The organism is Pseudomonas sp. BNK-45 (assembly GCF_047456255.1).
GTDB lineage: Bacteria > Pseudomonadota > Gammaproteobacteria > Pseudomonadales > Pseudomonadaceae > Aquipseudomonas.
The window spans coordinates 3,863,979-3,920,722 of the sequence record NZ_CP179909.1 but is presented as its reverse complement, the minus strand read 5'-3'; the positions used below and the strand labels follow the sequence as shown (position 1 = coordinate 3,920,722).

Annotated in this window: 47 protein-coding genes and 2 pseudogenes (2 of these 49 cut by a window edge); 35 read left to right on the top strand and 14 right to left on the bottom strand. The window is 66.5% G+C overall.

Annotation, left to right across the window (positions count from 1 at the left end; translation table 11 throughout):
- The 3 genes in view from gspL to gspG are tightly spaced (at most 8 nt apart) and all read right to left on the bottom strand, a layout consistent with a single transcriptional unit that may run on beyond the window.
- Positions 1–282, bottom strand: the beginning of a protein-coding gene (gspL, locus tag ACMGG8_RS18145; protein ID WP_414158067.1) for a type II secretion system protein GspL. 906 nt of this gene lie to the left of the window's left edge; only the first 282 of its 1,188 coding nucleotides appear in the window; it begins with the start codon at positions 280–282; the stop codon falls past the left edge of the window.
- A complete protein-coding gene (gene gspK, locus ACMGG8_RS18140; RefSeq protein WP_414158066.1) occupies positions 279–1,262 on the bottom strand; it encodes a type II secretion system minor pseudopilin GspK in 984 nt (327 codons plus the stop codon). The genes gspL and gspK overlap by 4 nt, the downstream gene beginning before the upstream one ends.
- Before the next feature lie 8 nt (positions 1,263–1,270).
- Positions 1,271–1,717: a type II secretion system major pseudopilin GspG gene (gene gspG, locus ACMGG8_RS18135; RefSeq protein ID WP_047304124.1), complete on the bottom strand. Its 447-nt coding sequence runs from the start codon at positions 1,715–1,717 to the stop codon at positions 1,271–1,273.
- A gap of 148 nt (positions 1,718–1,865) precedes the next feature.
- On the opposite strand from gspG, the gene gspI reads away from it, so the two are divergent.
- Positions 1,866–2,252: a type II secretion system minor pseudopilin GspI gene (gene gspI, locus ACMGG8_RS18130; RefSeq protein WP_414158065.1), complete on the top strand. Its 387-nt coding sequence runs from the start codon at positions 1,866–1,868 to the stop codon at positions 2,250–2,252.
- Between the two features lie 3 nt (positions 2,253–2,255).
- Here gspI and ACMGG8_RS18125 read toward each other — a convergent pair whose 3' ends face one another.
- Positions 2,256–2,684 (bottom strand): type II secretion system protein N, encoded by a 429-nt coding sequence (locus ACMGG8_RS18125; RefSeq protein WP_414159952.1) that lies wholly within the window; start codon positions 2,682–2,684, stop codon positions 2,256–2,258.
- Positions 2,685–2,814: 130 nt separating this feature from the next.
- Between ACMGG8_RS18125 and gspH the strand changes: the two genes are divergently transcribed.
- Both gspH and gspJ read left to right on the top strand, forming a co-directional pair.
- Complete coding sequence (gene gspH, locus ACMGG8_RS18120) at positions 2,815–3,276, top strand: type II secretion system minor pseudopilin GspH (RefSeq protein WP_060839537.1); 462 nt, start codon at positions 2,815–2,817, stop codon at positions 3,274–3,276.
- Entirely contained in the window at positions 3,273–3,884 is a 612-nt protein-coding gene (gene gspJ / locus ACMGG8_RS18115; protein ID WP_060839538.1) for a type II secretion system minor pseudopilin GspJ, read from the top strand. The genes gspH and gspJ overlap by 4 nt, the downstream gene beginning before the upstream one ends.
- Before the next feature lie 195 nt (positions 3,885–4,079).
- Here gspJ and ACMGG8_RS18110 read toward each other — a convergent pair whose 3' ends face one another.
- Genes ACMGG8_RS18110 through ACMGG8_RS18100 form a run of 3 tightly spaced genes read right to left on the bottom strand, consistent with a single transcriptional unit; the run spans position 4,080 to position 6,383 of the window.
- A complete protein-coding gene (locus ACMGG8_RS18110) occupies positions 4,080–5,030 on the bottom strand; it encodes a FecR family protein (RefSeq protein ID WP_414158064.1) in 951 nt (316 codons plus the stop codon).
- A gap of 37 nt (positions 5,031–5,067) precedes the next feature.
- Positions 5,068–5,613: an RNA polymerase sigma factor gene (locus ACMGG8_RS18105; protein ID WP_060839540.1), complete on the bottom strand. Its 546-nt coding sequence runs from the start codon at positions 5,611–5,613 to the stop codon at positions 5,068–5,070.
- Complete coding sequence (locus tag ACMGG8_RS18100) at positions 5,610–6,383, bottom strand: STN domain-containing protein (RefSeq protein ID WP_414158063.1); 774 nt, start codon at positions 6,381–6,383, stop codon at positions 5,610–5,612. Before ACMGG8_RS18100 ends, ACMGG8_RS18105 begins: the two co-directional genes overlap by 4 nt.
- Before the next feature lie 127 nt (positions 6,384–6,510).
- Between ACMGG8_RS18100 and ACMGG8_RS18095 the strand changes: the two genes are divergently transcribed.
- From ACMGG8_RS18095 to ACMGG8_RS18085, 3 genes are all read left to right on the top strand, one after another.
- A complete protein-coding gene (locus ACMGG8_RS18095) occupies positions 6,511–6,825 on the top strand; it encodes a hypothetical protein (RefSeq protein WP_060839541.1) in 315 nt (104 codons plus the stop codon).
- A gap of 282 nt (positions 6,826–7,107) precedes the next feature.
- Positions 7,108–8,472 carry an ArnT family glycosyltransferase gene (locus ACMGG8_RS18090; RefSeq protein ID WP_129406822.1) on the top strand — a complete coding sequence of 455 codons (1,365 nt, stop codon included), beginning with the start codon at positions 7,108–7,110 and terminating at the stop codon, positions 8,470–8,472.
- 315 nt (positions 8,473–8,787) lie between these two features.
- Positions 8,788–9,603 carry an META and DUF4377 domain-containing protein gene (locus ACMGG8_RS18085; RefSeq protein ID WP_060839542.1) on the top strand — a complete coding sequence of 272 codons (816 nt, stop codon included), beginning with the start codon at positions 8,788–8,790 and terminating at the stop codon, positions 9,601–9,603.
- 99 nt (positions 9,604–9,702) lie between these two features.
- On the opposite strand, the gene ACMGG8_RS18080 is transcribed toward ACMGG8_RS18085, so the two are convergent.
- Positions 9,703–14,562: an NAD-glutamate dehydrogenase gene (locus tag ACMGG8_RS18080; protein ID WP_414158062.1), complete on the bottom strand. Its 4,860-nt coding sequence runs from the start codon at positions 14,560–14,562 to the stop codon at positions 9,703–9,705.
- A gap of 554 nt (positions 14,563–15,116) precedes the next feature.
- Here ACMGG8_RS18080 and ACMGG8_RS18075 point away from each other — a divergent pair.
- The 19 genes from ACMGG8_RS18075 to ACMGG8_RS17985 all read left to right on the top strand — a co-directional run bounded on the left by ACMGG8_RS18075 (position 15,117) and on the right by ACMGG8_RS17985 (position 40,565).
- Positions 15,117–15,473: a hypothetical protein gene (locus ACMGG8_RS18075; protein ID WP_414158061.1), complete on the top strand. Its 357-nt coding sequence runs from the start codon at positions 15,117–15,119 to the stop codon at positions 15,471–15,473.
- Between the two features lie 725 nt (positions 15,474–16,198).
- Complete coding sequence (locus tag ACMGG8_RS18070) at positions 16,199–17,158, top strand: AAA family ATPase (protein WP_060839545.1); 960 nt, start codon at positions 16,199–16,201, stop codon at positions 17,156–17,158.
- 5 nt (positions 17,159–17,163) lie between these two features.
- Complete coding sequence (locus tag ACMGG8_RS18065; RefSeq protein ID WP_060839546.1) at positions 17,164–18,105, top strand: DUF58 domain-containing protein; 942 nt, start codon at positions 17,164–17,166, stop codon at positions 18,103–18,105.
- Positions 18,102–18,596 carry a DUF4381 domain-containing protein gene (locus ACMGG8_RS18060; protein ID WP_060839547.1) on the top strand — a complete coding sequence of 165 codons (495 nt, stop codon included), beginning with the start codon at positions 18,102–18,104 and terminating at the stop codon, positions 18,594–18,596. Before ACMGG8_RS18065 ends, ACMGG8_RS18060 begins: the two co-directional genes overlap by 4 nt.
- Positions 18,589–19,665 carry a vWA domain-containing protein gene (locus ACMGG8_RS18055; RefSeq protein ID WP_060839548.1) on the top strand — a complete coding sequence of 359 codons (1,077 nt, stop codon included), beginning with the start codon at positions 18,589–18,591 and terminating at the stop codon, positions 19,663–19,665. The genes ACMGG8_RS18060 and ACMGG8_RS18055 overlap by 8 nt, the downstream gene beginning before the upstream one ends.
- A complete protein-coding gene (locus ACMGG8_RS18050) occupies positions 19,662–21,404 on the top strand; it encodes a vWA domain-containing protein (RefSeq protein WP_108545417.1) in 1,743 nt (580 codons plus the stop codon). Before ACMGG8_RS18055 ends, ACMGG8_RS18050 begins: the two co-directional genes overlap by 4 nt.
- Positions 21,401–23,038, top strand: a complete 1,638-nt coding sequence (locus ACMGG8_RS18045) for a BatD family protein (protein ID WP_235760119.1) — start codon at positions 21,401–21,403, stop codon at positions 23,036–23,038. The genes ACMGG8_RS18050 and ACMGG8_RS18045 overlap by 4 nt, the downstream gene beginning before the upstream one ends.
- Positions 23,039–23,124: 86 nt before the next feature.
- Positions 23,125–24,369, top strand: a complete 1,245-nt coding sequence (locus tag ACMGG8_RS18040) for an exonuclease SbcCD subunit D C-terminal domain-containing protein (protein ID WP_108545762.1) — start codon at positions 23,125–23,127, stop codon at positions 24,367–24,369.
- The gene (locus ACMGG8_RS18035; RefSeq protein ID WP_414158060.1) at positions 24,366–28,010 is read left to right on the top strand and encodes an AAA family ATPase; all 3,645 of its coding nucleotides are present in this window, start codon (positions 24,366–24,368) and stop codon (positions 28,008–28,010) included. Before ACMGG8_RS18040 ends, ACMGG8_RS18035 begins: the two co-directional genes overlap by 4 nt.
- Complete coding sequence (locus ACMGG8_RS18030; RefSeq protein ID WP_414158059.1) at positions 28,007–28,633, top strand: glutathione S-transferase; 627 nt, start codon at positions 28,007–28,009, stop codon at positions 28,631–28,633. The genes ACMGG8_RS18035 and ACMGG8_RS18030 overlap by 4 nt, the downstream gene beginning before the upstream one ends.
- Before the next feature lie 1,145 nt (positions 28,634–29,778).
- The gene (locus ACMGG8_RS18025; RefSeq protein WP_060839553.1) at positions 29,779–30,420 is read left to right on the top strand and encodes a DUF1345 domain-containing protein; all 642 of its coding nucleotides are present in this window, start codon (positions 29,779–29,781) and stop codon (positions 30,418–30,420) included.
- A gap of 498 nt (positions 30,421–30,918) precedes the next feature.
- A complete protein-coding gene (locus ACMGG8_RS18020) occupies positions 30,919–32,886 on the top strand; it encodes an autotransporter outer membrane beta-barrel domain-containing protein (RefSeq protein ID WP_414158058.1) in 1,968 nt (655 codons plus the stop codon).
- Between the two features lie 273 nt (positions 32,887–33,159).
- Positions 33,160–34,101: a choline ABC transporter substrate-binding protein gene (locus ACMGG8_RS18015; RefSeq protein WP_129405589.1), complete on the top strand. Its 942-nt coding sequence runs from the start codon at positions 33,160–33,162 to the stop codon at positions 34,099–34,101.
- A gap of 90 nt (positions 34,102–34,191) precedes the next feature.
- Positions 34,192–35,124 (top strand): alpha/beta hydrolase, encoded by a 933-nt coding sequence (locus ACMGG8_RS18010; protein WP_060839555.1) that lies wholly within the window; start codon positions 34,192–34,194, stop codon positions 35,122–35,124.
- Positions 35,125–35,279: 155 nt separating this feature from the next.
- Entirely contained in the window at positions 35,280–36,296 is a 1,017-nt protein-coding gene (locus ACMGG8_RS18005) for a LacI family DNA-binding transcriptional regulator (RefSeq protein WP_060843768.1), read from the top strand.
- A gap of 66 nt (positions 36,297–36,362) precedes the next feature.
- Positions 36,363–37,145, top strand: a complete 783-nt coding sequence (locus tag ACMGG8_RS18000; RefSeq protein ID WP_129405592.1) for a sugar phosphate isomerase/epimerase family protein — start codon at positions 36,363–36,365, stop codon at positions 37,143–37,145.
- Positions 37,138–38,100 carry a sugar kinase gene (locus ACMGG8_RS17995; protein WP_060839558.1) on the top strand — a complete coding sequence of 321 codons (963 nt, stop codon included), beginning with the start codon at positions 37,138–37,140 and terminating at the stop codon, positions 38,098–38,100. The genes ACMGG8_RS18000 and ACMGG8_RS17995 overlap by 8 nt, the downstream gene beginning before the upstream one ends.
- Positions 38,101–38,254: 154 nt before the next feature.
- On the top strand, positions 38,255–39,550 hold the full coding sequence (locus tag ACMGG8_RS17990) for an MFS transporter (RefSeq protein ID WP_414158057.1): 1,296 nt from the start codon (positions 38,255–38,257) through the stop codon (positions 39,548–39,550).
- A 19-nt stretch (positions 39,551–39,569) separates the two neighbouring features.
- A complete protein-coding gene (locus tag ACMGG8_RS17985; RefSeq protein WP_414158056.1) occupies positions 39,570–40,565 on the top strand; it encodes a 2-hydroxyacid dehydrogenase in 996 nt (331 codons plus the stop codon).
- 687 nt (positions 40,566–41,252) lie between these two features.
- Here the strand turns inward: ACMGG8_RS17985 and ACMGG8_RS17980 are convergent.
- From ACMGG8_RS17980 to ACMGG8_RS17970, 3 genes and pseudogenes are all read right to left on the bottom strand, one after another.
- Positions 41,253–42,452, bottom strand: a complete 1,200-nt coding sequence (locus ACMGG8_RS17980; RefSeq protein WP_060839561.1) for a pyridoxal phosphate-dependent aminotransferase — start codon at positions 42,450–42,452, stop codon at positions 41,253–41,255.
- Between the two features lie 85 nt (positions 42,453–42,537).
- Positions 42,538–43,137, bottom strand: a pseudogene (locus tag ACMGG8_RS17975) (methyl-accepting chemotaxis protein); the annotation flags it as partial.
- 306 nt (positions 43,138–43,443) lie between these two features.
- Positions 43,444–44,163, bottom strand: a pseudogene (locus ACMGG8_RS17970) (MCP four helix bundle domain-containing protein); the annotation flags it as partial.
- Between the two features lie 368 nt (positions 44,164–44,531).
- Here ACMGG8_RS17970 and hpaB point away from each other — a divergent pair.
- Both hpaB and hpaC read left to right on the top strand, forming a co-directional pair.
- Positions 44,532–46,094: a 4-hydroxyphenylacetate 3-monooxygenase, oxygenase component gene (gene hpaB, locus ACMGG8_RS17965; protein ID WP_060843774.1), complete on the top strand. Its 1,563-nt coding sequence runs from the start codon at positions 44,532–44,534 to the stop codon at positions 46,092–46,094.
- Between the two features lie 279 nt (positions 46,095–46,373).
- The gene (gene hpaC / locus ACMGG8_RS17960) at positions 46,374–46,886 is read left to right on the top strand and encodes a 4-hydroxyphenylacetate 3-monooxygenase, reductase component (protein WP_060839564.1); all 513 of its coding nucleotides are present in this window, start codon (positions 46,374–46,376) and stop codon (positions 46,884–46,886) included.
- A 17-nt stretch (positions 46,887–46,903) separates the two neighbouring features.
- Here hpaC and ACMGG8_RS17955 read toward each other — a convergent pair whose 3' ends face one another.
- Both ACMGG8_RS17955 and ACMGG8_RS17950 read right to left on the bottom strand, forming a co-directional pair.
- Positions 46,904–47,254: a VOC family protein gene (locus tag ACMGG8_RS17955; RefSeq protein WP_060839565.1), complete on the bottom strand. Its 351-nt coding sequence runs from the start codon at positions 47,252–47,254 to the stop codon at positions 46,904–46,906.
- Between the two features lie 82 nt (positions 47,255–47,336).
- The gene (locus ACMGG8_RS17950; RefSeq protein ID WP_414158055.1) at positions 47,337–48,188 is read right to left on the bottom strand and encodes a helix-turn-helix transcriptional regulator; all 852 of its coding nucleotides are present in this window, start codon (positions 48,186–48,188) and stop codon (positions 47,337–47,339) included.
- A 214-nt stretch (positions 48,189–48,402) separates the two neighbouring features.
- Between ACMGG8_RS17950 and ACMGG8_RS17945 the strand changes: the two genes are divergently transcribed.
- From ACMGG8_RS17945 to ACMGG8_RS17925, 5 genes are all read left to right on the top strand, one after another.
- Positions 48,403–49,380, top strand: a complete 978-nt coding sequence (locus tag ACMGG8_RS17945; RefSeq protein WP_414158054.1) for a helix-turn-helix transcriptional regulator — start codon at positions 48,403–48,405, stop codon at positions 49,378–49,380.
- Positions 49,381–49,516: 136 nt separating this feature from the next.
- Positions 49,517–50,389, top strand: a complete 873-nt coding sequence (locus ACMGG8_RS17940) for a transporter (RefSeq protein WP_060843776.1) — start codon at positions 49,517–49,519, stop codon at positions 50,387–50,389.
- A gap of 24 nt (positions 50,390–50,413) precedes the next feature.
- Positions 50,414–51,577 (top strand): MFS transporter, encoded by a 1,164-nt coding sequence (locus ACMGG8_RS17935; protein ID WP_060843777.1) that lies wholly within the window; start codon positions 50,414–50,416, stop codon positions 51,575–51,577.
- Between the two features lie 69 nt (positions 51,578–51,646).
- Positions 51,647–52,768 carry a class II histone deacetylase gene (locus tag ACMGG8_RS17930; RefSeq protein WP_414158053.1) on the top strand — a complete coding sequence of 374 codons (1,122 nt, stop codon included), beginning with the start codon at positions 51,647–51,649 and terminating at the stop codon, positions 52,766–52,768.
- Between the two features lie 425 nt (positions 52,769–53,193).
- Entirely contained in the window at positions 53,194–53,460 is a 267-nt protein-coding gene (locus ACMGG8_RS17925; RefSeq protein ID WP_414158052.1) for a hypothetical protein, read from the top strand.
- Between the two features lie 22 nt (positions 53,461–53,482).
- Here the strand turns inward: ACMGG8_RS17925 and ACMGG8_RS17920 are convergent, their stop codons facing one another.
- Entirely contained in the window at positions 53,483–54,451 is a 969-nt protein-coding gene (locus ACMGG8_RS17920; RefSeq protein WP_060839572.1) for a helix-turn-helix domain-containing protein, read from the bottom strand.
- A gap of 327 nt (positions 54,452–54,778) precedes the next feature.
- On the opposite strand from ACMGG8_RS17920, the gene ACMGG8_RS17915 reads away from it, so the two are divergent.
- The 3 genes in view from ACMGG8_RS17915 to ACMGG8_RS17905 are tightly spaced (at most 34 nt apart) and all read left to right on the top strand, a layout consistent with a single transcriptional unit that may run on beyond the window.
- Positions 54,779–55,312 carry a 2,4'-dihydroxyacetophenone dioxygenase family protein gene (locus tag ACMGG8_RS17915; RefSeq protein ID WP_060839573.1) on the top strand — a complete coding sequence of 178 codons (534 nt, stop codon included), beginning with the start codon at positions 54,779–54,781 and terminating at the stop codon, positions 55,310–55,312.
- 34 nt (positions 55,313–55,346) lie between these two features.
- Positions 55,347–56,612, top strand: coding sequence for an MFS transporter (locus ACMGG8_RS17910; RefSeq protein ID WP_414158051.1), 1,266 nt, complete (start codon positions 55,347–55,349; stop codon positions 56,610–56,612).
- A protein-coding gene (locus ACMGG8_RS17905; protein ID WP_414158050.1) for a 2,3-butanediol dehydrogenase crosses the window boundary here: on the top strand, positions 56,609–56,744 show its 5' end (the start). It continues 929 nt past the right edge of the window; 136 of the gene's 1,065 nt are visible here — the first part of the coding sequence; it begins with the start codon at positions 56,609–56,611; its stop codon lies beyond the right edge, outside the window. Before ACMGG8_RS17910 ends, ACMGG8_RS17905 begins: the two co-directional genes overlap by 4 nt.

Below are 56,744 nucleotides of genomic sequence, written 5' to 3'. Positions count from 1 at the left end.
ACCGAGGATCAGCGCCTGGGCCGCGCAGTCCACCGCGGCCTTGGTCCGCGCCGCCGGCAACGGCGGCAGCTCGATGCAGGCCAGCAGGCTGTCCTGCGGGTGCAGAAAGCACTCCAGGGCCAGCCCTCGGGCGTCCTGGGCCAGTGCCTCAAGCGCCCTGCGGCCGAGCGCGGTCACCCGCCCGGTGCGGTCCAGCCGGGCGCATTCCACGGGCACGGCCAGGGGCCGGGGCGCGTGCAACAGCTCGGCCAGGGGCGGCAAGGCCAGGCGCAAGCGGCTCATGCTCCCACCCGCGACCAGATCACCTGGGGCATGCGGTCTTCGGGGCGGTGCAGCAAGGCGTGCAGGGTGATCCGCCGCTGGTCGCGACGGACCTGCCCCTGGAGCAGGAACCACTCGCTGGTGATGCCGACCTTGATCCGCTCCTGCGCGGCAAAGGGCATGCGCAGGCGATTGACGAAGTCGCCCCGGTTGATGAACCAGTGCCCGGCGTCGCGCTCTGCCACCAGGGCCCGGGCCCGGGACAACGACAGCCCCGGCACCGCCACCGCCAGTACTTCGGCGCTGGCGGTGTTGCCATTGATCCAGGTGTTGCCCGGCAGGACGCTGACGTAGGGATCAAGGCGCGCCAGCAGCGCCTCGTCGACGCCCTGAACGCCCAGCAGGTCGTCCAGGCTGCGCAGCATCGGCTGGCGCGGCGGCAAGGTCTGCACCGCCGCCCCCGGCGAGGTCAGGCGACCGCTGTTGAATGCACCCGGGGTGCCTGCGGTGGCGGCCGGACTGGACAGGCGCTGGGGATACGAGGCGATCACCCGCTGGCTGATGCGCCGGCTCAGGGCGGCGTCGACGCCGAGCAGTTGGCACAGCTGATGGAAACTCTGCACCTGCTCCGGGTCCACCTGCTGGTTGAACACCAGGTTGCGCAGGTTGAACTTGCCCTGCAGGTCTTGCAGACGGCCCTGGAAACCGCCACCGGATGCGCCGAGGGCCGGATCGCCGATGGGCCGCGCCCAGGGCTGGTCGAGCCGGGTCAGCACCTCGCGCTGGCGGGCTTCCCAGAGCAGTTGCCGGCTGAATTCCAGGCCGCCCTGCAACGCCCCGCCGCCGACGATCCGCGCCTGCTCGGCTTCCACCGCGCGGGTCAGGACGGTCTGCCGCGAGAGCATGCCGGCGGCGAGCACCGCCACCACCGCGGCAATCAGCAAGGCGCTGATGATGGCCATGCCGCGCTGCTTCGCCGCACAGGGCGAATGACTGTTCATGGGCGGCCCTAGAGCTGCCAGGAGCCGATATCGGCATTCACGCCTTCGCCGTCGGGCTGACCGTCGGCGCCCAGGGAGAACACGTCCACTTCGCCGTTGGCCCCCGGGTTGAGGTAGTGATAGGGACGTCCCCAGGGATCGTTGGGCAAGCGTTCCAGGTAGGAGCGCCAGTTGCTGTCCTTGGCGTTGGCCGGACGTTCCACCAGCACCTTGAGGCCCTGGTTCATGCTCGGGTAGCTGCCGTGGTCGAGGCGATACAGCTTCAGGGCCTGCATCAGTCCGGCGATGTCCTGCTTGGCCGCGGTGGCCCGCGCCTGGTCGGGACGGTCGAGCACCTTGGGCACCACCATGACCGCGAGAATCCCGAGGATGACCACCACCACCATGATCTCGATCAGGGTGAAGCCACGCTGGCCTCGGGGTGCGGCGGTTGACGTTACAGGCGCGATATCCATCTCGACATTCCTTGGCTTGAGTTCGATTCGTCGCGCAGTGTTGCAAGAAGATATGTCAGTGGTATTGAAAAACCTCGGGAGTTTCGGTCGCCATTCGGTCAAGCCTGCAGGCTAGGCTGCGAGGCTGTTTCCCGGTGTCGAGCGGCCCATGCAAGCCCTGCGCAAACAAGCTGGATTTACCCTGATCGAAGTGCTGGTGGCCCTGGCCATCATTGCCGTGGCCATGGCCGCGGCGGTGCGCGTGGCCGCGCTGATGACCCAGAGCAACGGCCTGTTGCGGGACAAGTCCCTGGCCCTGCTGGCGGCTCAGAGCCGGCTCGCCGAGCTGCGCCTGGAAGGCCACTGGCCCAGCGGATTGAAGAGCGTCGATTGCGACCAGGGGCGCCTGGCGCTGCGCTGCGAACAGTCGATCGGCGCCACAGCGCTGCCCGGGCTGCTGCGGGTCAGTGTCCAGGTGCGCGAACGCGGTCGCGAAGCACCGCCCCTGGCCCGCCTGGAAACCCTGCTCGGCCGCCCCCAGGAGCCAGGACGGTGAGTGTCAGCGGGTCAGCCGCGGCAACAGCGGCGAGTCCGGCAGCTTGCTGACCTTGATCCGCGACTGCTCGGCGCCGCGCTCGATCAGCACGCCATCGGCCTCCACTGCCGCCAGGCGCACGCCCGGGGTCAGTTGTTCGCCAGCCACGAAGCTGCGGGGCGGTCCGTCGTTCAGGCGCAGGATCGCCACCGCGCCACGGGCCCCGGCCAGGACCCCGGAGACCTTGATCTCCACGGCGCTGGGCTGGTTGGCAAACCACTGCAGGGCCGGGCTGTCGGAACGGGCGGCGAGCACCTGGGGCGCCACGGCCGGGGTCTGGGATTCGGCCGGGGTCAGCAGCAGCGACGACCAGGTGGCCACCCCGGCCAGGGCCGCCAGCAGCGCGGTGTATTGCAACAGTCGGGGGGCGGAAAAATCTGCGGCACGCAGCATGGTGGCAAGCATTGGCGGGACCTCCTGTTTGTCCGTTCCCGCAGCCTACAGGGCAATTCTCACGGTTTTATTTCACCCCGCGATCATCGGCCCCAGGCCGGCTGATCCTATCGCCAAGGAGTGCAATCCGATGCCGTCGGGCAAGCAACGGGGCTTCACCCTGATCGAACTGATGGTGGTCCTGGTGATCATCGGCATCGCCAGCGCGGCGGTGGGCCTGAGCATCAAGCCTGACCCGCTGCAACAGGTGCGCAAGGACGCCGAACGCCTGGCGCAGCTGCTGCAAGTGGCCCAGGCCGAGGCCCGTGCCGATGGTCGACCGATCACCTGGCGGGCCACCGCCAAGGGCTTTGCCTTCAGCCGCCGGGCGGAATCCGGCAGCGGTATCGACGACCTGCGTGGCGATCCCCTGCTGCGCCCCCGCGCCTGGGAAACCCCGGGGCTGCAAGTGCGCATCGAACCCGGGCCACGGCTGATCCTCAACGCCGAATGGATCACCCCGCCGTTGCGGCTGGTGCTCTCCGACGGCCGCCACAGCCTCGGCGTGGAACGCAGCGCCGCCGGCCAGCTGCGGGTGGTGAACCAGCCATGAAGCCTGGGCAAAGCGGCTTCACCCTGATCGAAGTGCTGGTGGCGGTGATGCTCATGGCCATCGTCAGCCTGATTGCCTGGCGCGGCCTGGACAGCGTCACCCGGGCCGACACCCACCTGAAGGCCAGCACCGAACAGACCGAGGAACTGCTACGCAGCCTCAACCAGCTGGAGCGCGACGTCGCCCTGCGAGCCGCCGTGCAACTGCGCGAACCGATCCAGAGCGACAGCGAAGAGGCCGAGCCCGACAGCCCGGTGCCGCTGAGCGTGCGCAGCTCCGACAGCAAGGGCTTTCGCCTGGAGGTGATCCGCAGCGCCGCCAACCCCGGCGACGGCCTGCAACGGGTGCGCTGGTGGCTCAAGGGCGACACCCTGTACCGCGCCGCGGCCGAGCCCCGGGACCGCTACCCCCTGCCCGCGCCCAGGGACGGGGTGGCGGTGTTGCGGCGGGTCAGTGATCTGCAGGTGCGGGTCTGGGAGAGCGGCAAGGGCTGGCGCCAGCTCAGCGGCAATCGCCGGGACAACCCCCAGGGCCTGGAGATCCGCCTGACCCGGCAAACGCCCCAGGGCCAGGAGCATTACCGGCAAGTGCTGGGCCCCCTGCCCTGACCGGCTTGGTGCAGCCGCTGCCGCAGGCTGCCAGCGGCTTGGGCGGCGGGCCGACGCAGGCGACGTGGAGGGCTGGAAAGCGCTGGAGGTTCGGCGGGAGGACGCCAGGCAAGGTCCTGCGGGCCTTTGCGCAGCCTCGCCGGAAGCTCGGCAGCGGCTACGCAGTGGCGACATTGGGGCGGTGCGGTCGGGCGCTCAGCTGAGCAGCACCACACCGCCCGGCAGTTCGGTGCATTTGGCGCCGTAGGCGTCGCGGATCAGCAGGGCCACGCCCGCCAGCTGGTTGAGGGTGAAACGCGCCTGGACCTTGCGCCGGCCCAGTTCGGCGTTAAGCAGCACCAGCATCCCCGGGCGGTAACGGTTGATCTCGCTGATCACCGTGTCGAGGCTGGCGTTGTCGAACACCAGCACCTGTTCGCGCCAGGCGAGGACGTTCCGGGGATCCACGGCGGTCGGCTCGCCCACCGTCTTGGCGTCGTAGGTCAGTTGCCGACCGCTGTCCAGGCGGATGCTGCGCCCGGCCACGGCCACCTGCAGGCTGCCTTCGATGCAGGTCACGCAGACCTGATGGTCAGTGTTGCGCAGGTTGAAACGGGCCTGACGGGCACTGAGCCTGCCGTCACCGGCCTGGACCTGGAGTGGCTGCTGGCGCTGGCTGAAGACTTCCACCTCGCCCTCCAGCAGTTCGAAGGCCTGTTCCCCCGGGGCCGGATCACGGCGGCTGATGCGGGTCTGGGTGTTGAGTTCCAGGCTCAGGCCCTCGGCCAGATCGACCCGGCGCTGTTCGCCGACCGCCGTGGAAAAATCCGCGGTCAACCCGGCCAGGCCTCCGGGCACCGTGTAGCTGACCATGAACAGCGCCGCCGAGGCGGCCAGCGCCCCGCCCAGAAAGGCGCGCCGCCCGAAGTGGCGCGGCCGCGATTGCTGCTCAAGCTGCACCGCCGCCGGTTGCAGGCAGTGCCACAGGGCCTTGGTCTGCTCGAAGGCCGCCGCGTGCTGCGGGCTCTGCGCGCACCACTGGCGCAGGGCACGGGCGTCGGCGGCGGTGGCCCGGCCCGACGTCAGAAGGACCAGCCAGTCCCGGGCTTCGCTCAGCAGTTGCTGGTCCGCCGAGGCCTGGGGTGGGGAGATGCTAAAAATGTTCAAGCGCGCAGGTACTCACGGATTGATCAGGGACTCTTGTCTAGGACGGTTTTCCGGCCCCGGGACCGAACCGCTGAATGACTTTTCTTTCAAGGCGCAGGGCGCAATGCCCGAGGGCGGCCTTGAGTTCCTTCTCCACCATCCGTGTGGAAATGCCGAAGCGTTGGGAGATTTCCAGGTGCGGCGCCTCTTCCAGGCGCGCGGCGATAAAGATCTGGCGCCGCCGCGCCGGCAACTCGTAGAGGGCCTTGAGCAGGGTCTGGATTTCTTTCTGCCCGCCCACCACCCGGGACGGGTCCTGGGCGTCATCGGCGATCTGCAGCAGTTCCTCGACCTCCTCGCCGGTGAGCAGGCGCGCGTCGGACTGGCGCCGATCGGCAGCGATGTTCAGGGCCATGCGGTACAGGTAGGCATTGGGCTGCAGCAGGTTCGGCGGCTCTTCCATGCGGTCGACCCGCAGGTAGGTTTCATGCAGGACGTCGTTGGCCAGGTCCTCGGACCCCAGGCGCCTGCGCAAGCGCACCCGAAAGTCCTCGTAGGACGTCAGGAACAGCCTGACCATCGTACTGTGTCCGGTATTTTTCATACCCCGGAAGCTCCTTCCCATTCCTTGCAGTCCATGCGTTTCCCTGTTGTGTCCGGTATCAAGAGTAAGGTCAGCGGCTGACGCAGCGAGCTGGGGGCCGGGCGTTCGACCCGGGTTGCCGCCAGGCGCTGCACCAGGGCTTCGTCCCGTTGCAGATCACCGGTGGAGCTCACCAGGCGACTGTGCTGCACCGTGCCATCGGCGCCGATCCACAGTTGCAGCAAGGCACGGAACGCCCCGGGTCGGGTCAAGCGCGACGCGCACAGGCTGCGCTCCACCGCCTGCTGCACGGCGCTGGCGTAGCTGCTGTTGAGCCGCGTCGCGCGGGCGCTGCTGACGCCCTGGAGCGTCGCAGGCGCCGAGGCTGGCGGCACCTGCAGGGTGAAAGCGTCGCTGCGGGCGTAACGCGCCATCAGGCCAGTGCCCGCCAACAGGCGACTCAATCCCTCGCGAGCGCTGTAGCGGCCCTTGATCCCCACCGAGCGCCGGCCCCGGGCCAGTTCCTGGTCCACCAGCACGGCCATCCCGGTCAAGCGACTGAACCGCTCCAGGGCCTGGGCCAGGTCCTGGGCCGGAATCTCCAATTCCAGCACCGCCTGGGAATCCACCCGGGGCGGCCCTTCGACCGCGGCCTGCGCCCAGGCCAGTGGCAGTGGCGCCAGCAGCACAAGGCCCAGCACACAGGTCGCCAAGCCCCCGTGCAATGAAGTCCATCGCCCGACCTGCGCGCTGTGTTGCTGCACGAGCGTCCAATCCCTGAAAAGCGTCATCCTGAGGCCAATTTATGAATCTGGTGTTACGAGCGCGGCAAAAAAACCATCACTTTTCAGGCCTGGGCTTTGCACTACACTCGGCCGCCATCGAGGCCCGATTCCGCGGGCCAGCCAGGAGGCCAGGATGAAACGTTTAAGCTGCTACACCGCTGCCCTGCTGTTGCTCAGCGCCCTGCCCTGGACGCTGCACGCCGAGGACGCCAGCGAGGGCTGCGTGGAAGTCAGCGTCGGCGGCTACAAGGCGCCCGACTACAACTGCCTGAGCAAACAGATGGGCAACAACCCGGACGCGGTGAAGGCCGCCCAGGCCAACCAGCAGGCCATGGACAAACCGGTGAACAAGCGCCCGCCGAACCAGGTGGGACTGTCGACTCCGGCGGCCACCAGCGTGCGCATGGGCAACACCTTCGGCACCTCGGTCAAGCCGCAACGGCCCTGAGTGGCCCCCCCGGGCCACTGACCGCCACCGGGCCCGTTGCCGCGGCTGGCAGCGAGCCTGGGCAGCGACAAACGCAGCGGGCGAAGATCGCCCTGCGCGCCATCGCGCACCGCGCCGCCAGCCCCTGATCGGCCACGCTCCGTATACCGGGCGTTAACCTTGATCGCGCTAGATTGCCGCGCCTTGAAACCCGGAGCCGACAAGGGCTCCGAGCACGGCACGTGGATGGCGTTCGACTAGCGGCCACCGTATCATTGGCGTTTTTTTTTGCATGTTGGAAGCATGGAAAGCTATAAAAAACTGATCTTGCAACGACCCTGCCAGAGCATTTTCCTGATCGCCCTCGCGCTGTTCATGGGGCTGCAGTACAAACCGGCAGTGCTCAACTACACCACGCGCTTCGTCGACTTTGCCGACTACATGCTGCAGCACGGCATGACGCTGTTCCCCATCGCCGACGATCTGCAGCCCTACCCCGACTACACCATTGTCAACACGGTGCTGGTCTATCTGGCCTCGCTGCCGTTCGGCCAGCTGTCGGTGCTGTCGATGGGCCTGCCCTTCTGCATCGCCGCCGCGCTGATGCTGGTGTTCATCTACAAGCTGGGGGCCCTGCATGAGCAGAAATGGGGCGTCTGCGGCGTGCTCTTTGCGCTGTTCACCTGGGCCTTTCTGGACAGCGTCAACTCCCTGGCCCTGGACATCTATCCCGCCCTGATTACCGCGGGCTGCTTCTACCTGGCCTACTCCGCCGATTTCAAGCAGCAGCGGGGACGCCTGGCGCTGGTGTTCCTCGGCCTGATCCTGGGCTTTTCCCTGCGCGGCCCCATCGGCATGATCGGCCCGGCGCTGGTGGTCGGCACCTACTACCTGCTGAGCCGGCAATGGCGGACCCTGGTCGGCTTCTCGCTGCTTTGCGGCCTGCTGTTCGCCGCCGGGGTCGCCCTGCTGGCCTGGGCCGCCCACGTGCAGGGCGGCGACGCCTTCATGCAGGAAGTGCTGGAGATGCAGGGCCTGGGGCGGATCGCCAGCGATCACTCGCCGCGCTATTACTTCTACTTCAGCGTCGGGCTGCTCACCTACAGCTTCACCGCGTTCTACGCCCTCTGCGTCATGGCCAGGAGCGGTCGCCAGTGGCTCGGCGCTCCGCCGCTGTCGGCGCCGCGCCTGCTGCTTCACCTGGGGGCGTGGTTCGTGGTGCTGATCCTGTTCTTCACCATCCCCAACTCGAAGAAGGCGCGCTATGTGCTGTCCATCACCCCGGCCATTTCCCTGCTGGCGGCCTATATCTTCATCGACCCCAACGGCGTGTTCAGCGCCACCCGCAGACGCCTGCTGCGCCTGTGCCTGAACCTGCCGACCATCGGCGCGCTCCTGGCGCTGCTGGTGCTGGGCTACAACTGCTTTGCCCCGCGGCCCTTGCAACCCAACTTCGCCGGGGTGTTCGCAAGCTTTGCCCTGCTCAGCGGCGTGCGCTACTGGATCACCCGGCAGTACGCCGCACACCGGCATTACGAGGTCATCGTCCTGGCGTTCGGCGTGGCGGCCTTCCTGCTGCTGGATGGTTTTTTCTTCAACGCCATCACCTATCACCTGGAACTGGCCAACGAGCCAACCCCCAAGTTCCTGCCTTACTGGTTCTGGTAAGGCGGGCGTCCCCCCGGGATCAGCGCCGCACCGCGAGTGCGGCCGCATCCAGGCCCGCCGAGCCCGGCCGGAAGCGGGCAACCCCGTAGATCGGCATCGTGCAAGATTTGGTAACACTCCCGAGCACCCCCGAGCATGCAACGGAACTGGCACAGTGCTGTCACATCGCAATCGGTAACGGCACAGCTCGTCCGGCGACCGGCGGCCCAGGTGGCGGCGCCGCGCACGCACGAGTGCTTGACTGCCACAGGTTACCGGCCTTGGCCTGCTGCCCCCGCGGCAAGCCCTATTCCCTCAAGGCTGAAAGAGCGAACCATGAAGCAAAACCTCCTCCTCGTATCCGTCTGTGCCGCCCTGCTGCAGGCCTGCACCCCGGTTTCCACCACTCCTGAAGGACGTCCCTCCATGCCCGCCAGCACGGCCTCCGCCAGCGCCCAGCCTGCACTGTCCGCCTACTACTGGCAGCTGGTCGCGGCCAGCGATGCGGCGGGCAAGCCCATCGCCGCCCTGGACAAGGGCATCGAGCGCCCGCTGCGCCTGACCTTCGTCGAGCAGAACCTGAGCATCAGCGGCGGCTGCAATCGCCAGTTCGGCGGCTTCGAGCATGAAAACGGCCTGCTCAAGGTGCAGCCACTGGCCTCGACCCTGATGGCCTGCGAGCCCAGCCTGATGACCCTGGACGCCGAAGTCGGGCGCCTGTTCAAGGGCGAGCTGCGCACCACCTTCGGTGGTGACGAATCGACTCCGACCCTGCAACTGACCACCCAGAACGGCACGCAGCTCAAGTTCCAGGGCCAGCCAACCGCAGAAACCCGCTACGGCAGCCAGGGCCAGACCCGCTTCCTGGAAGTGGCGGCCAAGACCGTCAAGTGCAGCCACCCGCTGATCCCCGACTACCAGTGCCTGCAAGTGCGTGAGCGACGCTACGACGCCGCCGGCCTGCAACTGCCGACCCAGGACACCTGGCACCCGCTGTATCAGTCCATCGAGGGCTACGAGCACCAGGACGGCGTGCGCAACGTGCTGCGGGTGAAGCAATACGAATGGAAGCATGCTCCCGCCGACGCCCCGTCCACGGTCTACGTGCTGGACATGGTGGTCGAGCAGGACGCCTCGGCCCAGGGCCACTGACCGGCGCCGACACCTCCCGATCGCTCACCAGCGGCGGGCAATAAAAAAGCCCCGTATCCTGCGATACGGGGCTTTTTTGCTCTGGGCGGGGTCAGGCCGTTACAGCGCCGACTGACCGCTCATGGCCAGGTCCAGCAGTTCACGGTTGGCCACCGCATACATGGCGTAGTCGGTGCCGCTGGCGGCACGGATTTCCACCAGCATCGAGCGCCAGCGCTCGACCATGCTCTGGTTCTGCTCAAGCCACAGGGCCACGCGGGCTTCCATGTCTTGCGGGCCATCGGCCATTTGCAGAACCGAGATGGTGATCGCCCGCTGCTGCCAGTCCACGTCGTCGCGGAAGGCTTCGCGCGCCGCCGCCTGCCAGTTGTTGGCCACCGGCAGATCGCTGATCTGCTGCAGGTACCACGGCAGGTCGAGGGCACTGCCCACGGCGAAGTAGGCCTTGGCCACTTCGGCGGCATCGTGACCGGTGACATCGGCGGCCTCGATGATCGGCAGCAGGGTGTACAGGTGGGTAGTGCCTGCCACCATGCGCGCCAGCAGCTCCGGCACGCCGGCTTCGACGTAGGCGGTGTAACGGCTCTGCCAGCCTTCGCGGGTCGGGCCTTCCAGCAGCTCGTCGAGCTTCAGGCCCAGGGCCGCCAGGTGCGGACCGAAGTGGGCGACATCACGCGCGGCATCCTGCTCGTTGCGCCGGCTGCGCAGGAACCAGCGAGTGGCCCGACGCCCCAGACGCATCAGCTCGTCCATCAGCTCCAGTTGCACCTGGGCCGAGACCTGGTGATCCAGGGCCTCGATCTGACGGAACCAGTGCGGCAGGTGGAAGATGTCCCGCACGATCACGTAGGCACCGGCGACGTTGGCCGGGCTCATGCCGGTGGACTCCTTCAGGCGCTGCACGAAGGTGATGCCCATGTGGTTGACCAGGTCGTTGGCGATCTGGGTGCTGACGATCTCGCGCTTCAGACGATGGCGACGCATGGCTTCGGAGAACTTGGCCACCAGGCTTGGCGGGAACGCGGTCTCCATGTCACGGGTCAGGTAGTCGTCATCCGGCACCAGGGACTTGAGCAGGGCTTCCTTGAGGTCGATCTTGCTGTAGGAAATCAGCACCGACAGTTCCGGACGGGTCAGGCCCTTGCCGGTCGCGGCGCGCTCGGTGAGCTGCTCCTCGGTCGGCAGGTACTCGATGGCCCGGTCCAGCTTGCCGCGGCCTTCCAGATCGCTCATCAGGCGCTTGTACTCGGCCGCACGCTCGTAGGCACGGCGCGCCGCCAGGGACAGGGCCTGGGTCTGCTTGTAGTTGTTGCCCAACACCAGGCCGCCGACTTCGTCGGTCATGCTGGCCAGCAGCTGGTTGCGCTGCTTGTCGGTCATGTCGCCGGCCTGCACCACTTCGTTGAGCAGGATCTTGATGTTCACTTCGTGGTCGGAGCAGTCCACGCCACCGGCGTTGTCGATGAAGTCGGTGTTGGAGCCGCCGCCATTGAGGCCGAACTCCACACGACCCAATTGGGTCATGCCCAGGTTGCCGCCCTCGCCCACCACCTTGCAGCGCAGCTCGTTGCCGTTGACCCGCAGGGCGTCGTTGGCCTTGTCGCCGACGTCGGCGTGGCTTTCGCTGCTGGCCTTGACGTAGGTGCCGATACCGCCGTTCCACAACAGGTCCACCGGCGCCTTGAGCAAGGCGTTGAGCAGCTCGGTCGGGGTCAGCTTGTCAGCCTGGATGTCGAAGCGCTCTTTCATCTGCGGCGAGATGGCAATGCTTTTGGCGCTGCGCGAGAAGATGCCGCCGCCCTCGGACATGATGCTGGTGTCGTAGTCACTCCAGGCCGAACGCGGCAGCTCGAACATGCGCTTGCGCTCGACGAAGCTGGTGGCCGGATCCGGGTTCGGGTCGATGAAGATGTGCAGGTGGTTGAACGCTGCCACCAGTTGCAGCTTGTCGGACATCAGCAGGCCGTTGCCGAACACGTCGCCGGCCATGTCGCCGATGCCGACCACGGTGATGCTGTCTTCCTGGACATTGATCCCGCGTTCGCGGAAGTGGCGCTGCACGCCGACCCATGCGCCCTTGGCGGTGATGCCCATCTTCTTGTGGTCGTAACCGGCGGAACCGCCGGAGGCGAAGGCGTCGCCGAGCCAGAAGCCGTAGTCGATGGCGATGCCGTTGGCGATGTCGGAGAAGGTCGCGGTGCCCTTGTCCGCCGCCACCACCAGGTACGGGTCATCGTTGTCGTGACGCACCACGTTGGCCGGCGGCACCAGGACGCCGTCCTTCAGGTTGTCGGTGATGTCCAGCAGGCCGGAGATGAAGATGCGGTAGCAGGCGATGCCCTCGGCCGCGATCTCGTCCCGGCTGCCGCCCAATGGCAGGCGACGGGGCAGGAAGCCGCCCTTGGCGCCCACCGGCACGATCACCGAGTTCTTCACTTGCTGGGCTTTGACCAGGCCCAGGACTTCGGTACGGAAGTCTTCTTCACGGTCGGACCAGCGCAGGCCGCCGCGGGCGACGTTGCCGAAGCGCAGGTGCACGCCTTCGACCCGTGGCGAGTAGACGAAGATCTCGAACTTGGGCACCGGCTTGGGCAGCTCGGGGATCAGGTGCGGATTGAACTTGAAGCTGAAGTAGGACTTGTTCTGGCCGTTGGCGTCGGTCTGGTAGAAGTTGGTCCGCAAGGTGGCCTTGATCAGGTCCAGGTAGCGCCGCAGGATGCGGTCTTCGTTGAGCACCTGAACGTCGTCCAGGGCGGTGAGGATCGCCTGCTCCAGACGCTGCTGCTTGTCTTCCAGGTCTTCGCTGGTGAGCTTGCGCGCCAGGTAGAAGCGGGTCTTGAACAACCGGGTCAGCTCGCGGGCAATGTCGGTGTGGTTGTTCAGGGTGCTGGCGATGTAGCCCAGGTCGAAGCCCAGGCGGATCTGCTTCAGGTAGCGGGCGTAGGCACGCAGCAGCGCCACGTCGCGCCATGGCAGGCCGGCGGTCAGTACCAGACGGTTGAACGCATCGTTCTCGGCATCGCCGCGCACGATATGGACAAAGGCGTCCTGCAGGGTGTCGTTGAGCTGCTGGATATCCAGGTTCAGGCCTTCGGCAGCGGTGAAGGCGAAGTCATGGATCCAGAACTCGCGGCCGTTGTTGTGGCGCAGGCGATACGGGAACTCACCGAGCACCCGCAGGCCGAGGTTTTCCAGGATCGGCAATACGTCGGACAGCGCCAGCGGGGTGTCGGCGTGGTACAGCTTGCAATGCAGCTCGCGCTGGCCGGACACCTGGCCCAGGGGCTGGTAGAAGCTCATCACCAGCGGATTGGCTTCGGTGAGGCTCAGCAGGTGCTGCATGTCCACCACCGCCGAGTGCGCGGCGAAACGCTCGCGGTAACCGGCCGGGAAACCTTTCGGGAAGTCCGCCAACACGTTGGTGCCGTGGGCTTCGCCGAAGCTTTCCACCACCAGGCTGGCGTAGTCGTCCTGCCAGCTGCGGCAGGCCTGCACCACTTCTTTTTCCAGCAGCAGCGGGTCGATGTCGATGCGCTGTTTCGGGTCCACTCGCAGGATCAACTGCACGCGGGCCAGCACCGACTCGGAGAAGAAGGTCCAGAATTCGCAGTCGGTGGCTTGCAGGCGATCCATCAGCACTTGCTGGATCTTCTGCCGCACTTCGGTGGAATAGATGTCGCGCGGCACGTAGGCCAGGCAGTAGCAGAAGCGACCGTAGGGGTCCTTGCGCAGGAACACGCGGATCTTGTTGCGTTCCTGGATCTGCACGATCGACATCACGGTGCTGAACAGCTCGTCCACCGGGGTCTGGAACAGATCGTCCCGAGGCAGCACTTCCAGGACCTGGGCCAGTTCCTTGCCCAGGTGCGCCTTGGCCTGGAAGCCCGAGCGCTGTTCGATGACTTCGACCTTGCGGCGGATGTAGGGAATCACCCGCACGCTTTCGCCGTACACCGACGAGGTGTAGAGGCCCATGAAGCGGCATTCCTTGATCACCTTGCCGTCGGCATCGATCTGGCGGATCGAGACGAAGTCCGGGTAGGCCGGACGGTGCACGCGGCTTGGGTGCGCGGCCTTGGCGAACGACAGCGGCGTCGGTTCGCGCAGGTAGTTGACGGCGTAGTCTTCGATGCGCAGGTCATCACTGGTCAGGCCGGCGCGCAGCAGCTTGGCCAGGCCGAGGAAGGAGCTCGGGTCATAGTCGATATGCCCGCCGTCCTGATCGGTGCCGACCACGAATTCTTCATAGCCGAGGAAGGTGAAGTGGTTGCCCACCAGCCATTCGAGGAAGCTCTTGATCTCGGTCTTTTCATCGGCAGCGATGGCGAACTGGCTGTTGTCGATGCTTTCGATCAGTTCCTGGACCTTAGCCTTCATCGGTTCGAAGTCGGCCACGGCCACTCGCACTTCGCCCAGCACCTGCTCCAGTTCCTTGCCCAGCACGCTGAGTTCGGCGGCATTGGCGCAACGGTCGATCTCCAGGTACATCAGCGACTCTTGCAGCACGCCTTCGCCCTGGGTGCCCTTGGGCAGGACTTCCAGCAGCTCGCCCTTGCTGCCACGGCGCACGCTGAGCACGGTGGTCTGCAGGGTGTGGATGCTGTAGCCGCGACGGTTGAGCTCGGTGCGTACCGAGTCCACCAGGAACGGCAGGTCGTGGTGCAGCACTTCCACCGCGGTGTGGGTCGACTGCCAGCCGTGACGTTCATAGTCGGGGTTGTAGACGCGCACTTGCGGTTGCGCGTGGTCGAAGCGCTCAAGCAGGCGCCAGGCAGAAAGGGTGCAGCCCGCCAGGTCGGACATGCGACGCTGGGTGAGTTCGTCCAGGGAAATGATGCCGAAGAATTGTTCAGCGAACAGCGCCACTTGTGGCAGTGCCTGTTCACTGATGTGCTGCGCCAGTGCCGCTTGCAGTTGGTGCTGGAAGTCGGCTTTGCTGGCTGCGGTGAAGAACGCCATCTGTGGTACTCCGCTTGGGCTTGTTATTGATGGTAGCGTCGCGTGCAAACCCCTTGCGGGGCGTTGGTGCATCCTGCTCCTGGTCTCGGGCAGAGGTCGCAGGATGCCAGGTGGATGAAGCTGGACGAGACGTGCAGGTCACATTCACCTTCCCGGGATGGGCATCTGCAAAAACGACTGGCGCCGGCATGCCGCGCAATGCCTTTACAGGTGACCATCACAAATCAGACGCAACCTATTGCACTTGAGAACAAAATGTCCGCTGCGCAGCTTAACGAGTGAAACGCGACAGCTGCTTGCGATGCTGCGACATATTCGGTCAACGGCACGCATCCGGACGCTCATGCCCTGAACAACACTAGCAGGCAGCGGGAAAAAACCAGGGTTTTTCCCCGGTTTCAGGGTACTTGCGTACCAAAAGCGACTGCCGGACCCGATGCGTCCACGACCTGTCCTCAGACAGACAGGCCAGCAGAAATTCCCCCGGGCTGGCAGAATTGCTTCTTTTTTTGCACCGCCCGGCCGCTGCCGGCCCCAGCCTCAGGAATGCCCCCATGCTGATGACCACCGCCCACCTGATCGCCAACCCCTGCGACGACGAAGAAGACAACATGGCCATGCTCTGCTGCCACAGCAGCCAGGGCGAGATGTTCCTGATGAGCCGCTACCCGGACGAGGACGAGCTGGAAATCACCCTCGACGGCGAGCCCTCGACCCTCGATGGCGTGAAGGTCACCCTGAGCCCCACCACCCTGCTGATCGAAATCGCCGCGGCCGATGCCGACGCCCTCAATGGCGCCGACCACCTGGAAATCCGCCACAGCACCGCCGCCTCGGACCTGGCCGAAGTGGAACTGACCCTGCAGAACATCCTCAAGGGCGTCGGCACCTACATCAGCCAGCTGTCCTGAGCCGCCGTCGAACCTGCGGCGGCCTCCAGATCCCTGCGTCTCCTGCGGAGCCGTGCGCAGCCTGCGGCAGCGGCTACACACCCCCGATCGGCATTGGCCTGTAGCCGCTGCTGAGCCACGGCGAAGCTGCGCAAAGGTCCGCAGGACCTTGCCTGACAATCGCCCGCCGATCCTGGGCGGCCTCAAGATCCCCGCGTCTCCTGCGGAGCCGTTCGCAGCCTGCGGCAGCGGCTACACAACCCCGATCGGCATTGCCTGTAGCCGCTGCTGAGCCACGGCGAAGCTGCGCAAAGGTCCGCAGGATCTTGCCTGACGATCGCCCGCCGATCCTGGACGGCCTCAAGATCCCCGCGTCTCCTACGGAGCCGTGCGCAGCCTGCGGCAGCGGCTACAGGGTCCTATGTTGTTCTGTAGCCGCTGCTGAGCCACGGCGAAGCTGCGCAAAGGTCCGCAGGACCTTGCCTGACGATCGCCCGCCGATCTTGGACGGCCTCCAGATCCCCGCGTCTCCTGCGCCGGCATGCCACCCATGCTGTTCGCAGCCTGGGGCAGCGGCTACAGGACCCGCCCGGGGGAATCGGTGGGCGGCGCTGTTTTTTTTCGACTAATTCGCTAAATCAGCTGTTCCCCGTTAGTCGCCGCACCCCGCTATGGATTAAAGTATCGCCCCCAGCCCCAAGGTTATTTCGACGCCCGGGGTGCACCCTCTCCAGGAACAGTCACCGATGGAACATCGTGAAGCGCTTTTGGCGCTGCGAACCTTTCTTTCAACGCAGATTCTCGGCCAGGAAAAACTCATCGAGCGCTTGCTCATCGCCCTGCTCGCCGACGGCCACATGCTGGTCGAGGGCGCTCCGGGGCTGGCCAAGACCAAGGCCATCAAAGAGTTGGCCGAAGGCATTGAAGCGCAATTCCATCGGATTCAGTTCACCCCCGACCTGCTGCCCGCCGACATCACCGGCACCGAAATCTATCGCCCGGAAACCGGCAGCTTCGTGTTCCAGCAAGGGCCGATCTTCCACAACCTGGTGCTGGCCGACGAAATCAACCGTGCCCCGGCCAAGGTCCAGTCGGCGCTGCTGGAGGCCATGGCCGAGCGGCAGGTCAGTGTCGGGCGCAGCACCTATGAACTGTCGCCGCTGTTCCTGGTGATGGCGACCCAGAACCCCATCGAGCAGGAAGGCACCTACCCGCTGCCCGAAGCCCAGCTCGACCGCTTCCTGATGCACGTCAAGATCGGTTTCCCGGACGCCGCCGTCGAGCGCCGGATTCTGCAGCAGGCCCGTGGCGAAGCCTTGAACGGCGAAACCAAGCCCGAGCGCCGGGTCAGCCAGCAGGCGATCTTCGCCGCGCGCAAGGAAATCCTCGGTCTGTACATGGCCGACGCGGTGGAGGAATACCTGGTGCAACTGGTGATGGCCACTCGCACCCCGGCCAAGTTCGACCCGGAACTGGCCGAGTGGATCGCCTACGGCGCCAGTCCCCGCGGCTCCATCGCCCTGGACCGCTGCGCCCGGGCCCACGCCTGGCTCGCCGGCCGCGACTTCGTCAGTCCGGAAGACATCCAGGCCGTGCTGTTCGACGTGCTGCGCCACCGCATCATTCTGTCCTTCGAGGCTGAAGCGGCAGGCATCGACCAGGACCGTGTGGTACAGCGCATCCTCGACGTCGTTGCCGTCGCCTGACCCCCATGACCCAGCCCGTTGCCGAACCCGGCATTCGCATCACCCTCGGTGAATTGATCGAGATGCGCCACCGCGTGCGTGAGGTGCAGCTGTTCTCCACCCCGAGCCAGCGCAGCCCGCTGATCGGCCTGCACCACTCCAAGCTGCGCGGGCGCGGCGTGGACTTCGACCAGGTGCGGGTCTACCAGGCCGGCGACGACGTGCGCACCATCGACTGGCGGGTCACCGCGCGCACCCAGGAACCCCACACCAAGCTGTTCCACGAGGAGCGCGAGCGGCCGATCTTCATCATGGTCGAGCAGAGCCGCCAGCTGTTCTTCGGCTCCGGGCTGATGTTCAAGTCGGTGCTCGCCGCCCAGGCCGCAAGCCTGATCGGCTGGGCCGCCCTGGGCCATAACGACCGGGTCGGCGGGCTGGTCTACGGCGACGACGAGCACTACGAGATCAAGCCCCGGCGCAGCAAGCAGAGCCTGTTGCAGCTGCTCAACCGCCTGGTGCGGGTCAACCAGTCGCTGCACAGCGAAGCCCAGCCCCAGCGCGATGCCCTGGGCACCGCGCTGCTGCGCGGGCGCGAAGTGCTGCGTCCCGGCAGCCTGGTGATCGTGATCTGCGACGAGCGCGCCTTGAGCGACGCCGCCGAGCAACAGCTGAGCCTGCTGTCGCGCCATTGCGACCTGCTGCTGATGCCGTTGTCCGATCCCCTCGACCACGCCCTGCCCGCCGCCGGCCTGCTGCGCTTTGCCGAACGCGGCGCGCAGCTGGAACTGGATACCCTGAACTACGAACTGCGCCAGGCCTACCGGGCCCAGAGCGAGGCGCGCATCGCCCGCTGGGAACGCCTGGCGCAAAAACTGCGGGTGCTGCTGATGCCCCTGAGCACCCAGAGCGAAATGGTCGAGCAACTGCGCGAGTACCTCAATCCGCAGCGCCCGGGAGCCGGCCGATGAGCAGCCTGGAACAACTGCAACCGCTGCTGCCGCCGCCGGATATCGGCCTGTGGCCACCGGCCCCGGGCTGGTGGGTGCTGGCGGTGGTCCTGCCGCTGCTGGGCCTGGCCCTGTGGCGCTGGCGCCACCTGTGGCCGCGCAAGACCACCCGCCCTCGCCGCGAACAGCCCCTGGACCCGGTGCGCCTGGCCGCCCTGGCGGAACTGGCGCTGTTGCCCAAGCCCTATGACGGCGCCCCGGCCGGCGCCTGGCTGCAGGCCCTCAATGCCCTGCTCAAGCGCCTGTGCCGCAACCACTATCCCTACAGCCAGAGCCATACCCTCAATGGCCGCAAGTGGCTGGCGTTTCTCGACAACCGCTGCCCCGCCGCCGGCCTGACCCGCTGGATGGTGCTGGTGGAAGGCGCCTACAAACCCGAGTGCAAGCTCGACGACAAAGCCATCGCCGGCCTGACCCAGGCGGTGGACACCTGGATTCGCAAGCATGTTTGAGTTCGCCTGGCCGTGGATCTTCGCCCTGTTGCCGCTGCCCTGGCTGCTGCGCCTGGTGCTGCCGGTGGCCGACAGCGGCGAACCGGCGCTGAAGGTGAGTTTTCTCAGTGATCTGGAAGGTCTGTCGCGGCGCCGGGCCCGGGCCCACATGCCGGCCTGGCGCCAGCAGGTCCGCTTCGTCCTGCTCTGGGTCTTGTTGCTGCTGGCCGCGGCCCGCCCGCAATGGCTGGGGGAACCGCTACCGGTGGCCGCCAGTGGCCGCGACCTGCTGGTAGCGGTGGACGTGTCCGGTTCCATGGACTTTCCCGACATGCAGTGGCAGGACGAAGACGTCAGCCGCCTGAGCCTGGTCAAGCACCTGCTGGGGGACTTTCTCGAACACCGCGAGGGTGACCGGGTTGGCCTGATCCTGTTCGGCAGCAAGGCCTATCTGCAGGCGCCCCTGACCTTCGACCGGCGCACGGTACGCATCTGGCTCGACGAGGCGAAGATCGGCATCGCCGGCAAGAACACCGCCATCGGCGACGCCATCGGTCTGGCCCTCAAGCGCCTGCGCCAGCGTCCGGCGCAGAGCCGGGTGCTGATCCTGGTCACCGACGGCGCCAACAACGGCGGCGAGATCGCACCGATCACCGCCGCCCGGCTGGCCGCCGCGGAAGGGGTGAAGATCTACCCCATCGGCATCGGCGCCGACCCGCAGGACAGCGCCACGCTCGGGGTACTGGGGCTCAACCCGAGCCTGGACCTGGACGAACCGGCGCTCAAGGAGCTGGCCGAGGTCACCGGCGGACGCTACTTCCGCGCCCATGACGGCCAGGAGCTGCAGGCCATCAAGGAAACCCTCGACCAACTGGAGCCGGTGGCCCAGCAACCGACCCAGGCCCGCCCGGCCCAGGCCCTGTACCACTGGCCCCTGGCGGCCGCCCTGCTGCTCAGCGTGCTGCTGGTGCTGCGCGAGCGCTGGCCGCACAACCCGCTGCAGCGCTTCTTCAGCGAGTCGAATTTCCTGCTGCCTGCCCATGACTGGCGCCAGCGACTCAAGCGCCTGCGCTTGCGGAGGCGTCGATGATCAGTCTCTGGCCCCACTGGTTCCGACCCGGATGGTTGCTGGTGCTGCCGCTGCTGGCCCTGCTGCTGTGGAAGCTGTGGCACCGGCAGAAGCGCGCCGGACGCTGGCAGATGATCCTGCCGCCGGCCTTTCACGCCGCCCTGCTCAGCGGCGGCAACGGCCGTGAAAGCAAGCTGCCCTGGGTGGCCCTGGGCCTGGCCTGGCTGCTGGCGGTGCTGGCCCTGCTCGGCCCCGGCTGGCAGCGCGTGGAACAGACCAGCCAGAAACCCGCCGACCCGCTGGTGGTGCTGCTGGAGCTGACCCCGCAGATGCTCGCAAGCGACGTGCCGCCCAACCGCCTGGAGCAGGCCCGGCACAAGTTGCTGGACCTGCTGCAAGCGCGCAGCGACGCCCAGACCGCGATCGTGGTCTATGCCGGCAGCGCCCACACCCTGGTGCCGCTGTCCGACGACCTGGCCACCAGCCGCAATCTGCTGGACGCGCTGAAACCGTCGATCATGCCCCAGCCCGGCCAGCGCGCCGACCTGGCCCTGCTCAAGGCCCTCAAGCTGCTGGACCAGGGCGCCCTGGGCCAGGGCCGGGTGCTGCTGATGGCCGCGTCCCTCAGCGAACAGGAGCGCCAGGGCATCCGCCAGGCCCTGAGCGGTGACGCGCCGCAGTTGCTGATGCTGGGCCTGGGCAGCCGCGACGGCGCCCCGGTGACCCTGGAAGACGGCAGCTACCTCAAGGACGACCTGGGGGCGATCCTGGTGTCGCGCCTGGACAGCCCGGACCTCAAGCAGTTCATCGGCGAGGTCGGCGGCCGCTACCGTCAGGCGCGCCTGGACGACAGCGACCTCAAGGGCCTGGGCCTGCTGGGCGGCCCCCAGGGATTGCGCAACGACGGCCAGACCCTGCGCCTGGACACCTGGGCCGACCAGGGCTACTGGCTGTTGCTGCCGCTGCTGTTGCTGGCCGCCTGCGCCGGGCGCCGGGGCTGGCTGTTCTGCCTGCCGCTGCTGCTGTTGGCCGCGCCGCAACCGAGCTACGCCTTCGACTTGCAAGACCTGTGGCTGCGTCCCGACCAACAGGGCCGGCGCCTGCTGGAGCAGCAGCGCCCGGCCGAAGCTGCGCGGCGCTTCCAGGACCCGCAATGGCAAGGCGTGGCCCTGTACGAATCCGGCAACTACAATGCCGCCGCCGAGCGCTTTGCCGAAGGCAATGACGCCCGCGCCCACTACAATCGCGGCAATGCCCTGGCCCGCAGCGGCGAACTGGAAGCGGCCCTGGACGCCTACGAGCAAGCCCTGGAACGCCAGCCGGACCTGCAACCGGCCCTGTACAACAAGGCCCTGGTGCAAAGCCTGTTGCAACAGCAGCAGGCTGCGCCGCCGACCGCGCCGCAAAAGCCGCAGAACCCCGACAGCGACGAGAGCAACAACGCCGGGCCCAGCGGCGCCGCGACCCAGCCGACCAGCGGCAGCGAACCCCCGGACAACACCGGGCAGACCGCGACCGAAACCGGCGAGGCCACGGCGCCGCCGCCACCGGGCAACGGCCACAGCGAGGTGCCCGGCAGCGAACTGGACGACCAGCACACCACCACCCCACTGCGTCCGGCCCAGGACAGCCTGGACGCCGAACACCAGCAGGCGCTGGAACAATGGCTGCGCAAGATCCCGGACGATCCGGGCGAACTGCTGAGGCGTAAATTCTGGTACGAACAGCAACAACATCAGGATCAGGGAAAAACTCGATGACCCGCTGCACCGCCGCCCTTCTGCTAGCCCTCGCGTTCTGGACTGCCCCGTCCCAGGCTGCCGGGCTGTCCGCCAGCCTGGACCGCAGCCAGGTGAACGCCGGGGAAACCGTCGAGCTGACCCTGGAGTCCACCGACGTCACCCAGTTCGGCAAGCCCGATCTCACGCCTCTGGACAGTCAGTTCGAAGTGCGCGGCACACGCCAGGTCAACCAGCTCAACAGCCTGGGCGACAACCACGCCAGCACCCGCTGGATCATCACCCTGCTGCCGCGCCAGCTCGGCACCCTGGAGATCGCCCCGCTGCAACTGGGCAATCTGCACAGCCAGGCCCTGAGCCTGCAAGTCAACGCCGGGGCGGCCCAGGACCAGGACGCCCGGCTGGAGCCGGTGTTCATCAAGGCCGAACTCGACCGCCCCAAAGTCTACGTCCAGGCCCAGGCCCTGCTGACCCTGCACATCTACCATTCGGTGCCGCTGTTCGACGACAGCAACCTCAGCCCCCTGCAACTCGACGATGCCCGGGTCGAGCAACTGGGCGAGCCGCGCACCTACGAAAAACTCATCAATGGCGTGCGTCACGGGGTGATCGAGATGCGCTACGCCCTGTACCCCCAGCGCAGCGGCCAGTTGCAGATCCCGGCGCTGACCTTCAGCGCCACCCTGGCCAACCCGGGCAACGACCAGGAACCCGCGCCCCAGGCTCCCAAGCCCGGCAAGCTGATCCATGTGAGCTCCGAGCCCATGAGCCTGGACGTGCTGGGCAAGCCCGCCGGCTATCCCGCCGACGTCCCCTGGCTGCCGGCGCGCCGCCTGGAGTTGACTGAAAGCTGGAACCCGGAGCCCGATCACCCGCAGGTCGGTGACTCCCTGACCCGCACCCTGACCCTGCGCGCCGAAGGCCTGTCCAGCACCCAACTGCCGCCCCTGCCCCAGCCCGAGGTCAACGGCCTGCGCAGCTACCCCGACCAGCCGCAACTGAGCAACCAGCACGTCGAGCAGGGCCTGCTGGGCATTCGCGAAGAGCGCCAGGCGCTGGTGCCGACCCGCACCGGCGAAGTGAATTTGCCGGGCCTGGAAGTGACCTGGTGGAACACCCAGGAAGAACGCCTGGAACTCACCCGCCTGCCGGCCCGCAGCCTGCAGGTGGCGAACAACCCGAGCCTGGTGGTGGATACCCCGGCCGGCACGCCCCAGGCCGGCAGCAACGATGGTCCGCTCTGGCCCTGGCAACTGAGCACCCTGCTGCTGGCCTGCACCACCCTCCTGGGCTTCGGCCTGTGGTGGCGGGCGCGCTCGCAACCGGCGGTGCTGCGCGCCACCCAGACCGGCCCGAGCCCGCGCTCGCTGCTGGACGACCTCAAGCGCGCCTGTCAGGCCAACGACCCGCAGACCACCCGCCAGGCCCTGGACGCCTGGGCGCGCCAGCAACCGGAAACCCTGGCCGACATGGCGGCGCGATTCATCCCGCTGTCCGATGCCCTGGACGGCCTCAACGGCGCCCTCTACAGCGAAACCGGCCAGTATTGGCAAGGTGAGGAGCTGTGGCGGGCAATCCGCGCCATTCCTATCAACGAGCGGGTCCAGGACCCGTTGACGGACACCACCAGCCTGCCACCGCTCTACCCCAAATAACGGCAGCCGCAAGCGGCGAGCTGCAAGCCTCAAGCAGCTCGTAGCTTGCCGCTTGCCACTTGCCGCTGCTTTACCTGGAGTTTGCCTTGCGTCTGTTTCACACCTCCGACTGGCACCTGGGCCAGAACCTCCACGGCCAGGAACGCGACTTCGAACACGCCTGCTTCCTTGAGTGGCTGCTGCGTCAGCTCAAGCATGAGCAGCCGGATGTGCTGCTGATCGCCGGCGACATCTTCGACACCGTCAACCCGCCGGTCAAAGCCCAGGAGCGGCTCTACGACTTCATCGTCAGCGCCCACGAACAACAGCCGGCCCTGACCGTGGTGATGATCGCCGGCAACCACGACTCCGGCTCGCGCATCGAACTGCCGGCGCCCCTGATGCGGCGCCTGCGCACCCACGCCCTGGGCCGGGTGCTGTGGCTGGATGACGGCCAGCTGGATGTCGAACGCCTGCTGCTGCCGCTGCCCGACGCCAGTGGCGCGGTCCGCGCCTGGTGCCTGGCGCTGCCGTTCCTGCGGCCGGCGGAAGTCACCGGCCCGCAACGGGGCGACGACTACCTCAAGGGCATCGCCCAGGTCCATGAATGGCTGATCGCCGCGGCCAACGCCAAGCGCCAGCCGGGCCAGGCCCTGGTGGCGGTGAGCCACGCCCACATGGCCGGCGGCTCAATCTCGGAAGATTCCGAGCGCAGCCTGATCATCGGCAACGCCGAGGCCCTGCCCGCCAGCCTGTTCGGCCCGGACATCAGCTACGTGGCCCTGGGGCACCTGCACCAGCCGCAGAAGGTCAATGGCGAGGAGCGCATCCGCTACAGCGGCTCGCCGATCCCGCTGTCGTTTTCCGAGATCGGCTATCAGCACCAGATCCTCGATGTGCGCCTGGACGGCGAGACCCTGGTCAGCGTCGAACCGCGGCTGATTCCCCGGGCGGTGAACCTGCAACGCCTGGGCCCGGCGCCCCTGGGAGAAATCCTCGACCAGCTCGGCGAGCTGCCGGACATTGACCTTCTGGCCGAAGAACAGCGCCAGCCCTGGCTGGAAGTGCGGGTGCGCCTGGACGAACCGCAGCCGGACCTGCGCCAGCAAGTGGAAAGCGCCCTGCAAGGCAAGGCCGTGCGCCTGGTACGGATTGCCGCCGAATACGCCGGCAAGGGCGGGCGCGACGCGCAAGACAGCGGCGCCGAGCTGATCGAACTGGATCAACTGAGCCCCGAAGAACTGTTCCGCCGGGCCTGGCGCGACGCCTACGGCAACGAGGTGGACGACACCACCCTCAAGGATTTCGCCCTGCTGTTGCAGGACGTGCAGCAAGAAGGGGAACAGCCATGAAGATCCTGGCCATCCGCCTGAAGAACCTGGCCTCCCTGGCTGGCCCGTTCGAGATCGACTTCACCGCCGAGCCCCTGGCCAGCGCCGGGCTGTTCGCCATTACCGGCCCGACCGGCGCCGGCAAGAGCACCCTGCTCGACGCCCTGTGCCTGGCGCTGTTCGGCGCGGTGCCGCGGCTGAACAACATCGGCCGCGAGACCAAGGTCCCCGAGGTCGACAGCGAGATCCTCACCAGCGACCCGCGCACCCTGCTGCGCCGGGGCAGCGGCAGCGGCTATGCCGAGGTGGACTTTGTCGGCATTGACGGGCGCCGCTACCGCGCCCGCTGGGAGGCCAACCGCGCCCGCGACAAGGCCAACGGCAAGCTGCAGGCCAGCCGGCAGAACCTCACCGACCTGGACAGCGAACAACTGCTGAGCAACCAGAGCAAGAGCGAATACAAGCAGTTGATCGAGGCCCGCCTGGGGCTCAACTTCGAGCAATTCACCCGGGCGGTGATGCTGGCCCAGAGCGAGTTCAGCGCCTTCCTCAAGGCCGATGACAAGGAACGCAGCGAGCTGCTGGAAAAGCTCACCAACACCTCGATCTACAGCCAGTTGGGGCGGCGCGCCTACAGCAAGAGCAAGGAGGCCGAAGAGGTCCACAAGGAACTCAAGGCCCAGGCCAGCGGCATCACCCCGCTGGACCCCGAAGCCCGGGCCGAGCTGGATCAACAGTTCGACGCCGCCCGGCAGCAGCTCAAGGAGCAGCAGGCCCGGCTCAAGCAACTGGAGGCCCAGCACAGCTGGCTCAAGGAGCTGGGACAGTGGCAGCAGGCCCGACAGGACGCCGCCGAGCAGTTGCAACAGGCCGAGCAGCAGGCCCTGGCTCTGGCCCCAGAGCGCCTGCGCCTGCAGCGTCTGGAACAACTGGCGCCGCAGCGCCACCAGTTCCTGCGCCAGATCGAGCTGCACCAAGCCCTGGAGCCCCTGGGCCAACAGATCGAGCAGCAGGCCGCGCAACAGGTTGAGCTGCAACAACGTCACCAACAGCTGCAACAGCACGTGCTCGACGCCGACAGCGCCCTGACCATGGCCCAGAGCCAGCACAGCGACAGCGCGCCGCTGCTGCGCGAAGCCTTTGCCGAACAGGCCAATCTGAGCCGTCTTGGCCAGAGCCTGAGCGAGGCCGGCGAAACCCGTGACCGCGCGCAAAGCGTCAGTGCCCAAGGCCAGCAAAGCATTGCCGAACTGCTGGAGAAGCAGCGTCTGGTGGGTGAGCGCCTGGAGCGGATTGCCGGGCAGTTGGCGCACAGCGCCGCCCTCGCCCCCTTGAGCGAAGCCTGGACGCTCTACCGCGAACGCCTGCAGCAACTGATGCTGATCGGCAACCGCCTGAATCAGGGCCAGGCCGAACTGCCAGCCCTGGAACAGCGAGCCGGCACCGCCGCTCAGCAACTGGCCGAACAACGTTCCCACCTTGAATTGCTCTACAGCGAAGCCGGTGCCGAACCCCAGGCCGTGGCCGAGCAGATCCAATTGCTGGACGGCCTGCTCAAGGACAACCGCAAGCAACAACGGGCCACCGAAGAGCTGGCACGGCTCTGGGCCCAGCAACAGGAACTGGACCAGCGCGGCCGGGCCCTGCAAGACAAGCAGCAAGCCGTGGCCGCCCAGCGCGAGGCACTGAACCAGGCCGGCCTGCAAGCCAAGGCCGAACTGAGCGTCGCCGAGCAGACCCTGAGCGTCACCCAGGCCTTGCTGGAGCGCCAGCGCCTGGCCCGCAGTGCCAGTGTCGAGGAGCTACGCGGGCAGTTGCAGGACGACCAGCCCTGCCCGGTATGCGGCAGCGTCGAGCACCCCTATCACCAGCCCGAAGCCCTGCTACAAAGCCTGGGGCGCCATGACGAAAGCGAAGAAGCCAACGCCCGTCAGGCGGTGGACAGGCTCAAGGAACAGCTCAACGAACTGCGGGCCCAGGTCCAGGGCCTGATCGCCCAGCAGAAGGAATTCCTCCAGCAACAGGAACAACTGGCCAGCCAGCAACAGGCGCTGGCCCCCAGCCTGCAAGCCCACCCGCAGAGTGCCAGCCTGCTGGACCAGGACCCGGCGCGACGCGATGCCTGGCTGCGCCAGCAACTGGAACAGTTGCAACAGAGCATCACCCAGGATGAAAGCCGCCTGGATGCCTTGCTGACCCTGCAAAAGGACGCCACGCGGCTCCAGCAGCAGTTGCAGCAAGCACAAGACGCCAGCCAGCAGGCGGCCCAGCACCTGCACAAGCAGCAGGAGCAATTGGCCGCCGACCAACAGCGTCTCGAAGAAGAACTGGCCAGCTTCAACAACCTGCTGCCGGCCGAGGTGCTCGAAGGCCTGCGCCGTGATCCGGCCAGCACCTTCATGCAACTGGACCAGCAGGTGCTGCAACGCATCGAGCAACTGCGCGAGCGCCAGGACGAAGCCGAAGAACAGCAGCAGCGCCAACTGCTGCTGGACAAGGAACAGGACCGCCAACTGACCCGCCAGCAGCAACTGAGCGACGCTCAGCAGCAGCTCGACGCCCTGAGCCAACAGCACCAGGCCTGCAAGGACCGGCTGGCCGCCCTGCTGGGGTCGCACCCTAGCGCCGAGCTCTGGCAGCAACAGCTCGATCAAGCCGTGGAACAGGCCCGCAGCGCCCAGGCCAAGGCCCAGCACGAGCTGCAGGAGCTGCAGCAGCAACTGATCCAACTGAGCGCCGAGTTCAAGGCCCGGCAAGAGCGTCTGCAAGCCCTGGACAGCGAACGGCAGCAACTGGCCGGCAGCATCGAACAATGGCGCGCCCAGCATCCGGAGCTGGACGACAGCGGCCTGCAACAGCTGCTGGAACTGGACGAGGAACAGGTCCAGCAACTGCGCCAGCACCTGCAGGCCAACGACAAGGCCATCGAACAAGCCAAGGTCCTGCTCCAGGAGCGTCAGCAACGCCTGCAACAGCACCAGGCCCAGCACAACGGCAACCTGGAGGCCGGGCAACTGGCCCAGGCCCTTGAAGAGCTGCAGCAACAAGCCCTCGCCAGCGAACAGCAGGTGGCGGAACTGCGCGCCCGGCAAAGCGAGGACCAACGCCGCCAGGAGGCCAATCAGGCCCTGGGCCAGCAGATCCACGACGCCTACCAGCAATGGCAGCGCTGGGCCCGCCTGAATGCCCTGATCGGCTCGGCCACCGGCGACACCTTCCGCAAGATCGCCCAGGCCTACAACCTCGACCTGCTGGTGCACCACGCCAACGCCCAACTGCGCCAGCTGGTGCGGCGCTACCGCCTCAAGCGCGGCGGCAGCATGCTCGGCCTGCTGGTGCTGGACACCGAAATGGGCGATGAACTGCGCTCGGTGCACTCGCTGTCCGGCGGCGAAACCTTCCTGGTGTCCCTGGCCCTGGCCCTGGGGCTGGCGTCCATGGCCTCCAGCACCCTGAAGATCGAATCGCTGTTCATCGACGAAGGTTTCGGCAGCCTCGACCCCGAGTCCCTGCAACTGGCCATGGACGCCCTCGACGGCCTGCAGGCCCAAGGGCGCAAGGTCGCGGTGATTTCCCACGTGCAGGAAATGCACGAACGGATCCCGGTGCAGATCCAGGTCAGCCGCCAGGGCAACGGCCTGAGCACCCTGGAGGTGAAATGAGCACGCGGCCGATGCCCGAGGCGACCCTCTACTCGTTCCGCCGCTGCCCTTACGCCATGCGCGCGCGACTGGCGCTGCGCTATGCCCAGGTGCCCGTGCAGATCGTCGAGGTCAGCCTCAAGGCCAAGCCACCCGAGATGCTGGCTCTGTCGCCCAAGGGCACGGTGCCGGTGCTGGCGGTGGATGGGCGGGTGATCGACGAGAGCCTGGAGATCATGCACTGGGCCCTGGAGCAGCATGATCCGGACAACTGGCGGCTCATCGGCGCCCCCGAGGCCCAGACACAGATGGCGGCCTTGATTGCCGAAAATGATCAGGTGTTCAAGGTGCACCTCAATCGCTACAAGTACGCCGAGCGCTATCCCGAGGCGCCCATGGAGCATTACCGGGGCCAGGGCGAGGTGTTTCTGGCGCAGTTGGAGCGCCTGCTGCAGGAGCGACGCCATCTGCTGGCGGCGCATCCGAGCTTGGCGGACATGGCCCTGCTGCCGTTTGTTCGCCAGTTTGCTCATGTGGACCGGGAGTGGTTTGCGCAGACGCCTTATCCTGCGTTGCAGGAGTGGTTGCAGGTGTTTCTTGAGTCGAAGTTGTTTGTGGGGGTCATGGCCAAGACTTTGGCGTGAGTTTTTGTTGTGGGGTTGGGTACATATCCGGGGCTGCGGGTGTAGCGGCTTATGGTTCCGCTTTTACAGCGGGGTTGGGTACATATCCGTTCTTGCGGGTGCGGCGGCTTACGGTTCCGCTCTTACAGCGGGTTTGGGTACATATCCGTTCTTGCGGGTGCGGCCGCTGGCGGTTCCGCTCTTACAGCGAGTCACTTTGAAACCCGGAATGCCGGCCAGCCCAAAGTAACCAAAGGCTCTTGCCCCTCCACTCGGTGCCTCGCCTAGGCTCGGCATGCCCGAACTCCGGCATTGATCCGTGGGCCGCCGCAATGGGCCATCCATGGCCCAGTGCGGCTAACCCGGCGTCCTGCCGGGTTACCCACGGCTCAATGCCTGCGTTCGGCCATCGTGTTTAAGGGGGCAGGAAGATCAAAAACCAGATCAAGATCAACATCTGACGGCGGCCTACCGGCCGACCTGTTTCATTGCCGTTCGCGTTACATGTAGCCGCTGCCGCAGGCTGCGAACGGCTCCGCAGGAGACGCTAAACCTGCCTCCCCAACGTTCCTGAACCACCGCGCCGCCTGGTTTTGCGAGCGCGAGCGCTCGTTCGCAGCCTTCGGCAGCGGCTACAAGGAGCCAGCCTGCGCACCTGGGTTTTGGCGTTGGCTTTTGATCTAGATCTTGATCTTCCGGCCCCTTCCCAGCAGGCCGAGCGCAGGCGTTGCGTAGGGGGCAGCTCGGCAGGGATGCCGAGCTAGCCGCCACCCGGCCATGGATGGCCGGTTGGCGGCGGGCCCCCGGAGCAATGCCGGAGAGAGGGAACCCCGAGCCCCAGCGAGGGGCCGTATGGAGGGGCAAGCGTTTTTGCTTACTTTTTTGGCGTTTGAAAAAAGTAAGTCGCCGTAAGGGCGAAACCCTAAGTGGCCGCACCCGCAGCAACGGATATGCACACCGTCCCACTCGCCGTAAGGGCGAAACCGTAAGTGGCCACACCCACAGCAACGGATATGTACCCCCCTCAAACTCGCCGTAAAGGCGAAACCGCCAGCCGCCACACCCGCAGCAACGGATATGCCCCTCCCAGCACACGCCCAAAACATAACCCCCACCGCCCCACATGCTAATGTTCCCCTCCTTCAGCCCCAACGCCACGAGCCCCCATGTCCGTCGTAATCCGCACCCACCCTCGCTTAACCATCGGCGTACTGATCGGCTGCGCCGTCGGCCTCTTCGCCCCCGCCGCGACCCTCACCAGCAAGATCCTCATCGGCTGGAACGCCGCCGTCTGGACTTACCTGCTGCTGATGTTCTGGCTGACCCTGCGCGCTCGCGCCGACCAGGTGAAGCGCATCGCCGAAGCCGAGGACGAAAACGCCGGGCTGGTGTTGCTCATCGTGTGCATCGCCGCTATCGCCAGCCTGGTGGCGATCACCCTGGAGCTGGTCGGCAGCAAGGACCTGGACAGCACCCGGCGGCTGGTCCATTACGCCTTTACCGGATTGACGGTGATCGGTTCCTGGCTGCTGGTCGGGGTGATCTTCAGCCTGCACTACGCGCGCCTGTACTACACCTGGGACGGCCAGGAACCGGCGCTGCGCTTTGCCGAAGGCCCGATCGACCCGGACTACTGGGACTTCCTGTACTTCTCCTTCACCATCGGCGTGGCGGTGCAAACCTCGGACGTCGGTGTCGCCACCCGCGAGCTGCGCAAGATCGTCCTCGCCCAGTCCTTGATCGGCTTTCTGTTCAACACCGCGATCCTCGGTTTTTCCATCAACATTGCCGCCGGGCTGTTCAGCTGAACCGGTACGAGACGGCTTGAGCCCAGTCCTGGCAGCTTCGCGGGATCGTCCGTGAGAATCGCGACGGCTTCGTCCGAGATGCCATATAGCGAGTGTCAGGCTGGGTAAGCCTAGTTGATCTCATTCGAACGACCGCCAATACCAAGCAACTAAATTCAGTTGTACTGATCGACCTTCCAAACAAATCGCCCCAACACTTCAAGAGCAATTTAAGAATCATCTTAAAGACCCGCCCTCTTACTAAAAATAAAATAGCCGCCTTTTACAGCCCTGGATTTAGCCAACTAACTTCTTAACGTTAGTCCCTCGCTTTCAACTAATCCCCCCTTTTCCCCGAACCTGAAGTTTGCCGACCTCGCCATGTCCAAATGACGAAAGCACTTGCAATAGAGCGCCCGCGCACCCAATCCATGGGCCCAACAGCAAACAGCCACCCCCAAAGCAGCCTGTAACTTCCACAGACTGTTGTGTTTTCTGCTTCGCCAAAAGGTTACAACGTTGAAATACCCATCCGTAATAACAGCTATTACCCTGCTATACAGCGTCACTTATTCAGTACAGTCCCATGCGATCACTGCAATCGACAGCATTGATTTAGGTTCTTTGAGTAACGAGTACTCTATGGCCTTCGGCGTCTCTGCCGACGGTCGTCTAATCGCGGTAAACAAAACATTACCCACAGGCCAAGATCACGCATTCAAATACAGCGATGCGACTGGCATGGTCGATCTGGGGACCTTGGGTGGAGACTATTCCTTTGCCTATGCAATATCCGCCGACGGCAGCGTGGTCGTGGGAAAAGCGGCTACCCCGGCCGCGGCTCATGCCTTCAAGCACTCCGATGCGACCGGCATGATCGATCTAGGCACACTGGGCGGCGCATCATCCAGCGCCAATGGCGTATCCGCTGACGGCGCCGTGGTGGTTGGCGACTCCTTGAATCTCCAAGGGAGGACTCGTGCCTTCAAGCACACGGAGGCGACCGGCATGATCGATCTGGGGACCTTGAAGGCAGACAACAGTGGCGACTCCCTTGCAACTGCGGTGTCCGGCGACGGTAGCGTCGTCGTCGGGCAGTCGGACATCGATACCGATCCGAACGTACAACACGCGTTCAAGTACACCGATGCCAACGGCATGACCGACCTGGGCACCCTCGGCGGAACATCTTCCCAGGCTCTGGGAATATCCGCCGACGGCCAGGTGGTCGTGGGCAGTTCGGAAACTATCACCGGCGGTACTCAAGCGTTCAAACACACTGACGCCAACGGCATGGTCGAGCTCGGCTCCTGGGGGGGCGACTCCAGTGCTAGCGCGGCATCCGCCGACGGCCGCGTTGTCGTCGGTTTTGCCATTACCGCAGAGGGCGATAGCCACGCCTTCAGACACACCGATGCCGACGGCATGATCGATCTGGGCACGTTAGGCGGCCAACATTCGGCAGCGACTGCCGTGTCCGCCGACGGCAATATTGCCGTCGGCCTGAGCCTCACCGCGAGTGGTGACCTACACGCCGCGCTGTGGAAGATCACGGAAACCGGCACTCACCTGCTTGATCTGGACAACACCCGGAGCGCGATGGCCAAAAGCGCCAATCGGGCATGGGGAGTCCTGGACCTGCGCAGTGCGCAACTGGACCGGTTGATGAGCCAGGAGTGCCAGATCGACAGCGGCTCGTTCTGTATTGGGGTTGGTCCCAGCTACAGCAGAAATCGCGAGACTCGCCAGACCTCCACGAGTCTGACCCTGGGCGCCCGTCCCAGCGACCATCTGCGTGTGGGCATCACCCTGGACCAGAACCTCGATCAACAGTTGCCGGACAACTACACCAAGGCAGGGTCCAACGCACCCGCAGTAGCGATGTTCGTTGCCATGGACGAATCGGGCCAGGGCCTGGGTTGGCAGGGGCGTCTGGCTGCGGCCTATCTGTCTTCCAAGCTCGATATCCGCCGTGAGCAACTGGCTTATACCGACGCCGGTCAAGGGCGTTCGAGCCTGCGTGGCAAGGCCTTCAGCATCGAGGGTGGCTATGGCCTGCGGCTCGATAGCCTGACCGTGACGCCGTACATCGGCCTCAGCCAGACTCAAGTCAGCCGCCAGGGCTATAGCGAGCACAGCGGCGCCGTCATGGCGGCCAGCTACGCAAAAATGCAGCGCTCGGTGACCCGCCTGAACGCCGGCGTACGAACTGCCAAACGCCTGACAAAACAGCTGGAGCTCAATGCCAGCCTGGGCCTGATCCAGGACCTGGACAAAGACCAGGACGCCTTTCAAGCGCGCATGGACTACCTGGGTCGCTATACCTACCAGGTCGATAAACAGCACGACACCCGTTTTGCCGCGGGCACCGGGGCAAGCTATGCCTTGAACGAGAACAGCGCCGTGCATGCCGGTGTGTTCTGGACACAGGAGCCGGGCGGCAATGACACGACCGGTATTCAAACCGCCTTTACCTATCAGTTCTGATAACGGCTCCTGCCCTGTCTCGCGGTATTCCACATCAGCCCGGTCGAGGCTGCACTGCATGTCAAGACCCCAGCCCTGGCGCACCGCCCGGGCTGTTGCTGATCGCGACCTGGACAAGCCTGTGGGCGTGAAGTGCGCCCGGGCAGTCGTCACAGTGCAAAAGCCGGTCGCTACAGAGCGTTTCCCGGGCCATCGGGGCCACGTAAGGTGGCCAGCACGGCGCGACAAGACGCCGCTCAGAACAACAAGCCACCTGCCGGAAGAGATCCTCTGATGAAAACACCGTTCAAGCGTTGTTTCCTGGTCCTCTGCGCCAGCGCACTGCTGAGTGCCTCCACCTGGGCCGCCGAGCCCGCGTCCTGCAAGACCGTGCGCATGGGAGTGGTCAACTGGACCGATGTGATCGCCACCAGCGCCGTGGCCGATGTCCTGCTCACCGGGCTGGGCTACGACAGCAAGCAGACCAGCGCCGTGCAGCAGATCATCTTCGCCGGCATTCGCGACCAGCGCCTGGACATCTTCCTCGGCTACTGGAAGCCCGCCATGGACCAGAACATCGCGCCCTTCCTCGAGGCCGGGCAGGTCAAGGTCATGGACCGGCCCAGCCTCACGGACGCCCAGGCGACCCTGGCGGTGCCGGATTACGTGGCTCAGGCGGGGCTGAAAACCTTCGCCGACATTGCCCGCTTCAAGGACCAGCTGGGGGGCAAGATCTACGGCATCGAGCCCGGCAGCGGCGCCAACACCACGATCAAGACCATGATCGACACCGACCATTTCGGCCTCAAGGGCTTCAAGCTGATCGAGTCCGGCGAGGCCGGGATGCTGGCGGCGGTGCAGCGGGCGATCAATCGCAAGGAATTCGTGGTGTTCGTCGGCTGGACCCCGCACCCGATGAACATCAACATGGCCATCACCTACCTCACCGGCAGCGAGGACGTGTACGGCCCCAACGAGGGAGCGGCCACGGTGTCCACGGTCACCGCGCCGAACTACGCCGAGCGTTGCCCCAACGTGTATCGGCTGCTGCAGAACCTGAGTTTCAGCGCGGCCCAGGAAAGCCAGCTGATGGTGCCGATCATGCAGCGCAAGACGCCCCAGGACGTGGCCCGACAGTGGCTGCGCGAGCATCCCGAAGACCTGCAGCGCTGGCTGACGGGGGTGAGCACCTTCGACGGCGGCGATGGTGTGGCGGCGGTCAAAGCCCACCTGTAACCGCCTGTCGCAGCAGCCGGCTTGCCGGCGAAGGCCGCCTCACGCAGCTCTTCGCCAGCAAGCCGGCGCCCACCCCCAGCGAGGCTATCCATGAGCCATTACCCGCTTTCCGCCGAGCTGACGGCCTTCGTCCGGCGCACCCTGAGCTACACCAGCGCCGACAGCAGCCTCAAGGGCCTGCGCGACAGCTATGAACGCATGTGCCGGGACTTCACCCCACCCCGTCCCCCCGGGCTGGCCGTGCATGATCTGCAACTGGCAAAGGTGCCGCTGCGGGCCTATCACCCGGACCGCCCGGCCCCCGCGTCCGGCTGGCCCTGGCTGCTGTACCTGCACGGCGGCGGCTGGGTGCTGGGCAGCCTGGACTCCCACGATTTCATCTGCGCCGCACTGGCCGACGAACTGGACATACTGGTGATCGCCGTGGACTACCGACGGGCTCCGGAACATCCGTTCCCGGCGGCTTTCGACGATTGCCTGGGGGTCTGGCGCGCCCTGGAGCAGGGCCTGAGCCCGCTGCCCCTGGACAGCCGGCGACGGCTGGTGATGGGCGACAGCGCAGGGGGCAATCTGGCCGCGGCCCTGTGCCTGGCCCTGCGCGACGCCGCCGAACCCTTGCCCGCCGCCCAGGTGCTGGTCTACCCCGGACTGGGTGGCGCGGCCGACCTGCCCTCGCGCAGCCAGTACGCCGATGCCCCGCTGCTCAGCAGCAGCGACCTGGACTGTTTCCAGGCCCTGTACCTGCCCGGCCGGCCACAGCGCTCGGCCTATGCCCGGCCGCTGCTGGCGGAGCAGTTCAGCGGCCTGCCGCCGGCCTTCATCGCCCTGGCGCAGTTCGACCCGCTGCGCGACGACGGCGAATGCTATCACCGGCACCTGCTCGGGGCCGGGGTCGCCAGCCAGCTGTACCCCGGCCTCGGGCTGGTGCACGGTTGCCTGCGCGCCAGGGGCCTGGCCGCCGAAGTCGACGCGCTCTACAGCGCCCTGTTGCGCTACCTGCAGCAGCACCTGGAGCGTCCCTGAGGGCGACCGTTGGTCAGCCATCCACGGCCGCACGGGGTATTTCCTGTCTTGGCACCCTTGACGGCGAACGGCTTTTTGCGGTTTCCTGAAACCGGTTTCAGCCTGATCTCCGGAAAGACTGCAAACCGATAATTCCAAGAATAAGGTCCGCGCCCGTGAATCCGTTTTCCGCCGCCCAGCGCAATCGCGTCACCATGCTCGATGTCGCCCGTCATGCCGGGGTCTCCAAGGCCAGCGTGTCGCGCTTCATCGGCGACGACCGCGCCCTGCTGTCCACCGCCACCGCCTTGCGCATCGAGCAAGCCATCAACGACCTGGGCTACCGCCCGAACCAGATGGCCCGCGGCCTCAAGCGCGGGCGCACGCGGCTGATCGGCATGCTGGTGGCGGATATCCGCAACCCCTATTCGATTGCCGTGATGCACGGCGTGGAAACCGCCTGCCGCCAGCATGGCTACAGCCTGGTGGTGTGCAACACCGACCGTGACGACGAACAGGAAGCCCGGCACCTGGCCAACCTGCGGGCCTACAACATCGAAGGCCTGATCGTGAACACCCTGGGTCACCACCTGGAGCAGTTGCTGGAATTGCAGCAGGAAATGCCCCTGGTGCTGGTGGACCGCAAGCTCGACCCCCTGCACGCCGATCTGGTGGGCCTGGACAATCCGGCGGCGGTGCACAGCGCCATCGAGCACCTGGAACACCAGGGCTACCGCGACCTGCTGCTGGTCAGCGAACCCCATGACGGCACCAGCTCACGGCTCGAACGCAGCGCCGCGTTCCAGGCCGAGATCGCCCGGCGCCCGGCCTTGCGCGGCCAGTCGCTGGAGACCGGCGAGGCCCTGGCCCGCCACCTGAAGGACTTTCTCGACACGCCCGGGCCCGGGCCCAAGGCGCTGTTCTGCGCCAACGGCGTGGCGACCCTGGCGGCGACCCGCGCCCTGCGCGAACTGCAGTGCCCGCTGTTCGAGGGCATCGGCCTGATCGCCCTCGACGACCTGGACTGGTACCCCCTGGTGGGCAGCGGCATCACCGCCCTGGCCCAGCCCACCGCCGCCATCGGCGCCAGCGCCTTCGACTGCCTGCTCAAGCGTCTGCGGGGCGACGATGCCGCGCCGCGGGTGATGGATTTTCCGACGCAATTGATCGTGCGCGGCTCCACCGTGTTGTAACGGTGGTGGCACGCGCCACAAGACTTTTTTCGAACAAAAATGAAACCGGTTTCAGAGGTCAGGAACATGCAGCGATCCCCCGTTTCCATCAGTCTGTCCAGCTACGGCGCGGACCTTGTGCGCGAGCACGGTCAGGCGCATTTCATCCCCCTGGTGGCCGCCGCCGGCGCGTCCTGCATTGAATGGCGCGAAGAGCTGCTGAGCGGCGAAAACCCCGCGCAGCTGGCCCAAGGCGCCGAGCAACATGGCCTGGAAAGCGTGTTTTCCTCACCCCTGGAGCTGTGGCAGGCCGAGCGCCGCGCGCCCAACCTCGAACTCGCCGCCGCCTTGCAGCGGGCCCGGGCGTTCGGCGCCCGCGACCTCAAGGTGTCCCTCGGTCACTTCAGCGAGCATCACGACCTGCACAGCCTCGCCAGCCTGCTGGCGGATCAGCCGGTGCGGCTGTTGGTGGAGAACGACCAGACCGGGCACGGTGGCCGCATCGAACCCTTCCAGCGCTTTTTCAGCGCCGTGGAGGCGCTGAACCTGCCGCTGCGCATGACCTTCGATATCGGCAACTGGCAATGGCAAGCGCAGTCGGCGCTCGACGCCGCGCGCCTGCTGGGCCGCCACGTGGCCTATGTGCACTGCAAGGCCGTGCGCCTGCGAACCGATGGCAAGCGGGTGGCCGTAGCGCCGGACGCCCCGGAGCTGCAGCAGTGGGAACACCTGCTGCGGCACATGACCCAAGGTATTACCCGGGCCGTGGAATACCCGCTGCAAGGCGCCGACCTGCTGCAGGTCAGCGCCCTGCAGGTCAACCTGCTGGCCGGCCTCGGTCAGTCGCGACTGGAGCCTGCCCATGTCTGAGATCGATATCCTGTCCTTCGGTGAAACCATGGCGATGTTCGTCGCCGAACACAGCGGCGATCTGGCCCGGGTCGAGCACTTTCACAAGCGCATCGCCGGGGCCGACAGCAACGTCGCCATCGGCCTGTCGCGCCTGGGCTTCAAGGTGGCCTGGCTGAGCCGGGTCGGCAATGACTCCCTGGGACGCTTCGTGCTCGACACCCTCGAAGCCGAGGGCCTGGACTGCCGCTTCGTGCGCCGCGACCCGCTGCACCCTACCGGCTTTCAGCTCAAGTCCCGGGAAGACACCGGCGACGACCCGCGGGTCGAGTACTTCCGCCGAGGTTCAGCGGCCAGCCACCTGAGCCTCGACGACCTGGCCCCGGCCCTGCTCCAGGCCCGTCACCTGCACGCCACCGGCATTCCCCCGGCCCTCTCGGACTCGGCCCGGGAGCTGTCCGGCCACCTGATGCAGACCCAGCGCGCCAGCGGCCGCAGCGTGTCGTTCGATCCCAATCTGCGTCCCGGCCTGTGGGCCAGCGAAGCGCTGATGATCCGTGAGATCAACCGCCTCGCGGCCCTGGCCCACTGGGTGCTGCCGGGCCTCGGCGAGGGTCGCCTGCTCACCGGCCGTGACGACCCGGCGGACATTGCCGCGTTCTACCTGGACCAGGGCGCCGAAGCCGTGGTGATCAAGCTCGGCGCCCATGGCGCCTACTACCGCACCCACCTGGACGCCGGCTTCGTCGACGGCGTGCCGGTGCCCCAGGTGGTGGACACCGTCGGCGCCGGCGATGCCTTCGCCGTGGGCCTGATCAGCGCCCTGCTGGAAAGCCGCAGCGTGATCGAAGCGGTGCAGCGCGCCAACTGGGTCGGCAGCCGCGCGATACAGAGCCGGGGCGACATGGAAGGCCTGCCCCGACGCCACGAACTGCCCGACCAGGCAGCGCCCCTGAAAACCGCCTGCGCCCTGTAGGAGCTGGCTTGCCAGCGAAGGGGCCCGCCAGGGCGATGCAAGGCTCGAGGGCCTTTTCGCCGGCAAGCCGGCTCCTGCACAACAGCAGTGCGCATGCGAACAAAAAACCAGAACCACCTGTTGCGACAAAAACAACAAGCTCAGGAGAACTTTCATGGACAGCCTCAAACTCGCCGCCCGCCGCTGGTGGTACATCATGCCGATTGTCTTCATCACCTACAGCCTGGCCTACCTGGACCGCGCCAACTATGGCTTCGCCGCCGCCTCCGGGATGGCCAACGACCTGCAGATCACCCCGGGGCTGTCCTCGCTCCTGGGGGCGCTGTTCTTCCTCGGCTATTTCTTCTTCCAGGTGCCGGGGGCGATCTACGCGCAAAAACGCAGCGTGAAGAAGCTGATCTTCGTCAGCCTGATCCTCTGGGGTGGCCTGGCCACCCTCACCGGGATCGTGTCCAACACCTACATGCTGATCGCCATCCGCTTCATGCTCGGGGTGGTGGAAGCGGCGGTGATGCCGGCGATGCTGGTGTACCTGTGCCACTGGTTCACCCGGGCCGAACGTTCCCGGGCCAATACCTTCCTGATCCTCGGCAACCCGGTGACCATGCTCTGGATGTCGGTGGTCTCGGGCTATCTGGTGGAGCATTTCAGCTGGCGCTGGATGTTCATCGTCGAAGGCTTGCCGGCGGTGCTCTGGGCCTTTATCTGGTGGCGCCTGGCCGATGACCGGCCCAGCCAGGCCCAGTGGCTCAGCCCCCAGGAGAAGCAGGACCTGGAAAGCGCCCTGGCCGCCGAACAGCAAGGCATCAAGGCGGTGAAGAACTACGCCGAAGCCTTCCGCTCGCCCAAGGTGATCATCCTCGCCCTGCAGTTTTTCTGCTGGAGCATCGGGGTCTACGGTTTCGTCCTGTGGCTGCCGTCGATCCTCAAGCACGGCGCGCAAATGGACATGGTCGAAGCCGGCTGGCTCTCGGCCCTGCCCTACCTGGCGGCGGTGATCGCCATGCTCGCGGTGTCCTGGGGTTCGGACCGGACCCAGAAGCGCAAGCGCTTCGTCTGGCCGCCGCTGCTGGTGGCCGCCATCGCCTTCTACGCCTCCTACCTGCTGGGTGCCGAGCACTTCTGGTGGTCCTACGGCCTGCTGGTGATCGCCGGAGCCTGCATGTACGCGCCCTATGGGCCGTTCTTCGCCATCGTTCCGGAGATTCTCCCGGCCAACGTGGCCGGCGGCGCCATGGCCCTGATCAACAGCATGGGGGCCCTGGGCTCCTTCGGCGGCTCCTATCTGGTGGGCTACCTGAACAGCGCCACCGGCTCCCCCGGTGCCTCCTACCTGCTGATGAGCGGCGCGCTGCTGCTCTCGGTGCTGCTGACCCTGCTGCTGACGCCCGGCGCCGGAGCGCCTCGGGCCAAGGGCCTGCCCCTGCCGCGCCGCCTGGCCCACTCCTGAACTGCCACAGAGAACCGTCATGAAAAAACACCTGGTGCTGTACAAGAAACTCTCGCCGTCGCTGATGGCGCGCCTGCGGGAACAGACCGAGGTCACCCTGATCGAGGACCTGAGCCCCAACGGCCTCAAGGCCCTGCGCCAGGCCCTGCCCAGCGCCGACGGACTTCTGGGCGCCAGCCTGCGCCTGGACGCCGAACTGCTGGACCTGGCACCGCGCCTGCAGGCGGTGGCCAGCGTCTCGGTGGGGGTCGACAACTACGACATCGACTACCTGACCCAACGCGGGATCCTGCTCAGCAACACCCCGGACGTGCTCACCGAAACCACCGCCGACACCGGCTTCGCGCTGATCCTGGCCACCGCCCGGCGGGTGGTGGAACTGGCCAACCTGGTGCGCGCCGGGCAATGGCAGCGCAACATCGGTCCGCTGCATTTCGGCAGCGACGTGCACGGCAAGACCCTGGGCATCATCGGCATGGGCCGCATTGGCGAGGCGTTGGCCCAGCGCGGGCATTTCGGCTTCGGCATGCCGCTGATCTACCACAGCAACCGCCCCAAGCCGGCGGTGGAACAACGCTTCAATGCCCGCTACCGGAGCCTGGAGCAACTGCTGCAAGAGGCCGACTTCATCTGCCTGACCCTGCCCTTGACCGAGAAGACCCAGGGGCTGATCGGCCGCCGCGAACTGGCGCTGATGCGCCCGGAGAGCATCTTCATCAATATTTCCCGAGGCAAGGTGGTGGACGAAGCGGCGCTGATCGAAGCCTTGCAGGCCCGGCGGATCCGCGGCGCCGGGCTGGACGTGTTCGAGCGCGAACCGCTGGACCCGGACTCACCGCTGCTGCAACTGCCCAACGTGGTGGCCACCCCGCACATGGGCTCGGCCACCCACGAAACCCGCGAAGCCATGGCCCGCTGCGCCGTGGACAACCTGCTGGCGGCCCTGTCCGGCCAGCGCCCGCCCAACCTGGTCAATAGCGCCGCGTGGAGCCTCGGGACACGACAGACCGGTTAAGGAATTGCCCCCACCACGCCCCTCGCGACCGTAGGAGCTGGCTTGCCAGCGAAGGCGCTCGCCTGGGCGATGCAAGACCTGATGGCCGCTTCGCCGGCAAGCCGGCTCCTACGAAAATATCGTGCAGTGCCAGGGCGACCGTAGGAGCTGGCTTGCCGCGAAGGCGCTCACCAGGGCAATGCAAGACCTGGTGGCCGCTTCGCCGGCAAGCAGGCTCCTACGAAAATATCGTGCAGTGCCAGGGCGGCCGTAGGAGCTGGCTTGCCAGCGAAGGCGCTCACCAGGGCAATGCAAGACCTGATGGCCGCTTCGCCGGCAAGCCGGCTCCTACGAAAATATCGTGCAGTGCCAGGGCGGCCGTAGGAGCTGGCTTGCCAGCGAAGGCGCTCGCCAGGGCGATGCAAGACCTGATGGCCGCTTCGCCGGCAAGCCGGCTCCTACGAAAATATCGTGCAGTGCCAGGGCGGCCGTAGGAGCTGGCTTGCCAGCGAAGGCGCTCACCAGGGCGATGCAAGAGCTGATGGCCGCTTCGCCGGCAAGCCGGCTCCTACGAAAATATCGTGCAGTGCCAGGGCGACCGCAGGAGCTGGCTTGCCAGCGAAGGCGCTCGCCAGGGCGATGCAAGACCTGATGGCCGCTTCGCCGGCAAGCCGGCTCCTGCAAGAGGCGACGCGGTACGTCTGGCGCCTAGGGGTGGCGGGTGGGGGGACGGCGTTCGAGGAGTTCGCCGGTGCAGCGGGCAATGCGCCGGCAGGCTTCGGCCAGGCGCTCGCAGTCCAGCACCAGGCCGATGCGGATGTGCCCCGCGGCGCTGGGGCCGAAGGCTTCGCCGGCCAGCACCGAGACGCCATGGCCCTCCAGCAGGCAGTCGGCGAAGGATTGGGCGTCCAGCCCGGTGCTGCGCACGTCCACCATGACGAACATGCCGCCGTCCGGGCGGATCGGCGCCAGGCCCGGGCACTGGCTCAGCAGCGAACACACCAGGTCCCGGCGCCGCCGGTACTCTTCGCGCATCTGCGCCACCTCCGGCAGGTCGCGGTCCAGGGCCACCACCGCGGCGTTCTGCACAAAATCCGGCAGGCCATAGAGCATGCACAGGGACAGGTTGCTCAGGTGCCCGGCCAGGGTCGGCGGAGCAATCACCCAGCCCACCCGCCAACCGCTCATGGCGTGGGACTTGGACAGGCTGTTGATGGTGGCGGTGCGCTCGCCCATGCGCGGCAGGCTGCCCGGACTGAAGTGCCGGCCCTCGTACAGCAGGTCACAATAGACCTCATCGGAAATCAGCCACAGATCGTGGGCAAGGCACAGCCGCGCCAGGGCTTGCCAGTCGTCCAGGGACAGGCTGGCGCCCGAGGGGTTGTTGGGACTGTTGAGCAGCATGGCCCGGGTACGCGGGGTGATCCGCGCCGCCACTTCCCGCGGATCGACGCGAAACCCCTGCTCGGCGCGCACCGGCACCGGCACGATGCGGGCTGCGCAGGCACCGAACACGCCTTCGTAGGTGACGTACATGGGCTCGGCCACCAGCACCTCGTCCCCGGGATTGAGCAAGCACTGGGCCACGGAGAACACCGCGCATTGCGCCCCGGGCAGCACCACCACGTGTTCGGCGTCGACGATCTGCCCGCTGCGCCGATGGTGATGCCGGGCAATGCAGCTGCGCAGCGCCAGATTGCCGCGCACGTCCGAATAGTGAGTGTCCCCGGCCAGCAGGCTGTCGATCGCCGCCTGGACCACGGGCCTGGGGGTGTCGAAGTCCGGGTCGCCGATGGTCAGCAGCAACACGTCCCTGCCCTGCTCGCGCAAAGCCAGGGCCCGGTAATGGATGTTCCAGGCCGCGGAACCTTCACCGGCGATCCGTTGGGTCAGGGCTGAGTAGCGCATCGTTTTCTCCATGAAAGATGCCTCAGGCAAAACCCTAGGTGCTGCCGGGCCGCTCGTCGAGCGCCCGGACCCACCGTTCGTGCCCCTAGATCACGAAACGCCCGACCATGGTGTTGAGGTCCACCGCCAGGCGCGACAGCTCGTGGCTGGCGGCGCTGGTCTGGTCGGCGCCGGCCGCCGACTGGGTGGCCAGGTCACGGATGTTGACCAGATTGCGGTCCACTTCACGGGACACCTGGGCCTGCTCTTCCGAGGCGCTGGCGATCACCAGGTTGCGCTCGTTGATCTGATGGATGGACTGGGCGATCTGCTCCAGAGACTCGCCGGCGGCACGGGCCAGTTGCAGGGTGCTCTGGGTGCGCTGGTTGCTCTGCTGCATGGACTCCACGGCTTCGCCGGTGCCGTTCTGGATGCCGGCCACCATCTTCTCGATTTCCTGGGTCGACTGGGCGGTGCGATGGGCCAGGGCCCGCACCTCGTCGGCCACCACGGCAAAGCCGCGCCCGGCCTCGCCGGCCCGGGCCGCCTCGATGGCGGCGTTGAGCGCCAGCAGGTTGGTCTGCTCGGCGATGGCGCGGATCACGTCCAGCACCTTGCCGATGTCCCGTCCCTGGGCCGCCAGCCCTTCGATCATCAGCGAAGTGCTCTGCACGTCCTGGGCCATGGTCTGGATCGCCTCGACGGTCTGCACCACCCGGTCGCGGCCATCGCGGGCAGCCTGGGTCGATTGCTGGGAGGCCTCGGAAGTGGACACCGCGTTGCGCGCCACCTCCTCCACCGCCGCGGTCATTTCGTTGACCGCGGTGGCCGCTTGTTCGATCTCGGTGTTCTGCTGCTGCACCCCGCGGGAGGCTTCTTCGGTAACCGCGCTGAGTTCTTCCGAGGCCGAGGCCAGCTGGGTTGCCGAACCGGCGATCTGTTCGATGGTCCGGCGCAGGCTGGCCTGCATCTCGGACAAGGCGCGCAGCAGTCGCGCCGGTTCGTCCTTGCCGTCGACCTCGATGACCTGACGCAGGTTGCCACCGGCAATGACCTCGGCGGCGTTCAGCGCCTTGTTCAGGGGGGTGACGATGCTGCGGGTCAGCAACAGCGCCAGGACGATGGTCAGCACGGCGGCGATCACCGCGACGATGACGATCCCGGTAATGGCCCCGCTGTAGTGCTCGCCGGCGGCCTGGGAGGCGCTCCTGGCTCCGGCGGCGTTGATTGCGATGAGCTTGTTCAACTGCTCGCCCATCTGGTCGGTGCCGTCCTTGATCCGGGTGTTGATCAGGTTGCGCAGCTCATCCAGCTTGTCCTGGCGCGACAGTTCGATCATTTCCTTCTGCGCCTGCAGGTAGTTCTCCAGGGTCAGGGCGAAGGCCTTGTAGAGGTCCGCCTCCTCCCCAACCATGGGCAGCGCCGCATAACCGGACTGGGCCTGCCGGACCTTGTCCACCAGCACACCGATGCGCGTCTGGGCTTCGGCCAGCCCCGCCGGGTCGCGGTTGACCAGCACCCGGAACGAGAGAATCCGCAGGCGCAGCACGTTCTCCGTGAGGTTGCCGAGAAAGCCGACGCTGGGCAGCTGGTTGCTTTCCATGTCGATCGACGCTTCGCGGATGATCGACATGCGATTGACTGCAAACACCCCCAGCACCACGACCAGCAGGGCAATGAAGGCAAAACCGAGAAAAGCACGAGGGGCGATATTCAGGTTACGCAGAGACATAGGGCGACTCTCGAAGGAGAACGGGGCGGCGGGCATCCATGCCATTGACCGTCAGGCGCATCAGGGGCTGCACCGACGAGGGACACCACGGAACCAAGGCTCGTGGGCCTATAGGAGATATCGGCCGAACTTGAGCTTTTATATGGCTGATTCGCAAAAATATTTCTGAATATGACAAGTGTTTCAGGCCTGATACAACGCGATTCGAAGTGAATCGATAAAGCGGCAAAATGCCAGTATCCGGCGCCGGCCACCTGCCGCCCCCGGCGCCATGGAAAGTGCAAGTCATTCGCCGGAAAAGCCATTTTTTCAGCGCCGGCGCCTGCCCATCATGGGCCCAGTCCATAAAAACAACGCAGAGACTGGATATGAAACCTGAAGACTTTCGTGCCGCAACCGACCGCCCGCTGACCGGTGCCGAATACCTGGCCAGCCTGCGCGACGACCGTGAAATCTACATCTATGGCGACCGGGTCAAGGACGTCACCACCCACCCGGCCTTCCGCAATTCGGCGGCCTCCATGGCCCGCCTGTACGACGCCCTGCACGACCCGGCCACCCGGGAGCAACTGTGCTGGGACACCGACACCGGCAACGGCGGCTACACCCATAAATTTTTCCGCTCGGCGAAAAGCCCCGACGAACTGCGCCAGCAGCGCGACGCCATCGCCGACTGGTCGCGCCTGACCTACGGCTGGATGGGCCGCAGCCCCGACTACAAGGCCGCCTTCGGCAGCGCCCTGGGGGCCAACCCGGAGTTCTACGGGCGCTTCGCGGACAACGCCCGCACCTGGTACAAGCGCATCCAGGAAGCCTGCCTCTACCTCAACCACGCCATCGTCAACCCGCCCATCGACCGCGACAAACCGGTGGATCAGGTCAAGGACGTGTTCATCTCGGTGGACGAGGAAGTCGACGGCGGGATCATCGTCAGCGGCGCCAAGGTGGTGGCCACCAACTCGGCCCTGACCCACTACAACTTCGTCGGCCAGGGCTCGGCCCAGCTGCTGGGGGACAACACCGACTTCGCCCTGATGTTCATCGCCCCGATGAACACCCGCGGCATGAAGCTGATCTGCCGCCCGTCCTACGAACTGCAGGCCGGCATGACCGGTTCGCCCTTCGATTACCCGCTGTCCAGCCGCTTCGACGAGAACGACGCGATCCTGATCATGGACAAGGTGTTCATCCCCTGGGAAAACGTGCTGATCTACCGCGACTTCGAGCGCTGCCGCCAGTGGTTCCCGCAAGGCGGTTTCGGTCGGCTGTTCCCCATGCAGGGCTGCACCCGGCTGGCGGTCAAGCTGGACTTCATCACCGGGCTGCTGGTCAAGGCCCTGCAATGCACCGGCTCCCTGGAGTTTCGCGGGGTCCAGGCGCAAGTGGGCGAAGTGGTGGCCTGGCGCAACCTGTTCTGGTCGCTGACCGACGCCATGCACGGCAACGCCAGCGAATGGATGAACGGCGTCTACCTGCCCAGCACCCAGGCCCTGCAGGCCTACCGGGTACTGGCGCCCCAGGCCTACACCGACATCAAGAAGATCATCGAGCAGGTGGTGGCCAGCGGCCTGATCTACCTGCCCTCCGGCTCCCGCGACCTCAAGGACCCGCTGCTCAACCAGTACCTCGGCACCTACTGCCGGGGTTCCGGCGGCATGGGCCACGAAGAGCGGATCAAGATCCTCAAACTGCTCTGGGACGCCATCGGCACCGAGTTCGGCGGGCGCCACGAGCTGTACGAGATCAACTACGCCGGCAGCCAGGACGAGATCCGCATGCAGTGCCTGCGCCACGCCCAGGCCAGCGGTTCGATGAAGGCCATGACCGACCTGGTGGACAAGTGCCTGGGGGACTACGACCTCGACGGCTGGACCGTGCCGCACCTGAGCAACCCCGACGACATCAACATGCTCGACCGCATCCGCCAATAGCCGCGAGGCCGGCGTGTGTAGGAACTGGCTTGCCGGCGAAAGCGCCCGCCAGAGCACCACAAGGCTCAGCGCCCTCTTCGCCGGCGAGCCGGCTCCTACCGAAAAGGCCAATGTCCACCTGTTGTCGTAGGAGCTGGCTCGCCAGCGAAGACGCCCGCCAGAGCACCACAAGCCCCAGGCCCGCTTCGCCGGCAAGCCGGCTCCTACAGCTTGAGCCCGCCGTCAGCCCCGCGTTGGCAGCCAGACGTCCGGCCGCCCTGCGCCCACGAGGAATTCGTCATGTCTGTACTCGATCCCAAGCAACTCGCCTTTCGCAACGCCATGGCGCACATGACCGCAGCGGTCAACGTCATCACCAGCAACGGCCCCGCCGGCCGCTGCGGCATCACCGCCACCGCGGTCTGTTCGGTTACCGACAGCCCGCCGACCCTGATGGTCTGCGTCAACCGCACCAGTGCCCTGAACCCGGTGTTCAAGGGCAACGGCCAGCTGTGCGTCAACGTCCTTAGCGGCGAACACGAAGACGTGGCCCGGCATTTTGCCGGCATGACCGGGGTGGCCATGGACCAGCGCTTTGGCCTGCATCCCTGGCGCGACGGCCTGCAGGCCCTGCCGGTGCTGGATGGCGCCCTGGCCAGCCTCCAGGGGCGCATCACCGAGGTCCAGGAAATCGGCACCCATTCGGTGATGCTGGTGGAGCTGGATGAAATCAGCGTGCGCGAACAGGGCGATTCGCTGGTGTACTTCAGCCGCTGCTTCCACCGCCTGCAGCACCCCTGCCCGGCCGCCTGATCGCCCCGCTGCAGCGGCTAGGACCCAGGGCAATCCGGCTGGTGCAGGCCGAAGCACACACCTTGGGGGTCGTGACACAGGCAGAACCGCCCGAAGCCCGGCTCAGGGGGGCTGATGTCCCCCGCGCGGCCCCCCAGGGCCAGAACCCGGGCAACGCTATCCGTCATGTCGCTGACCCGGAAGTACAGGACCATGCGCGACTGCGGATCGTCGCCGTGCACCCCGACCCGCACCGAGGGCGCCTGCAACCAGGCGTCCTGCGTGGCTCCCATCGGTTGCGGCGACCAGCCGAACAGCCCCTGGAAAAACACCCGTGACTGCGGGCCATCGACCACACCTATTTCCACATGAGAAAGGCTACCGGACATACATCCTCCACGTTCAAGAGACAGAGCCGTCACTGTCCGCCGCAACGGCTTCGTGAGTCTTGAACAAAACTGACCAGGCCACTCAACTCTCCCGGCCTTCGAGCAAGGATGCCGGTTTGCCGGGAATATCGGCCCAGCCGCCCCGGGCATAGGCGCCCGGGGAACAGCCGGCGAAGGCCTGGAACTCCCGGGTGAAGTGGCTCTGGTCGCTGTAGCCGCACAGCACCGCCACCTGCACCAGCTCCAGCACCGGGCGCACTTCCAGCAACTGCTGGGCGCGGGCAAAACGAAGGTGCCGGGCGCAGGCCTTGGGCCCTTGTCCCAGATGGGCCTTGAAGCGACTGGCGAAGTGCCGGCCGCTGCAGCCGGCCTGCTGGCTCAGATCACGGATCGAGGTGCCGCCAGCGCTTCGCTGCAGTTGCTCCCAGGCCCGGCGCAGCCTCTCGGGCACCTCGCGGTGCGAGTTGCGCAAACGCTCGACAAGAAAGGTTTCGACTCGCTGCAATCGACTCGTCCAGCAAGGGGTTTCTTCCAGGGCCTCGACCAACAAGCCGACCGACGGGCCCCACAGTTCCGGCAAATCCAGCCAAGGGCTGGCGAGCACTTGGCCATCGCCCTGAAACAGGCGGTACGCGGCCCAGGGCGGTAGCTCCACCTCGATGCATGAATGCACACCGCTCTGCTCGACGATCAGCGGAGCGGCCGGGCGGCTGACCACGAACGCCTGGCAACGCTGCTCGCGCCCATTGGCGGCGAGCCCGTAGGGGGACGCCAGCCCGAGCACCAGCTTGACCTGTGGCTGCGCGATCTCAAGCCGTCGCACGGTGCCCGGCAGCGTCTCGCTGAAGCCGTACAAGCGCGCGCCCCAGGGCCGCAGCCTGAGGGCATCAAACCCGCTGACGCAGTGCGAGACGGGCAAGGGCTGCCTGGGCATCGAACTCACTCCCAATGCTGATCACGGATCGACCCGCCCAAGCATAAGCGAACAACGCCACTGGGCCATGGGCCACCTCCTGCATCTGTAGGATGGCGGCCGCCGCCCCAGCCATCGATACTCGTCCCAGGCCCTGCCCACGTCCCCCAGGCGTACGGTCCTCAACCACTTCCGTGACGAAAACAATAACAACGTCGCACAGAGGTACAGCCCCATGAACCGACCCGATCACGCTCCGGCCAGCCTGTTGCAGGCCTTCAGCGAGCTGACCCTGGACTTGCAGCAACTGGCGCAGAACAAGGACATCGAAAGCCTTCACCCCCATGCCCTGGCGCGCATCGGCAGACTCTTGCCCTTCGACAGCGCCTGGTGGGGGCGCGCCGCCCTGGTGGACGGCCTGCCGGATGAGCACAGCTGCTACCTGCACCGCCTGCCGCCGAGCTACCTGCCGGACTGGCAATCGATCCGCCACACCGATGTCACCGTGCGCCGGGTGCACGAAGTGCCGGGCCGGGCAGTGATCGTCGACATGGCCGACCCGGACAACGGCGCCGGCCTCAACTGGCTGGGTCGCCAGTACCACATCGGCGAACTGCTGTGCGTGGTGCACATCGACCCCCATACCCAGCTGAACAACCACCTGGCCCTGTACCGCGCCCCGGGAGCGACGCGCTTCAACCAGGACGACTGCCATCTGCTGAACAACCTGATGCTGCACCTGGTGGCGGCGGTGTCGGCCAATCAGATCCGCACCCTGGTGGCGATGCGCGAAAGGCTCAGTCGCCCGCGCAACCTGGCCCTGGCGGTGTGCGACCAGCGCGGCGTGCTGCAGTGCGCCGAACGGGGGTTTGTCGACCTGCTGCTCAATGAATGGCCGCGGTGGAACGGTCCGCAACTGCCCATGGCTTTGGACAGCAACGGCTTCGAGGGCAAGCGCCTGCAGATCGACTGCTCGGCCGTGGGCGACCTTTACCTGCTGGCGGCCCGCAGCCGCGCCCTGCTGCCCAAGCTCAGCCCCCGGGAAAACGCCGTCGCCCAATGCTTCGGCGACGGCAAGACCTACAAGGAAGTGGCCCGGGACCTGGGCATGTCGCCCAACACCGTGCGCCATCACATCCGCGCCATCTACAGCAAGCTCGGAGTCAAGGACAAGGCACGCATCGCCCAGTTGCTCCACGCCCCGCCCGACTGATCCAGACCGCTGATCCGCACTGACTGGCGCCGTCGTGTTTGACGGCCACGGGCAGCCTTTGCCTGTTTTTTGCCCCACTGCCGCGTGCCGGCGAGCCATTCGCCGAATAACAACACCGACAAGAGACGCACCGCCCATGACAAGGATTCCGACCCGTATCGCCCTGGCCCTGGCTGGCTCCCTGGCCAGCCTGTCGCTCAACGCCGCGGACCTCAACGCCCGCGACTTCTTCGCCGCCCCCCCGGGCACCAGCCTCGGCGTGCTGTACCTGCCCGCCACCCGCGCCGGCGATTTCCACGGCCCGGCCGACAGCAGCGGCAAGGCCGATCTGCGGATCAACGCCATGGCCTACCGCCAGGTGTTCTTCAGCGACCTGTGCGGCACCCTGTGCACCCCACAGTTCATCGTGCCCTTCGCCGACATCAGCGCCCGCCTGCCCGGCGCCGAGCGCCGCAGCGGCGAAAGCGGCTTCGGCGATCCCCAGGTCGGTGGCACGCTGTTCTTCATCAACCAGCCGCAAACCCGCACCTACAGCGGCCTGCTGACCCTGGTCACGCTGCCCCTGGGCGAGTACCACGGGCGCAACCCGGACGTGTCACCCGGGGCCAACCGCTGGGGCGCGACCTTTGTCTACAACTACACCCAGGGCCTGGGGGAAAAATGGGTGCTGGAAGCCAACCTCGAAGCCCAGCTCTATGGCAGCAACAACGACTATTTCGGCAGCGACCTCAAGCAGGACCCGCTCTATCGCCTGCAGGCCTTCGCCTCCTACGACTTCACCCCCGCCACCTACGGCGCCCTGCGCCTGATCCACGCCGACGGCGGCGAACTGCGGATCAACGACCGGCGCATCGACGACACCCACAAGCGCTACACCCAGGTCGGCTTCGAGCTCGGGCACTGGCTGGACAAGCAGAACCAGCTGCTGTTCAGCCTCTCGCAAAACGTCGCCACCGAGAACGGCTTTGCCGGCACCGATGCCTTGCTGCGCCTGGTCCACGTGTTCTGAACCCCTTGCCTGCGGAGCCTTTCCATGACCACCCGAAACCCCACCTTGAGCGTCACCTCACACCTCAGCCACCCGCCTCTGGGCCTGCTGGCGGCCATCGTGCTGTTCGCCGCCATCACCCCCGCGGTGCTGTTGACGGCCCCGGCCATTGCCGCGCAACTGGCCAGCCAATGGCAACTGAGTCCGACCCGGATCGGCGACCTGTTTTCCGCCGAGCTGGGGGCCATGAGCCTGGCCACGCTGCCGGCCATCTGGTGGCTGAAACACATCGACTGGCGACGGGCGGCGTTGTGCAGCGCCCTGCTGTTCATCGTCGCCAACCTGCTGTCGATGCTGGCCCACGACTATTCACTGTTGCTGATGGCGCGCCTGTGCAGCGCCCTGGCCGGCGGCTCGCTGATGATCATCTGCCTGGCCAGCGCCGCCGCCAGCCCCACGCCCAGCCGTGCCTACGGCTTCTGGGTAATGGGCCAGCTGGTGCTGGGGGCCATCGGCCTGAGCCTGCTGCCCATGCTCTTCCAACGCTTCGGCCTGGGCGCCTGCTACCTGATCCTGGCGCTGCTGATGACCCTGTGCCTGCCCCTGGTCCGCTGCTTTCCATCGGGGGCGGCGCGCCCAGGCGCCGACGCACCGCCGGCACCGGCGATCTCCCGATTCAAGGCGGGCCTGGGGATTCTCGGCATCCTCACCTTCTACATCAGCCTCAGCGGGGTCTGGACTTTCATCGGCGCCATCGGCAGCCAGTCCGGCCTCTCGGCCCAGACCAGCGGCGACATCCTGGCCATCGCCACCCTGATGGGCATCGTCGGGGCGCTGTGCGCCACCCTGTTCGGCGACCGCCTGCCGCGCAGCGCCCTGCTCCTGCTGGGCTACGGCCTGATGGCAGGCTCGGTGCTGCTGCTTCTGGACCAGCCGCAGCTAGCGCGTTTCGCCCTGGCGGCGCTGGTGTTCAAGTTCACCTGGACCTTCATCCTGCCGCTGATCCTGGCGCGCATGGCCGAGATGGACCGCAGCGGCCGGCTGATGAATGCCTCCAACCTGGTGATCAGCGCCGGTCTGGCCATAGGCCCGTCCCTGGCCGGGCGCCTGATCGAAAGCAGCGGCGGTTTCCAGGGACTGTTGCTGGGCGGCGCACTGATCACCCTGGCATCCCTGGCCCTGGTGCTCGGTTGCCGCCCTCCTCGCTAGCCACCCGCCAAGCGCCCCGGTCGGCAGCCGGGCTGCGCTGCCCCTTTCCCCTGAAAAATGGACATCACCATGACCTGCAAAACCGCGTTCTTCTTCGATGAACTCTGCCTGTGGCACAGCGGCGGCCCCCATGTGCTGACCCTGCCGGTGGGCGGCTGGGTGCAACCGCTGTCCGCCGCCGGACACGCCGAATCCCCGGAAACCAAGCGCCGCCTGAAAAGCCTGATGGACGTCTGCGGCCTGACCCGACAATTACAGGTGCACAGCGCCCCACCTGCCAGCGAGGCGGACCTGCTGCGGGTCCACCCTGCCGACTACCTGCAACGCTTCAAGGCCCTGAGCGATGCCGGCGGCGGCCAGCTGGGGGATGAAGCACCGGTGGGGCCGGGCAGCTATGAAATCGCCAAGCTGTCTGCCGGTCTGGCCCTGGCCGCGGTCGACGCCGTGCTCAGCGGCGCAGCCGACAATGCCTATGCCCTGTCGCGGCCACCGGGACACCACTGCAAAGCCGACCAGGCCATGGGGTTCTGCTTTCTGGCCAACATCGCCATCGCCATCGAAGCCGCCAAAGCCCGCCACGGCCTGGGCAAGGTGGCGGTCGTCGACTGGGACGTGCACCACGGCAACGGCACCCAGTCGATCTTCGAGGAACGGGCCGACGTACTGACCCTGTCCCTGCACCAGGATGGCTGCTTTCCACCGGGTTATGGCGGTGAACACGAGCGCGGACGCGGCGCCGGCCTGGGCTGCAACATCAACGTCCCGCTGCTGCCCGGTGGCGGCCATGACGCCTACCTGTACGCCATGCGGCAGATCGTGGTGCCGGCCCTGGAGCGCTTCGAACCCGAGCTGATCATCGTCGCCTGCGGCTACGACGCCAACGCCGTGGACCCGCTGGCGCGGATGCTGCTGCACAGCGATTCGTTCCGCGAGATGACCCAGTACCTGCGCGACGCCGCCGAGCGCCTGTGCCATGGGCGCCTGGTGCTGGTGCACGAAGGCGGCTACTCCGAGGCCTACGTGCCTTTTTGCGGGCTGGCGACCCTGGAGGCGCTATCGGGCATCCGTACCGCGGTCCAGGACCCGATGCTGGAATTCGTGCGCCAGCAGCAGCCCAAACCGGACTTCGCGGCCTTTCAGCGCCAGCTGCTGGACCGCCAGGCCGCGGCCATAGCGGCCGCCACTCGCTGATCCGCCCCGCTCCCTTCCGGGGCTGATGTCCAGCGGCAAGACGCCGGGCATCAGCCACCGCCTGCCTTACCCCCCCTCCCAGCCGCCTTGCGCCCCAGGCCAAGGGTCGCCAGCAAAGCCCATTGAGCGGCGCCCCGGGGCCGATGCCCGGCCGGCGCTTCTCTGCCCGCCGCCGCGCAAGCTGATCCGGCACATTCGCCCCGACAAAGGCCAAAGGTTTTCTATTCTCTCCTCAACCACCTGACCCGCAGGTCCGATTCCTCGCCGTTCCCCTAAAGAACAACCCTTGCGTGCCGCAGCAACGCGCCCTTGCCTTCGGGACGGGTGTGTCGCGCGCCGGGGCCTGTCCGTCTGCTTGCCCACCCTCCCCGGTTGCCAGGATTTGCCACTGATCGGGGGCTTGCCTATCCGCTGAGACAAAGGAGATGTCCATGGACCGCAAGACCAAGCACTACCTCGACGAGATCGACTTCTGGCAGCGGGCCCGCGCCCGCCTGTTGCAGCACGCGGCCCAATGGCGCGAGCCTCCCCCTGGCCCGGGGCAAGCCGCCGTGCTCGATGCCGCCAAGGAACCGCTGGGCGATCTGTTGCAGCGCTGCGGCCTGGACGCACTGCGTCGCGACTCCGAACAGGCTGCGCCATCCCGCTACGGGGCCGGCGGGAGCACGCCGCCGACGGAACCGGCGGACTGAAGCCGCGTGGGCAGCACGGCGGCTAGGACGACTCCCGGGCCCGGGCCTCAGTGGGGGTCAGCTGATAGCGGGCCTTGAACGCCCGGGCAAAGTGCGCCTGGCTGGCAAAGCCATGGCGATAGGCAATCTCGCTGATATCCAGGCCCGCGCCCTGGGGGCTGCCCAGCAGTTGGCGGGCCAGATGCAGGCGTTTTTCCAGGATGAAGCGACTGGGCACCGTGCCCTCCAGGGCAAACAGCCGGGCCAGGTGCCGGGGAGAGATGCCGGTCTGGGCCGCCACCCGCTCGCAGCTCAGGGACGGGTCGGCCAGTTGTTCCTGGATGCACTGCTTGGCCGCCAGCAGATAGGCCCCGCTCAGGGCGTTGATCGGCCGCTCGCCCGCCTGCCCGGCAATCAGGCTGGCCAGCAGTTCGAAAGCCTGTTCCTGGTAGGCCTCGGCCTCGCCGCACAGCGGCTGCTGGAAGAACTCCCGGGTGCGTTCGCCCAGGGTGCGCAACAGCAGGCGCTGGACGCCGGTCTGCACGCCGATCTTGAGGGGCCGGTCGAAGCGTTTCAGGCAGCGCTCGGCGAACTGCACCTGGGGGATGTCGAAGATGAACTGGCGCATCGCCCCGGAGAAGCCGAACAGGTAGGGCTTGTCGGTGCGATAGACCACCAGCTCGCCCGGTTCCAGGACCTGGCAGGCGCCATCCTGGTAGAAGAACGAGCCGCTGCCGCTGACCAGCGAGACGAAGATCGATTCCTTGGGCACGCCGCGGATCATCGAGCTGTCGCGCTCCACCACATGCTGGTTGCCGACGATGCAGGCCAGGCGCATGGCGCTCAGTTGCAGGTTGTCCTGGCGCGCGCGAAATCCGCTCTCGGCGTAGGAATTGCACTTGAGTCCCACCAGGGTGGTGGCGTTGTAGTCCTCCCAGAACCTCAGGCGTTGGTCCAGGTCGACCGCCTGGGTGCTGGCGTGCCGGGTTTCGAGCAAGGCGCATGGAGACATTGTTGTTCTTCTCATGGGCGGCGGGATGTTCCCCGGACGGCAAGGCTCGGCCCGGGCACCTGGGACCCCATGATCGGCGGGTCGCGGCCATTCATTAACATCTGAACTATATGGCCTGTCAACTTCAACCGCTGTCGCCGCCGAGCGCCTGGACGCCCTTGGCGCATCGCTGGCTGCGGTCGGAAAAATCTCGTCCGAAACAGGCAAACAATGGGTCCGATCCGAGCAAACCCGTTGCCCGGCCTCCCCCTAAAGTCGGCGCTGTAGCTGCCATGACTGCCCTCGCGGCAGCCCGGGTTCCCCCTATGACCAGCATCGAGATCAACCATGCCTGAAGCCGCCACCCGTGAATTCTGGAAAGACCTGCAGCCCATCGCCCACTGCTTCAAGCCCGACGCCAAGCCCGAGGTCTACCTGCCGAATGCTGCCAGCGACGACCTGAGCCTGTACGTGCCCTTCACCGAAACCGTGTCGTCGCGGCCGCTATGGATTTCCCCCAGCGAGAACCGCTGGTGCGACATCCTCATGGCCCGCAGCGCCGGGCTGGTCAACCGCCATTACCACCCCCACGAAGTCTTCGCCTACACCCTGTCCGGCAAGTGGGGCTACCTGGAGCACGAATGGACCGCCAGCGCCGGCGACTTCGTCTACGAGACGCCGGGCGAAGGCCACACCCTGGTGGCCTACGAGCATGAACAACCGATGCGGGTGTTCTTCATCGTCAAGGGCCCGCTGATCTGGCTCGACCAACAGGGCGAGCCCGACGGTTATTTCGACGTGCATTCCTACATTGCCCTGTGCCGCGAACACTACGAAAAGATCGGCCTGGGCGCGGCCCATATCGACACCCTGTTTCGCTGATCGACGTGGCTCACGCCTCCTTTGGAGAACCACCATGGCTTATAAAAACAACAAGGCCGGTTACCAGAACACCTTGCTCGGGGTGCTGTTCCTGACCTTCGGCTTCGTCTTTTTCGATCGTCTGGCGCTGTCCTTCCTGTTCCCCTTCATGGCCGACGAACTGCAATTGAGCAACAGCCACCTGGGCATGCTGTCGTCGGTACTGGCCCTGGCCTGGGCCGTGTCCGGGGCCCTGGTGGGCGCCTGGTCGGACCGCAGCGGCAGGCGCAAGCCGCTGCTGATCGTCGCGGTGCTCCTGTTTTCCCTGTGTTCGGCGCTTTCCGGGCTGGTCACCGGCTTCCTCAGCCTGCTGCTGTTTCGCGCCATCATGGGCCTGGCGGAAGGGCCGATCCTGCCCTTGTCGCAATCCTTGATGGTGGAGGCTTCATCGCCCCAACGCCGGGGCCTGAACATGGGCCTGCTGCAAGGCTCGGCGGCGGGCCTGCTGGGGGCGGTGATCGGCCCGCCGGTGCTGATCGCCCTGGCCGAAGCCTATGGCTGGCGCCACGCCTTCATCGTCTCGTTGCTTCCGGGGCTGCTGATCGCCCTGCTGATCTGGCGCTTCGTGCACCCGGACCCGCCACGGAGCGAATCCCGAACCAACGCCGCACCGAGCAAGGGCAGCGGACATCGGCTGGCCTTGCTGAAAAGCCGCAACATCGTGCTCTGCACCCTGATCAGTTGCGTGTTCCTGACCTGGTTCATCATCCTGATTTCCTTTACACCGACCTTTCTGGTCAAGGTCCGCGACTACAGCCCGGCCAGCATGGGCACGGTGATGAGCTGCCTGGGCGGCGCCTGGGTGGTGTGGGGCTTCGGCGTGCCGGCGATCTCCGACCGCATCGGCCGACGACCGACCCTGGTGCTGTTCTCGCTGATCGCCGCCTGCTGCCCGATCGCCCTGCTCTACGCCACCTCACCCTGGATGCTCGGCGCAATGATGCTGCTGACCTACACCGGCCTGGGCTGCTTCACCCTGTTCATGGCCACCATCCCGGCGGAAACCGTGCCCCGGGAGGTGATGGCCACCGCCCTGGGCATGATCATGGGCATCGGCGAACTGGTGGGCGGCTTCGTCGCCCCGACCCTCGCCGGCTTCGCCGCCGACCGCTTCGGCCTGTCCATCGTCATGTGGATGTCCTGTGGCGGCGCCTTGCTGGCGGCGCTGCTGGCGCTGTTCCTCAAGGAAACCGCCCCGGCGCTGCTGGCCCGTCAACAGCGCCAGCACACCTCCTCTGTCCTGCAAGGAAACCAGCCATGAACGCACTGCGTTGGCACGCCGCCCGGGACCTGCGCCTGAGCCAGGTGCAACTGCGCCAGCCCGGCCCCGGGGAAGTCCTGCTGCAGGTCGCCTACTGCGGTATCTGCGGCAGCGACCTGCATGAGTACGCCG

Excerpts from the sequence above, each read along its gene's own strand:
- gspK (WP_414158066.1), bottom strand. The coding sequence starts at position 1,262 with ATGAACAGTCATTCGCCCTGTGCGGCGAAGCAGCGCGGCATGGCCATC.
- gspG (WP_047304124.1), bottom strand. The coding sequence starts at position 1,717 with ATGGATATCGCGCCTGTAACGTCAACCGCCGCACCCCGAGGCCAGCGT.
- gspI (WP_414158065.1), top strand. The coding sequence starts at position 1,866 with ATGCAAGCCCTGCGCAAACAAGCTGGATTTACCCTGATCGAAGTGCTG.
- ACMGG8_RS18125 (WP_414159952.1), bottom strand. The coding sequence starts at position 2,684 with ATGCTGCGTGCCGCAGATTTTTCCGCCCCCCGACTGTTGCAATACACC.
- gspH (WP_060839537.1), top strand. The coding sequence starts at position 2,815 with ATGCCGTCGGGCAAGCAACGGGGCTTCACCCTGATCGAACTGATGGTG.
- gspJ (WP_060839538.1), top strand. The coding sequence starts at position 3,273 with ATGAAGCCTGGGCAAAGCGGCTTCACCCTGATCGAAGTGCTGGTGGCG.
- ACMGG8_RS18105 (WP_060839540.1), bottom strand. The coding sequence starts at position 5,613 with ATGAAAAATACCGGACACAGTACGATGGTCAGGCTGTTCCTGACGTCC.
- ACMGG8_RS18100 (WP_414158063.1), bottom strand. The coding sequence starts at position 6,383 with ATGACGCTTTTCAGGGATTGGACGCTCGTGCAGCAACACAGCGCGCAG.
- ACMGG8_RS18095 (WP_060839541.1), top strand. The coding sequence starts at position 6,511 with ATGAAACGTTTAAGCTGCTACACCGCTGCCCTGCTGTTGCTCAGCGCC.
- ACMGG8_RS18090 (WP_129406822.1), top strand. The coding sequence starts at position 7,108 with ATGGAAAGCTATAAAAAACTGATCTTGCAACGACCCTGCCAGAGCATT.
- ACMGG8_RS18085 (WP_060839542.1), top strand. The coding sequence starts at position 8,788 with ATGAAGCAAAACCTCCTCCTCGTATCCGTCTGTGCCGCCCTGCTGCAG.
- ACMGG8_RS18080 (WP_414158062.1), bottom strand. The coding sequence starts at position 14,562 with ATGGCGTTCTTCACCGCAGCCAGCAAAGCCGACTTCCAGCACCAACTG.
- ACMGG8_RS18075 (WP_414158061.1), top strand. The coding sequence starts at position 15,117 with ATGCTGATGACCACCGCCCACCTGATCGCCAACCCCTGCGACGACGAA.
- ACMGG8_RS18070 (WP_060839545.1), top strand. The coding sequence starts at position 16,199 with ATGGAACATCGTGAAGCGCTTTTGGCGCTGCGAACCTTTCTTTCAACG.
- ACMGG8_RS18065 (WP_060839546.1), top strand. The coding sequence starts at position 17,164 with ATGACCCAGCCCGTTGCCGAACCCGGCATTCGCATCACCCTCGGTGAA.
- ACMGG8_RS18060 (WP_060839547.1), top strand. The coding sequence starts at position 18,102 with ATGAGCAGCCTGGAACAACTGCAACCGCTGCTGCCGCCGCCGGATATC.
- ACMGG8_RS18055 (WP_060839548.1), top strand. The coding sequence starts at position 18,589 with ATGTTTGAGTTCGCCTGGCCGTGGATCTTCGCCCTGTTGCCGCTGCCC.
- ACMGG8_RS18050 (WP_108545417.1), top strand. The coding sequence starts at position 19,662 with ATGATCAGTCTCTGGCCCCACTGGTTCCGACCCGGATGGTTGCTGGTG.
- ACMGG8_RS18045 (WP_235760119.1), top strand. The coding sequence starts at position 21,401 with ATGACCCGCTGCACCGCCGCCCTTCTGCTAGCCCTCGCGTTCTGGACT.
- ACMGG8_RS18035 (WP_414158060.1), top strand. The coding sequence starts at position 24,366 with ATGAAGATCCTGGCCATCCGCCTGAAGAACCTGGCCTCCCTGGCTGGC.
- ACMGG8_RS18030 (WP_414158059.1), top strand. The coding sequence starts at position 28,007 with ATGAGCACGCGGCCGATGCCCGAGGCGACCCTCTACTCGTTCCGCCGC.
- ACMGG8_RS18025 (WP_060839553.1), top strand. The coding sequence starts at position 29,779 with ATGTCCGTCGTAATCCGCACCCACCCTCGCTTAACCATCGGCGTACTG.
- ACMGG8_RS18015 (WP_129405589.1), top strand. The coding sequence starts at position 33,160 with ATGAAAACACCGTTCAAGCGTTGTTTCCTGGTCCTCTGCGCCAGCGCA.
- ACMGG8_RS18010 (WP_060839555.1), top strand. The coding sequence starts at position 34,192 with ATGAGCCATTACCCGCTTTCCGCCGAGCTGACGGCCTTCGTCCGGCGC.
- ACMGG8_RS18000 (WP_129405592.1), top strand. The coding sequence starts at position 36,363 with ATGCAGCGATCCCCCGTTTCCATCAGTCTGTCCAGCTACGGCGCGGAC.
- ACMGG8_RS17995 (WP_060839558.1), top strand. The coding sequence starts at position 37,138 with ATGTCTGAGATCGATATCCTGTCCTTCGGTGAAACCATGGCGATGTTC.
- ACMGG8_RS17990 (WP_414158057.1), top strand. The coding sequence starts at position 38,255 with ATGGACAGCCTCAAACTCGCCGCCCGCCGCTGGTGGTACATCATGCCG.
- ACMGG8_RS17985 (WP_414158056.1), top strand. The coding sequence starts at position 39,570 with ATGAAAAAACACCTGGTGCTGTACAAGAAACTCTCGCCGTCGCTGATG.
- ACMGG8_RS17980 (WP_060839561.1), bottom strand. The coding sequence starts at position 42,452 with ATGCGCTACTCAGCCCTGACCCAACGGATCGCCGGTGAAGGTTCCGCG.
- hpaB (WP_060843774.1), top strand. The coding sequence starts at position 44,532 with ATGAAACCTGAAGACTTTCGTGCCGCAACCGACCGCCCGCTGACCGGT.
- hpaC (WP_060839564.1), top strand. The coding sequence starts at position 46,374 with ATGTCTGTACTCGATCCCAAGCAACTCGCCTTTCGCAACGCCATGGCG.
- ACMGG8_RS17955 (WP_060839565.1), bottom strand. The coding sequence starts at position 47,254 with ATGTCCGGTAGCCTTTCTCATGTGGAAATAGGTGTGGTCGATGGCCCG.
- ACMGG8_RS17950 (WP_414158055.1), bottom strand. The coding sequence starts at position 48,188 with ATGCCCAGGCAGCCCTTGCCCGTCTCGCACTGCGTCAGCGGGTTTGAT.
- ACMGG8_RS17945 (WP_414158054.1), top strand. The coding sequence starts at position 48,403 with ATGAACCGACCCGATCACGCTCCGGCCAGCCTGTTGCAGGCCTTCAGC.
- ACMGG8_RS17940 (WP_060843776.1), top strand. The coding sequence starts at position 49,517 with ATGACAAGGATTCCGACCCGTATCGCCCTGGCCCTGGCTGGCTCCCTG.
- ACMGG8_RS17935 (WP_060843777.1), top strand. The coding sequence starts at position 50,414 with ATGACCACCCGAAACCCCACCTTGAGCGTCACCTCACACCTCAGCCAC.
- ACMGG8_RS17930 (WP_414158053.1), top strand. The coding sequence starts at position 51,647 with ATGACCTGCAAAACCGCGTTCTTCTTCGATGAACTCTGCCTGTGGCAC.
- ACMGG8_RS17925 (WP_414158052.1), top strand. The coding sequence starts at position 53,194 with ATGTCCATGGACCGCAAGACCAAGCACTACCTCGACGAGATCGACTTC.
- ACMGG8_RS17920 (WP_060839572.1), bottom strand. The coding sequence starts at position 54,451 with ATGTCTCCATGCGCCTTGCTCGAAACCCGGCACGCCAGCACCCAGGCG.
- ACMGG8_RS17915 (WP_060839573.1), top strand. The coding sequence starts at position 54,779 with ATGCCTGAAGCCGCCACCCGTGAATTCTGGAAAGACCTGCAGCCCATC.
- ACMGG8_RS17910 (WP_414158051.1), top strand. The coding sequence starts at position 55,347 with ATGGCTTATAAAAACAACAAGGCCGGTTACCAGAACACCTTGCTCGGG.